Annotated in this window: 45 protein-coding genes and 1 pseudogene; 25 read left to right on the forward strand and 21 right to left on the reverse strand. The window is 47.3% G+C overall.

Annotation, left to right across the window (positions count from 1 at the left end):
• Positions 1-328: 328 nt before the first annotated feature.
• The 3 genes from AB5542_RS13730 to AB5542_RS13740 form a co-directional block, all read right to left on the reverse strand.
• The gene (locus AB5542_RS13730; RefSeq protein WP_004318971.1) at positions 329-2,425 is read right to left on the reverse strand and encodes a type IA DNA topoisomerase; all 2,097 of its coding nucleotides are present in this window, start codon (positions 2,423-2,425) and stop codon (positions 329-331) included.
• Positions 2,426-2,521: 96 nt separating this feature from the next.
• Positions 2,522-2,785 carry a DUF4099 domain-containing protein gene (locus AB5542_RS13735; protein ID WP_004318970.1) on the reverse strand — a complete coding sequence of 88 codons (264 nt, stop codon included), beginning with the start codon at positions 2,783-2,785 and terminating at the stop codon, positions 2,522-2,524.
• A 42-nt stretch (positions 2,786-2,827) separates the two neighbouring features.
• Positions 2,828-4,594, reverse strand: a complete 1,767-nt coding sequence (locus AB5542_RS13740) for a DUF3945 domain-containing protein (RefSeq protein WP_004318969.1) — start codon at positions 4,592-4,594, stop codon at positions 2,828-2,830.
• Positions 4,595-4,745: 151 nt separating this feature from the next.
• Between AB5542_RS13740 and AB5542_RS13745 the strand changes: the two genes are divergently transcribed.
• A complete protein-coding gene (locus tag AB5542_RS13745; RefSeq protein ID WP_034522595.1) occupies positions 4,746-5,087 on the forward strand; it encodes a hypothetical protein in 342 nt (113 codons plus the stop codon).
• 276 nt (positions 5,088-5,363) lie between these two features.
• Positions 5,364-6,620 (forward strand): ATP-binding protein, encoded by a 1,257-nt coding sequence (locus tag AB5542_RS13750; RefSeq protein WP_004318967.1) that lies wholly within the window; start codon positions 5,364-5,366, stop codon positions 6,618-6,620.
• 111 nt (positions 6,621-6,731) lie between these two features.
• Here the strand turns inward: AB5542_RS13750 and AB5542_RS13755 are convergent, their stop codons facing one another.
• The 7 genes from AB5542_RS13755 to mobA form a co-directional block, all read right to left on the reverse strand.
• A complete protein-coding gene (locus tag AB5542_RS13755; RefSeq protein ID WP_005832188.1) occupies positions 6,732-7,022 on the reverse strand; it encodes a DUF4120 family protein in 291 nt (96 codons plus the stop codon).
• A gap of 18 nt (positions 7,023-7,040) precedes the next feature.
• A complete protein-coding gene (locus AB5542_RS13760) occupies positions 7,041-7,529 on the reverse strand; it encodes a hypothetical protein (RefSeq protein ID WP_004318963.1) in 489 nt (162 codons plus the stop codon).
• Between the two features lie 10 nt (positions 7,530-7,539).
• Entirely contained in the window at positions 7,540-7,794 is a 255-nt protein-coding gene (locus AB5542_RS13765) for a DUF6926 domain-containing protein (RefSeq protein ID WP_004318961.1), read from the reverse strand.
• A gap of 11 nt (positions 7,795-7,805) precedes the next feature.
• Positions 7,806-8,069 carry a hypothetical protein gene (locus tag AB5542_RS13770; protein WP_004318959.1) on the reverse strand — a complete coding sequence of 88 codons (264 nt, stop codon included), beginning with the start codon at positions 8,067-8,069 and terminating at the stop codon, positions 7,806-7,808.
• 216 nt (positions 8,070-8,285) lie between these two features.
• On the reverse strand, positions 8,286-10,310 hold the full coding sequence (gene mobC / locus AB5542_RS13775; RefSeq protein WP_004318957.1) for a conjugal transfer protein MobC: 2,025 nt from the start codon (positions 10,308-10,310) through the stop codon (positions 8,286-8,288).
• Between the two features lie 34 nt (positions 10,311-10,344).
• Positions 10,345-11,598, reverse strand: a complete 1,254-nt coding sequence (gene mobB, locus AB5542_RS13780) for a conjugal transfer protein MobB (RefSeq protein ID WP_004318955.1) — start codon at positions 11,596-11,598, stop codon at positions 10,345-10,347.
• 1 nt (position 11,599) lies between these two features.
• Entirely contained in the window at positions 11,600-12,058 is a 459-nt protein-coding gene (gene mobA / locus AB5542_RS13785) for a conjugal transfer protein MobA (protein ID WP_034522587.1), read from the reverse strand.
• A gap of 609 nt (positions 12,059-12,667) precedes the next feature.
• Between mobA and AB5542_RS13790 the strand changes: the two genes are divergently transcribed.
• Genes AB5542_RS13790 through AB5542_RS13805 form a run of 4 tightly spaced genes read left to right on the forward strand, consistent with a single transcriptional unit; the run spans position 12,668 to position 14,907 of the window.
• Complete coding sequence (locus AB5542_RS13790) at positions 12,668-13,420, forward strand: ParA family protein (protein ID WP_005832182.1); 753 nt, start codon at positions 12,668-12,670, stop codon at positions 13,418-13,420.
• A 7-nt stretch (positions 13,421-13,427) separates the two neighbouring features.
• Positions 13,428-13,847 carry a DUF3408 domain-containing protein gene (locus AB5542_RS13795; RefSeq protein ID WP_005832181.1) on the forward strand — a complete coding sequence of 140 codons (420 nt, stop codon included), beginning with the start codon at positions 13,428-13,430 and terminating at the stop codon, positions 13,845-13,847.
• Between the two features lie 2 nt (positions 13,848-13,849).
• Positions 13,850-14,638, forward strand: coding sequence for a DUF4122 family protein (locus AB5542_RS13800; protein WP_005832180.1), 789 nt, complete (start codon positions 13,850-13,852; stop codon positions 14,636-14,638).
• Positions 14,639-14,640: 2 nt separating this feature from the next.
• Positions 14,641-14,907, forward strand: coding sequence for a hypothetical protein (locus tag AB5542_RS13805; protein ID WP_005832178.1), 267 nt, complete (start codon positions 14,641-14,643; stop codon positions 14,905-14,907).
• Positions 14,908-14,979: 72 nt separating this feature from the next.
• Here the strand turns inward: AB5542_RS13805 and AB5542_RS13810 are convergent, their stop codons facing one another.
• From AB5542_RS13810 to AB5542_RS13830, 5 genes are all read right to left on the reverse strand, one after another.
• Positions 14,980-15,774, reverse strand: coding sequence for a TIGR02391 family protein (locus tag AB5542_RS13810; RefSeq protein ID WP_034522585.1), 795 nt, complete (start codon positions 15,772-15,774; stop codon positions 14,980-14,982).
• 24 nt (positions 15,775-15,798) lie between these two features.
• A complete protein-coding gene (locus AB5542_RS13815) occupies positions 15,799-17,322 on the reverse strand; it encodes an RNA-directed DNA polymerase (protein WP_005832174.1) in 1,524 nt (507 codons plus the stop codon).
• 213 nt (positions 17,323-17,535) lie between these two features.
• Positions 17,536-18,822 carry an IS1380-like element IS613 family transposase gene (locus tag AB5542_RS13820; RefSeq protein WP_005805709.1) on the reverse strand — a complete coding sequence of 429 codons (1,287 nt, stop codon included), beginning with the start codon at positions 18,820-18,822 and terminating at the stop codon, positions 17,536-17,538.
• 158 nt (positions 18,823-18,980) lie between these two features.
• Positions 18,981-20,237, reverse strand: coding sequence for an ATP-binding protein (locus AB5542_RS13825; protein WP_005832172.1), 1,257 nt, complete (start codon positions 20,235-20,237; stop codon positions 18,981-18,983).
• A 133-nt stretch (positions 20,238-20,370) separates the two neighbouring features.
• On the reverse strand, positions 20,371-21,351 hold the full coding sequence (locus tag AB5542_RS13830) for an IS982 family transposase (RefSeq protein ID WP_034522583.1): 981 nt from the start codon (positions 21,349-21,351) through the stop codon (positions 20,371-20,373).
• 59 nt (positions 21,352-21,410) lie between these two features.
• Between AB5542_RS13830 and AB5542_RS13835 the strand changes: the two genes are divergently transcribed.
• Genes AB5542_RS13835 through AB5542_RS13845 form a run of 3 tightly spaced genes read left to right on the forward strand, consistent with a single transcriptional unit; the run spans position 21,411 to position 25,090 of the window.
• The gene (locus tag AB5542_RS13835; protein ID WP_005832168.1) at positions 21,411-21,959 is read left to right on the forward strand and encodes a hypothetical protein; all 549 of its coding nucleotides are present in this window, start codon (positions 21,411-21,413) and stop codon (positions 21,957-21,959) included.
• Position 21,960: 1 nt separating this feature from the next.
• Complete coding sequence (locus tag AB5542_RS13840; RefSeq protein ID WP_005832166.1) at positions 21,961-22,980, forward strand: BMP family ABC transporter substrate-binding protein; 1,020 nt, start codon at positions 21,961-21,963, stop codon at positions 22,978-22,980.
• Positions 22,961-25,090 carry a C13 family peptidase gene (locus AB5542_RS13845; protein WP_149920711.1) on the forward strand — a complete coding sequence of 710 codons (2,130 nt, stop codon included), beginning with the start codon at positions 22,961-22,963 and terminating at the stop codon, positions 25,088-25,090. Before AB5542_RS13840 ends, AB5542_RS13845 begins: the two co-directional genes overlap by 20 nt.
• Before the next feature lie 13 nt (positions 25,091-25,103).
• Here AB5542_RS13845 and AB5542_RS13850 read toward each other — a convergent pair.
• Positions 25,104-26,318 (reverse strand): annotated as a pseudogene (locus AB5542_RS13850) (transposase).
• A gap of 251 nt (positions 26,319-26,569) precedes the next feature.
• Here AB5542_RS13850 and AB5542_RS13855 point away from each other — a divergent pair.
• Positions 26,570-26,974 (forward strand): hypothetical protein, encoded by a 405-nt coding sequence (locus tag AB5542_RS13855; RefSeq protein ID WP_005832157.1) that lies wholly within the window; start codon positions 26,570-26,572, stop codon positions 26,972-26,974.
• 27 nt (positions 26,975-27,001) lie between these two features.
• Here the strand turns inward: AB5542_RS13855 and AB5542_RS13860 are convergent, their stop codons facing one another.
• The gene (locus tag AB5542_RS13860; protein WP_005832156.1) at positions 27,002-27,976 is read right to left on the reverse strand and encodes an IS982-like element ISPrsp2 family transposase; all 975 of its coding nucleotides are present in this window, start codon (positions 27,974-27,976) and stop codon (positions 27,002-27,004) included.
• A gap of 59 nt (positions 27,977-28,035) precedes the next feature.
• Complete coding sequence (locus AB5542_RS13865; protein WP_080597339.1) at positions 28,036-28,920, reverse strand: IS1595-like element ISPrsp1 family transposase; 885 nt, start codon at positions 28,918-28,920, stop codon at positions 28,036-28,038.
• Positions 28,921-29,079: 159 nt separating this feature from the next.
• Between AB5542_RS13865 and AB5542_RS13870 the strand changes: the two genes are divergently transcribed.
• On the forward strand, positions 29,080-29,409 hold the full coding sequence (locus AB5542_RS13870; protein ID WP_034522578.1) for a hypothetical protein: 330 nt from the start codon (positions 29,080-29,082) through the stop codon (positions 29,407-29,409).
• An 82-nt stretch (positions 29,410-29,491) separates the two neighbouring features.
• On the opposite strand, the gene AB5542_RS13875 is transcribed toward AB5542_RS13870, so the two are convergent.
• Positions 29,492-30,007 (reverse strand): SLOG family protein, encoded by a 516-nt coding sequence (locus AB5542_RS13875; protein ID WP_005832151.1) that lies wholly within the window; start codon positions 30,005-30,007, stop codon positions 29,492-29,494.
• Between the two features lie 412 nt (positions 30,008-30,419).
• Here AB5542_RS13875 and AB5542_RS13880 point away from each other — a divergent pair, with 412 nt between their 5' ends.
• Genes AB5542_RS13880 through AB5542_RS13945 form a run of 14 tightly spaced genes read left to right on the forward strand, consistent with a single transcriptional unit; the run spans position 30,420 to position 42,073 of the window.
• On the forward strand, positions 30,420-30,716 hold the full coding sequence (locus AB5542_RS13880; RefSeq protein WP_005832149.1) for a DUF4134 domain-containing protein: 297 nt from the start codon (positions 30,420-30,422) through the stop codon (positions 30,714-30,716).
• Position 30,717: 1 nt separating this feature from the next.
• Entirely contained in the window at positions 30,718-31,050 is a 333-nt protein-coding gene (locus tag AB5542_RS13885) for a DUF4133 domain-containing protein (protein WP_005832146.1), read from the forward strand.
• Entirely contained in the window at positions 31,047-33,545 is a 2,499-nt protein-coding gene (locus AB5542_RS13890; protein WP_005832144.1) for a TraG family conjugative transposon ATPase, read from the forward strand. Before AB5542_RS13885 ends, AB5542_RS13890 begins: the two co-directional genes overlap by 4 nt.
• Positions 33,546-33,588: 43 nt before the next feature.
• Positions 33,589-34,614 (forward strand): hypothetical protein, encoded by a 1,026-nt coding sequence (locus AB5542_RS13895; protein ID WP_117589903.1) that lies wholly within the window; start codon positions 33,589-33,591, stop codon positions 34,612-34,614.
• A gap of 39 nt (positions 34,615-34,653) precedes the next feature.
• Entirely contained in the window at positions 34,654-35,283 is a 630-nt protein-coding gene (locus tag AB5542_RS13900; protein ID WP_005832139.1) for a DUF4141 domain-containing protein, read from the forward strand.
• 22 nt (positions 35,284-35,305) lie between these two features.
• Positions 35,306-36,310, forward strand: coding sequence for a conjugative transposon protein TraJ (traJ, locus tag AB5542_RS13905; protein WP_005832138.1), 1,005 nt, complete (start codon positions 35,306-35,308; stop codon positions 36,308-36,310).
• Between the two features lie 23 nt (positions 36,311-36,333).
• The gene (traK, locus tag AB5542_RS13910; protein ID WP_005832135.1) at positions 36,334-36,957 is read left to right on the forward strand and encodes a conjugative transposon protein TraK; all 624 of its coding nucleotides are present in this window, start codon (positions 36,334-36,336) and stop codon (positions 36,955-36,957) included.
• Between the two features lie 12 nt (positions 36,958-36,969).
• Positions 36,970-37,275, forward strand: coding sequence for a TraL conjugative transposon family protein (locus AB5542_RS13915; protein ID WP_005832133.1), 306 nt, complete (start codon positions 36,970-36,972; stop codon positions 37,273-37,275).
• Positions 37,268-38,536 (forward strand): conjugative transposon protein TraM, encoded by a 1,269-nt coding sequence (gene traM / locus AB5542_RS13920; RefSeq protein WP_005832131.1) that lies wholly within the window; start codon positions 37,268-37,270, stop codon positions 38,534-38,536. Before AB5542_RS13915 ends, traM begins: the two co-directional genes overlap by 8 nt.
• A gap of 23 nt (positions 38,537-38,559) precedes the next feature.
• Entirely contained in the window at positions 38,560-39,543 is a 984-nt protein-coding gene (gene traN / locus AB5542_RS13925; RefSeq protein ID WP_005832129.1) for a conjugative transposon protein TraN, read from the forward strand.
• A 2-nt stretch (positions 39,544-39,545) separates the two neighbouring features.
• Entirely contained in the window at positions 39,546-40,118 is a 573-nt protein-coding gene (locus AB5542_RS13930) for a conjugal transfer protein TraO (RefSeq protein ID WP_005832127.1), read from the forward strand.
• A gap of 13 nt (positions 40,119-40,131) precedes the next feature.
• Positions 40,132-40,998 carry a toprim domain-containing protein gene (locus AB5542_RS13935; RefSeq protein ID WP_005832125.1) on the forward strand — a complete coding sequence of 289 codons (867 nt, stop codon included), beginning with the start codon at positions 40,132-40,134 and terminating at the stop codon, positions 40,996-40,998.
• 39 nt (positions 40,999-41,037) lie between these two features.
• Positions 41,038-41,544 (forward strand): DUF3872 domain-containing protein, encoded by a 507-nt coding sequence (locus AB5542_RS13940; protein ID WP_005832123.1) that lies wholly within the window; start codon positions 41,038-41,040, stop codon positions 41,542-41,544.
• A gap of 13 nt (positions 41,545-41,557) precedes the next feature.
• Positions 41,558-42,073, forward strand: coding sequence for a glycoside hydrolase family protein (locus AB5542_RS13945; protein WP_005832121.1), 516 nt, complete (start codon positions 41,558-41,560; stop codon positions 42,071-42,073).
• A 91-nt stretch (positions 42,074-42,164) separates the two neighbouring features.
• Here AB5542_RS13945 and AB5542_RS13950 read toward each other — a convergent pair whose 3' ends face one another.
• Entirely contained in the window at positions 42,165-43,091 is a 927-nt protein-coding gene (locus AB5542_RS13950; protein WP_005832118.1) for a hypothetical protein, read from the reverse strand.
• Positions 43,092-43,133: 42 nt separating this feature from the next.
• Positions 43,134-43,424 carry a DUF4120 family protein gene (locus tag AB5542_RS13955; RefSeq protein WP_005832116.1) on the reverse strand — a complete coding sequence of 97 codons (291 nt, stop codon included), beginning with the start codon at positions 43,422-43,424 and terminating at the stop codon, positions 43,134-43,136.
• Between the last annotated feature and the right edge of the window lie 444 nt (positions 43,425-43,868).

Below are 43,868 nucleotides of genomic sequence, written 5' to 3' on the forward strand. Positions count from 1 at the left end.
GCCGCCCATACGGGCGATATTCCTCTTGAGTGGAGATAGCTGAACACGATGAAGGCGACAATGGCCAATGCCATAATCCTTATCCATTTGGCTGTCCTGAGTTTTTCGATACATTCCCTTGTTTTCATGACCGTATATGGTTAATGGGTGAAACATGTCATTTCCAATTTCAGGGGCCGGAAAGCGGACCGCCTCCACCGGCAAGGTTTTCGGGGAAAATACCGGAACGCGAGTGAGGATGATTTTCCCCGAAACCTGCAAGGCCCGACCTTGCGGGTGGAAACGGGCGGTTCCGCTACCTTTGCCCTTGAATTGGAATGGCAGTGCATTATTTCCCCTTCCCTCCCTTGGGCTTGGGGAACGAGAGTTTCAGGTTGAAGTCCGCGTCAAAGGCTACCGCGGCGTCGAAAGAGGCCCCTTTCTTGCCCTTGACCCCCTTGATCAGCCTGGTGGAGCCGGAAGAGAAAAGCTGTTCCAGATGCTGGTCGGTCAGCTCCTTGTTCAGGAAACGGCGGAACACCAGCAGTCCGCACCCCTCATGGTCGCACTTGGCGACTTTTGCCTTCACTATCACATTGCCGGTCTTGCACTTGGGGCAGGTAAAGGCGCGTGACGACGGTTCGGGGAATTTGAGACGCAGTATCTCACCGGTCACTTTCCCGGTGTATTCCCGGATGGAGAGCATGAAGCTTTCCGGATCGAGGGTGTGCCCCTCTATCTGTGCCAGTGCCTTCTCCCATGTACCGGTCAGTTCGGCATCGGCCACCATCATGCCCTTGACCGACTCGTAGAGGTAAAGCCCCTTTTCCGTCGGGCGGATGCTCTTGCCGGAACGCTCGATATAGTCACGCTTGAAAAGGGTCGTGATGATGGCGGCACGGGTAGCGGGCGTGCCGATGCCCAGCTCCTTCACCGCTTCCCGTGCCTGTCCGTCAGCGATTTCCTTACCGCAGTTCTCCATGGCGGTGAGCAAGGTCGCTTCCGTGTAAAGGGGTCTGGGCAGGGTCTTTTTCTGTGCCAGCCCGTATCCCATGACCGGGATTTCCTCGCCTTCGGCAAACACCGCCGTTCCCCCGTTACCTTCCGGCTCGTCCTTTTCACGGTCTTCCTTCCGGGAGAACACGGCACGCCAGCCGGGATTGACGATGACGGCGGATTGTGAGCGGAAATCCATACCCTCGCACACGCACTCCATCTTCAGTGACTCTTTCTCGCAGCGTGGAGAGAAGGCTTCCAGCATCCTTCCGGCTATCATCTCATAAACAACCGCTTCCGCCTCGGACAGCCCTTCGGGAACGACGCCCGTGACGATCAGTGCATGGTGGTCGGTCACTTTCGTGGCGTCCACGCTCCGGGTGTTCAGGCCGGAAAGGTCGAAAGTCCGTCCGTATTCCCTGAACCAGGGCATGGTGATGACCTTTTCCAGCAAGGCCGGGACATGTGCCATGACATCCTCCGGGATATAACGGCTGCCCGTTCTCGGGTAGGAGACCAGTTTCTTTTCGTACAGGGACTGGGCGATGGAAAGGGTCTTGTCCGCCGAAAGGTCGTGGTGGATGTTGCAGTCCTTCTGTAGTGCGGTAAGGTCATACAGAAGCGGAGCCTGCTGAAATACCGTCTTTCGTTCTACCTTATTTATGGTCACCACAGAGTCGGAAGTAATGCGCCTGTACGCGGCCTCCGCCCCATTCTTGTCCCTGAAGTCCTCCGGGTGGAAGAACTGCCGGTGCACGTCGTCTTTTTTCAGCGCGATATGCAGCTGCCAGTATGGAGTGGAGACGAAGTTCCGGTTTTCCTTGAAGCGTGCGCATATCATGGCGAGCGTGGGAGTCTGCACACGGCCTATGGAGTTGTTCGCCGATCCGGAGGCTGTCGCCAGGGCGCGGCTCGCGTTCATGCCCACCAGCCAGTCGGCCTTCGCACGGCTGTCGGCGGCGGCATAGAGGCTGTCGTATCCGCTTCCCTCCCTGAGGTTCGCCATGCCCTCGCGGATGGCCTCGTCGGTAAGCGAGGAGATCCACAGCCGTCTGAAGGGCTTGGTATAGCCCAGATAAGAATATATCCACCGGAAGATAAGTTCCCCCTCGCGGCCCGCGTCCGTTGCCACGATGATGCTGTCGCATTTGGAGAATACTTCATCAATGATTTTGAGCTGTTTGCCGGCGGCGATGTCCGTCACCATCCCCCTGTCCGTGCGTATCTGCCGTGGCACAAGGCGGAACGGTTCGGGAATCATCGGGAGGTCTTCGGCGGTGGTCCTCGTGTAGCCGTATGTTCCCGGCAATGCCAGCGACACTAAATGTCCCAGCGCCCATGTCACCATGTAGCCGTTTCCTGTTATGTAGCCGTCCATTTTTTCTGTAGCCCCGACTACGCGGGCTATGTCCTGACCGACACTCGGTTTCTCTGCTATGATTGCTATCATGATTCGGATAAAATTTAAGCCGTTTCCCGCTTGCCGGTACGCGAAGACGGGAAACGGCGGTTATACATTCGGTTTACATATTATAAGAAGGCGGGGTTACTGTTCCACGGGCTTGATACCGAGGATTTCGAGCAGCGGGTCGCCGTCCTTGCGTACCAACTGGAGTGTGGCGTCCATCACCACGTCCACGCCGAGCAGCACCAGGCTGAGCGATACCACGTTTGTCTTCTCACCGCTGAGCAGCGTATCGAGTTCCCCGGCCATTTCCAGTTCATCCTTCAGGATGCCGATGGCTGCCAGCTCGTCCCAGTTCACGTCTTCCGCCTTGAAAGGCGTGTTGTTTTCCTTGTTCATTTCCATGTTCTGATTCTTTTGGGTTCAACATTCGTTTTGCTTTGACCGTCAGGCTATGCTCGCCCCCCTGGATTGGCGGTTTTCCTCTCCCTGTCTTTGTGTGGCGGACACCACGTTGCGCTGCGAGGCGTCGCGTCTGCGGTCGGGATTCTCGTTGTAGAAGTCCAGTCTGCCCTGGTTGAAGTTCGCCTTGACGTACTGCGAGATGGTCTTTCCGTCATACCCCTTGATGCCCTCGACCAGCACCGCCTTGCCGCTCTGGAGGTCGGCACGCTGCTTGCGGGTAAGCTCTACGTCCCATACCTTGGCCGGTATCTTGAACTCCTCGCGCTGGTCGAAGCCGTCCCGGGTGCGCGAGTAGCTCAGCCTGCCCGTTTCGAGGTCTGCCTTGATGAACGAGGAGAATTCCTCTCCCTTGCGGTTCACCATGTCGTTGAGGAAGATGGGCTTCCCTTCGCGCAACTCTTTCTGTTCCTCGGGAGTGATTTTCACGCCATTGATTTCATTCGGGATGTAGATTTCCCGTGCGCCTTCCGGGGAGTCGGGATTGTAGCGGGTGTAGGACGGGCGGCCTGTCGCCTCGTCGAGTTTCACGTAGGAGGAGAACAGTTCCCCGTCCTTGCGCTTCATGCCCTCCACGAAGATGGCCTTGCCCTCGTTCAGGTCGTCAATCTGCTTCTTGGTCAGTTCGACGCCTCCCAAAGACTGCCGGTTGAAGAGCTTGTCGTTCTCGAAGATGAATTCCACGCCCCTGCGCTCGGCGTTGACCTGGAGGTGGGCGTCGAACGGGTTGCCCGATCTGGCTGTCATTCCTTCGACGAATATCTTCTTGCCTTCCCGCAGGTCGTTCTGCTCCTGCTCGGTCAGTTCAACTCCGCTGATTTCACGCGGTATGAAGACATTCTCGGCTTTCATCGCCACCACCTCGTTGGTCAGCTTGTCGATGCTGACGAAAGAGGGGACATACTCGCCGTTGCGGTTCTTCAGTTCCACGACACGCCCCATGTTGCCCGTCTCAAGCAAATTTTTCTTGTCCTCGTCCGAGAAGATGTGCCCGAAGTAGGGACGGTCGAGGTCGGGTTTCTGCCGGATACCGTGGATGCCCAGCACGATGTCTCCGGAGCGGGACTGCTGGAACGAGAGCCTCGCGTCGGTGCGTAGCACGGCGGAGCCGAAGTTCATGCTGATGGGCACGACCTGGTTGGTCTTGTAGCCCCTGAGCATCTGGTCGAGCAGCCCCCGTTCCTGGAGTTCTTCACGGGAGAGCCCGAAGTTCTTCAGCTGCTCCCAGTTGATCATGGACTCGTTGTAGCGGTACTGGGGCTGCTGCTGCGTGCCGTCACCTTGGGCGGCCTGCTGCTGTGTTTCGTTTTTCTTTGCCATTTCTTCTTGATTTTGATGGTTGATACTTTGGTTTTCCTTGTCGCGGGGGACAATCTCGTACTGTTTGAGGAATTCCTCCACCGCGTCTGTCTTTTTTCCGGCGGCGAGGTCTTCGACGGCCTGCCGCACTTTCGGGTCGTCCAGCGTGTCTTCCTTGATGGAAAGGATGCCGAAGCGTGTCGGGTCCTTGAGCTGGCTCCAGAAGTTCTTCAGGAAATTCTCGAACATGTTCGCGTAACGGTCGATTTTGAGGAAGGAGTTGCGGTGCTCCTTGTCTGCCGGCACTGTTTCGTACCTGCCGTCCTTGTCGAGCTTGCTGACCGCCTGGAGGAGCAGCTCCATCTTGTCGAGGATAAGGACGATGTCACTCATCTGCTCGTTCTCGGTGACTTGCGGTTTGAGGGGTTCGTCCCTCACGTTTTTCTTTGCCATAACTTTGAGTTTTTAGCGTTGATAATTGTTGTTGTCACCGCAAATATATAGGCATAATTTTGATAAATGACTATGTTTCAATGCGTTAGGCTATCCATTTCATCAAGTGTCATCATGTTTCACCGCGAGAGGAAAGAGTGTGGGCCGGAAAATGGGAAAAACGGAGGGAGAAGCCGGAACAACGCACCAAAGCCCGAAAGCGGAAAAAAGGGGGAAGCGTACGGACAGCCGCAACCAATCGAGGAAAAACGGCAGGGACGACACGGAAAACGGAGGCAAACCGCAAGGACGGCACGCAAACGGCAAAGGAAAAACTGTAATATGCAGAGTTGGGAGCGAGCGCAGCCCTTGTCCCCGTTTGAGGTATCCCCTGATGGGACAGGAAGAAGATTTTGTTTGGAAAACTCCGGGTGGCGTGACCCATTGGGATATCATAACGCGGCAAAATATCCCCCGGCAGATTTTTTCATTGACCTTGTATTATGCGTCGTAGGTCGCTTCGCTTGCCAAGTCCCAAACCTTTCCGCAACTCGGACGGCAATACCGGAGCGTTTTTTCGGGCGGAAAATTACCGCAGGGAATTTTATGTCCCGAAAACCGAAGGCTTGAACGTGCAGGTATTCGCCTTCCGAGTTACCTTCTTGATGGGACTTGGTAAGGGAAGCGACATTAATAAGCCCGGCTATTGCTATTGGAGAAATTTGGTACTTTTCCCATTTTTTTCCAATAGAATAATCGCACTACAGATAATTTTTACTACTTTTGCAACATGAAAATACCAAGAGACAAATACTTACAAGAGCTGCAAAGTGTGATGCACAACGGAATGATTAAGATTATTACCGGTGTACGACGTTGTGGAAAATCTTACCTTCTATTTGAGTTATTCAAACAATCATTACTTGATAATGGCGTGAATGAAGATCATGTTATTCAAGTAGATTTGGAAAACCGACGTAGTAAAGATCTCAGGAATCCGGACACATTATTGGATTATATTGACGGGCATATTGTAGATAACGATATGTACTACATACTATTGGATGAGATTCAACTTGTTCCAGAATTTGAAGATGTACTCAATAGCTATCTGAAAATTAAAAATGCAGATGTATATGTGACCGGTAGTAATAGTCGAATGCTATCCAGTGATGTAAAAACCGAATTTCGTGGTCGAGGATATGAAATCAGAGTACATCCTTTAAGTTTTTCGGAATTTCTCAAGACAGGACAGTACGCAAGCGAACTTAACGCTCTGCAAGACTATATGATTTATGGAGGAATGCCGCAGATTGTGTCTTTTTCTGACAAAAAGAAGAAAGAAAACTATCTTAAATCATTGTTTCAGGGTACTTATATACGCGATATAAAAGAACGGTATAATATTAGGAATGATGATGATTTGAACGAACTTATAGACATTATAGCTTCTAATATCGGTTGCCTGACAAATCCGACAAACCTTGAAAATACATTCAAATCTGTGAAAGGTCATAGTATCTCAGATACAACCATACAGAGTTATCTCGGGATGTTACAAGATGCGTTTATGGTGGAAAAAGCCATTCGGTATGACATTAAAGGTAAGCATTACATCAATACACCTTCAAAATACTATTTTGAAGATGTAGGATTGCGCAATGCCCGTCTGAATTATCGTCAGATTGACGGTGGCCACCTTATGGAAAATATTATATATAATGAACTGCGTATCAGAGGGTATTCTGTTGATGTCGGGCAAGTGGAGGTGAGAACAACAAATGCCGAAGGAAAGAAAATACGAAAACTATTGGAAGTGGATTTTATTTGTAACAGTGGGAACAAACGTATGTATATACAATCAGCACTTGATATGCCTACTCCTGAGAAAATTGATCAGGAAACAAATTCACTTCGTCATATCAATGATGGATTCCCTAAAATAGTCATAGTTGGAGGCTTAACCCCTTCTTATGTGAATACTGATGGCATATCAATCATGAATGTGATTGACTTCCTTAAAGATACAGAAATGGGGCTATTGTAAATAATTACAATATGGGCAAAATGGTGTGCTAAAAATGGTGCGTAGGTCTCTATACAAGATGACCTACGCATCATTTTTATAATCCAGGATTCCTTTTAGAGATATACAAGTTCAAGTATGTATACTCCAGCCGTGTATGGGAGTCAGTGTAACCGCATAAGACTGGTCCGGTTTTCCATGGTAAAGCAATCCTCCGACAATACCGCTGCTTCCGTTAGCGGCCACTTCCGCAAAACCGAATGAATGTGGGGCGAAATCCCGGTAGAGTTCAATTTCATACCTGCCGTTTGAGTTCTTCTCCCATTGTTTGAGGCGTTCAATGCAATTCTGAAATGTTGTGTCGCCGATACTTTTGGCGTACTCCACTACCTTATCGTAGTGTTCCTGACATCTGATTTTCATAACATGATTTAATTGGATTTATAATAGTTCTTCGTATGTTCCGAAACCGATACACTCTGCTATGGTGAAATCTTCCCTGCCTTTGTCCGCCATGGATTTCATATCATTCAGGCTGTCGCAGTAGAAGAATATTTCATCGTCCTTTTCCGTATCGGCATCCATAGCCAAAGCAATTCTTGCCTCTTCCGTTTCCAACGTATCGTTCCACCGTATCACGCAATCCGCGTAATGAGGTTCACATCCTTTTTCTGTATAGAATTTAAGATAATGGCTTCCGATTTCCTTTCTGACCTCATCCGGCTTTTTCCATGAACTGTCATCCACGATTTCAAAACCCAGCCCTTCGACCAGCAGGCAAGTACCATTATCATATACCATCATGGTGCGTTTGCCGATGTGTTTTTTACGCATTTCCGCCCAGTCGGGTATATCCCAACGCTCGGTAGTCCATACCCCGCGATAGGCTTCAGATATGGAATTGTATTCGCTTAATGTTATCTTCTTCATGTCAATGTTTTTATAGGATACAGAAAGTTACCTTATAAGTCTTGCACGCCTTTCCGAATGCCGGATTGGTGTCGAATTCGTTGTATGACTCCCAATCCACCGACATGGTGTAACCGTTCGGAAAGTTTTCAACGATGAACTTGGTTATCATCTCCTTGTCTTCATCGGGCAGGAACAGTTCCTCGTCGATGCCGTACTCCAATGAAAAAATCGCCCATTCGGGAATGTTGTCCCAAACGATCGTCTTGCTGTTATTGTTATTCATAGTCCTGCTGATTATTGGGGTGAAACCATAAGTCTTTTTATAATTTCGTCAAGCTCCGTTTCCCACTTGTCCGCCCCCTCAATGAGTGACGGGTAGGTCAGCTGTTTCCACTGTCGGTAATCGAACAGTTTCATCCGTAGCGGATAGTAGTCGAACAGCTTCCTGTTGTCAGCGAATATTCTCAGGTGGTTGGTTCCCACCTCCATCAGTTTCAGTCCGTATCGGTCGATTATCTCTTTGAACCGTCCCATCGGTGTAAAGTTGCTTCTGCTCATACCTTTTGTTTTTTGAGTTAGACATCCCCGGCTTTGTAGAGCCGAGATTTTATTTCTTGCCTGCCCCGCCGTTCCGTGCCGGATTGCGCAAGGCTTTCGGGAAAAATACCGCAAGCGCAGCGAGGATGATTTTTCCGCGAAACCCGAAGGGCCCGGCCTTGCACAATCCATAAGGCACGGGACGAACTTTGCAGGCTGAAATAAAACAGCGGTGTCCTATTCCTCTTTTTTTCCGTCCTCCTGTGGAATCAGGTGTTTCAAATCCGGGTCATTGGCAATTCTTTCCATCTCATCTTCAATTATTTGCAGTACGTCCGCCTTGATACGGGAGTAGTTGCGGTCTATCTGCTGCTGCATGATGTCGTTACCGTCTGCATCCTTGAACTCGTTGATGACAGGGATTTTTTTGTAGGCTCTGGTCTCCGCCGCCACCTTCTCGTTATCGACGATGATACGGGCATGGAAAATCTTCTGCTCGATTTCCTCACCGAAGTTGTCCGCCACGCTGCCCACGAATGTACCCTGCGAGAGGTTGGCAATCTTGGAAGCGGGTATCAGGGAATCCAATTGCGTGTTGATGGAGGTGGATGTGTCCTGCCGGTTGATGGATATGGACTGCCTTTGCTGAAGGATTTTGCCGAAACGCTCCGAAAGGTTCTTTGCCGTTTCGCCTACCACCTGTCCGGAGAAAATATTGCCGACTGTATTTTGGATCACTTTCGCCTCTTTTTCACCGTAGTCACGGGTCAGCTGCGAGAAGTCCTGGAAGCCGAGACATACCGCCACCTTGTTGCTTCGGGCGGTGGCTATCAGGTTGTCGATGCCGCGGAAATAGATGGTCGGTAGCTCGTCTATAATAATGGAACTCTTCAGCTGTCCCTTCTTGTTCACCAACTTCACGATACGGGAATTGTACAGTCCCAAGGCCGCCGAATAGATGTTCTGCCTGTCAGGATTGTTTCCCACACAGAGGATTTTGGGCTGTTCCGGATTGTTCAGATCAAGTGTAAAATCATCGCCCGTCATCACCCAATACAACTGGGGTGAAATCATCCTCGAAAGCGGAATTTTTGCGGACGCTATCTGGCCCTGGAGCTGATCTTGCGCTCCAGATTGCCAGGCATCCATGAATGGGGAAAGGTAGTTTTCCAGCGAGGGATAAGAGGTAAGAATCGTGAAGATATCGGCATACGGCTTGTTAAGAAATTCTATCGCGTGGGGGAAGGTGCAATACTTGCCGTCTTTGTAAATCCGCAAGTACCAGATAATCGCCGCGAGCAGGATAATCGGTGACTCCACGAAGAAATCACCCTGTTTCTGTATCCAGGTCTTGTTCAAATTGAGCATTATCGTGTAGGCGGATTCGTAGGCATCGGAAATATCCACCATGAATTTGGGATTGATGGGATTGCACCTGTGCGAGCGTCGGGGGTCATCGAAGTTTATGACATAGAACTCCGGTTTAACCTTGTAATGTTCCTTGTGTTTAAGCAGGTGATTATAAGCTATTTCGGATAAATCCGGAAACTTGTAATCATAAATGTACATGGCAAAGGATTTCTCGATTTGCTGTTTGATGTAGTTGTTTACCACCGCGTAGGATTTCCCGCTGCCCGGTGTTCCAAGCACGATGGACGCACGAAAAACGTTTACAACGTTGATCCATCCGTCCCATTCCTTGCCCTGATACACGAACTTGGTCGGCAGGTTGACGGAATACTCGTTTTCCATAAAGCGGGTTTCCTGCATGAAACTCTCGTTGGCGGTGTTGAACACGTCCTCCATAAGGTTGTGTTTCAGCATACGGCTTATCCATACGCCCGACATCAAAAGAAGGATGTACCCGGCGGTCAGCGTTACCGTGTAAATGGCGGCATTGACCGTAGGATTGAACGGCAAATCAAGCATCCACCAGTTCATGAAGAACAATACAAGCCCCGAAAGGAAGGCGGTATATATCTTCCGCCAGGTCATCTTCTGGTTCTTCACGCCCTTCGTGCCCAAACATGACAGGGCAAGGAATATGACGGCGAATACTTTTGTCACCAGCAGGTTGCTGAAAAGCCCCGCCGTCCTCTGGAAATTCAGGAGTATCTTATCGACCACTCCGATGTTGATACCCGCATCCACGAATGCCCGGTAACAGAACCAATAAACGTGGATGACGACAAACACGATGGATATGGCACGCATGAACTCCATGACCTTTGCCAATCCTCTCAAATCATCTTCTTGTTGCATATTGAATAATTTTAATGGTGAATGAATACTGTTTTCAGGAGATACCCCGTGAGCGGCGTTTCTTTTTCTTCTTGCGTTGCAGCCTGCGTGCGAGAGCCTCTTCCTGCGGGTCGGGACCATTGGCTTCAAAATCGAAGATTCCGAAAGCCTGCCCGATGGCGTTTTCCATGTCGGCAGAGAAACTGCTTTGCCTGCTGATTTCCGGTGTGGGAGCATCCAAGTCAGGAATATTGTTCGGCCCATTGAACAATCGTTCAAAGGCATTTGCCGAGAACTCCTTTCCGAGCCGCGAGCCGTTATACACCTCCCTGTTCTTGTGGTCGATGAAAGTAGCACCGTAAATGCGGCCTTCATTATTTTCACGGAATACCACGTCTATTCCCTGCCTGTTGAGCAGGCGGATGAAGTCCTCCCGGTTGCCCCGGCAGCCGTGCATGGCGAGTGCGACACCGTTCCGTATCTTGGGCTGCCATTTCTTGTCCTTGTATTCACGGGCATTGAATCCGATACGCTTTTCCAGTCCTTCATAGCCGAAGCGTTTTCCGATAAGGGAGGACTTGATGGGCGTACATACCGGCTTGCCTGTATCGTCTGTCATGGTATAGACAATGCCGTTGTAAGGCGTCCCTTCAAATTCGCCCCTGACCTGCTTCGCCTCGATGTTGAAGCAGGACAGCAACGCGCTGTACTCCCCGAATGACTGAAAGCGGTAAGTGGAGAACACGCTCTTGAGGATGTTGGAAACTTGTTGCTTTACATCGCCATTCTGATAGTCTGCTTTTTTCAGATATGGTTCCAACATTTCCCTGCGTTTGTCCTCCACCTGCTTCAGTCCGAACTTGCGTTCCAGTTCCCGGCAGGCTTTCATCGAGCGATTCCACTCGTAGGCGTCATCTATCTTTTCCCCTTTCTCGTTCACGCAGGTGGAAACGATATGGATATGCCTGCGGTCTATGTCCTCGTGGATATACACGATGTAAGGCTGGTCGCCGTAGCCCATGCGTTGCATATACTCCCTTGCCAAATCCGCAAACTGGCTATCGGTCAGTTTGTCGTCCACAGAAGGATTAAGGGATATATGCAGTATGGGCTTTTCCGTATTCTTGTTGGCGAGCAGGTAGTTCTCGAATGCCCAAAGCGTGTTCCTCATGACCTGCTCCGGATTACCCGTGACATCGGCAATCATGCGGTTGCCCGAAATGATGCGTGCCGTGGAGTCGTCCACTTTCTGCTGGTTGTAGATGACAGCCCCATAGAGCGAGGCGCCCCTGTTGATTTTCGCCACCATGTCATTCCTCCTCCCTCTGCTTTTTGATAAGGTAGGTTTCCTCAAACTCATGGGTCAGCATGATGATCCGCTTGCTCAGCACCACCAGATCTATGGTCGTCTTTTCCAGATTGCGGAGCAGGGCGTATGCCCGTTTCTCCCCGAAATTGTTCTTGATTGCCTTGACCGTCTGGTTGTAGTTGTTGCCGATGGCCTGGAACTGGTGGTAGAAATTGGTAAGGCGGACATAGTAGTCCATCGTCGCCTTGTCGATTCTGACCACCTTGATTTCCTTTCCGAAAATCATTGCCTTGATGAATTTGGAGCGTTCCCTCAGTCCCGATTTTTGAAACTGGATATCGAACTTTACGTTCTCTTCCGAGTTTAGCCGCACCACATAACGGTACACGGCAGGGTCGGTTTTCGGTTTCCGCCCTACACCTTTTCTTGTTTTTCTGTTCTTGTTTTCTTCCATACGCATTGATGTTTTTTGTTTCTGATCTTCCGTCATGGATTCACGACTTTGGAGTGAATCCCACCCCGAGCCGGCAGGCGAGCGGCAAGTTGTTTTGAGTGCCCGAATTCATTTCGGGTGCCTCAAAACACAACTTGCTATTACCGCTTGGTAATGAATTTTCCTTCGTCAAATTAAATTTTGACCTTCAGCCTCATTCTTCGGCTTCGGGAAACCTCCGCAGCGGTATCCGTTCCGTTGTCGGTGCAAAGTTATGGCGGTTTATCCTGTTGTAAAATAGCGGGTTATATGTAACGTGATGACATATGGTGACACAGGTCGTCACCTCCCTTGAAACATAGTGATGATATGAAAAAATACCTTTTTATTTGCAACATAAACGGTAAAACAAACCAATAGTCAAGTAACTGTCCGTTGTATTGCTGGTTAGCGAAAACACTTGTTGCAACAGGTGGGCAGTGATTGTTTACTTGCTTTGTTAGGGCAGATAACTATCGGTTGGTCGGTTTGCCGATTGGTGAGCACAAAGTAACCATATCACTAACAAACCTTGTCACAAAGTAAACAACAGACAAGTAAAACAATAGTGTAATAAACCATTAAAAAAGTTCAGTTATGAAGAAGAATCCGTTATTCGTTGCGGTCAGCAACCAGAAAGGTGGGGTCGGCAAAAGTACCATGCTGGTAACGCTTGCCAGTCTCCTGAATTATTCGATGGATAAGAGTGTGGCCATCGTTGATTGTGACTCCACCCAGCGCAGCCTGTTCAATCTGAGGGAACGGGACATGGAGATGGTGGAGAAGAACAAGAAGTACATGGTGCTGTTGGAAGAGCAGAGGCTTAGGGGGTGCAGGATTTATCCTATCAGGCAGGCAAAGCCGGAGAATGCACGCCAGGTGGCCGGAGAGTTGGCGGCAAAAGCAGATTTTGATATCGTTTTCATAGATTTGCCAGGGTCTATGGACATATCCGGTGTGTTGCAGACCATTTTCAATGTGGATTATGTATTGACCCCCATTGCCGCTGACAATTTCGTTATGGACAGCAGTTTTGTCTTTGCCAAAAGCGTCATGAAGTTTTTGGAAAACCGGAAGAATATTCCTTTGAAAGACGTGTTCCTGTTCTGGACCAAGGTAAAGAAAAGAAGCAATACTGAAGTGCTTGACAACTATATGGCACTGATGAAGAAACAGGGGCTGAAAATTCTGGATTCAGCCATTCCGGACCTCTGCCGTTATGACAAGGAACTCTCATCCCGGACCCGCACCTATTTCCGCTGTTCACTCCTTCCACCGCCGGCAGGACAACTTAAAGGCAGCGGATTGCAGGAACTGGCAAATGAACTGATTGTAAAATTTAACCTGTAATTGAGGTATGGCAAAGAATATAGTAAAAGTAAATGAAGAGGAAATCAGGGGGTATATGGTCGGTAACATTCCTGATGCCATTGAGAAAGAGGATGTCATCGTGGTAGAAGTTCCAGCAGAGGAAACCGATAAAAGGCCGGATAAGGAAAAGGAAACAGCCTCGGAAAATCCCGAACCTCACCCAAAGCGTAAAAGTGAAAGCGGTTTCCGTCAGAAGTATCTGGTGAATACCCCCATGCCCGGACGTATCCAGGTGTACCTGAACCGCAAGCTGTACGACGAGATAAAGAATTATCTCAATGTGATAGCTCCCGAAGTAAGTATCGCGAGCTATATCAGTAACATCATAGCCGAGCATATAGAACTCAACATCGAGGAAATCACCCGAATGTATAAAGACCGTTTTTCACCCCCTAAAATTCAATAGTCATGGAAACAACATTAATTTATTTTTCAGTAAAAGCCATGTCGGCAACCTATATATTATATAAGGTATGGATGTTTATATTCAGTCCGAAAGTTTATAAATTCTGGGACAATCAGCTTCGTTATATGCGTATGGCACGTATCCGGTTATGGAAATCACGTAAAAAACGAATGGTGGAAAAAGCAAGGAAAGCCCGGTATAGGGCAAGACTGGACAAGGCTGAAGCATGGATCGCACAAGCGGAGAACGATATCCTAAAAGTCGGGCATGAAAAGAAAACCGAAACGCAGCCGAATCCCCTGGACGAGTACAATGAAGTAATCGGCAAGACGAAGATAGTCTATCTTGAAGACCCGGAAGTGGCGAGAAAAACTCCCACACGTTCTGAACCTATGAAAAAGGAACCCATAGAGGAGGATAAGGATATAAATACGGATGACGTGATTGATGACTTTACTCCCAAAAAAGGACTGACTGAATCAGAAAAACGGGAACTCATGTCAAATGACGGGTGCGTTCCTGACCCGGATTTTTCAAGGGCATTGACTTTTGAAGAACTGAACAATGTCGCTGATGTGCTTATTTCGGGAACGGATGACAGAAAGAAAATCCGAAATGCTGCCGAAACCCTGTACCAACTTCAGGATACAGACCTGTTCAGTTTTTTTTCAACCGAACTGAGTACTCAAAGCCAATTGGAAAAACTGCTCAAAGAAAATATGCCAAATGGAAAAGAGACATCAAAACAGTCTTTGGAACAGATTGGAATTGATTGGAATAAATACATGTAAATATGGAATCGAATATGAAGGACAAAAAACAACAAGCAGTACCGCAGTCAGAAGCAGAATCTTTTGGCATAAAAAGAAATCCTGCAGTTCGTGCCCCACGCATCTGTCTATCTGAAGAAGAAGTCATCAGAATTATGCGGAATGAAGACGCTATCAAAAAGAAGATAGGAAATCTTATTGATAGTATGCTTTGTGATGACTCGCAAATTTCAGAAATGGATAATACAAAAAATAAGACAGAGGCATTCGATATAGATGAATTCGTTTAATTGTTTCTTTTTGCTGTCATAGTTTCAGAAGGCATGTCGATGTGATATCGGCCTGCCTTTGATTTTTAAGTATTATTCAACTCTTTTGGCATTATCTAATCTCCTATGACAGTAAGAAATCAAAGACAAAATTTCTAAAGCATCTTGTTCACTCACTGGCCACTCAATTTTTGGTTGATGAGCTTCTGGATTCCTAAACATATTGCACAAACCTTCTAAGATTGCCTCGAAACCTTTCTGTTCATCTTTTTCCTGTTTGGATTTATACGAATTGATTACCAATATAGGATGATTAAACACATATTCCACTAACCGTATTCCATCAGTATTAATTAATGACAGTTGCCGTATTCTTGCAAATAACCCTTTGCAAGCTTCAAATACAGCATGAAAGTAGTTCTTATCAACTAGTTCTGTTGTGCAATATTTGAATATTTCTTGATGTGCATTCCTCATCTGAAGATTTACTAAAAGGTCATTTGCACGTTGTTGGGCTTCACTAATAGTTTTTGCAGTAGTAACGACCCTAAAACGGCCGTTTGATTGTAATTCATAACCTACATAAGATAGGCATTCATTAATCGCCTTTCTTTTTGTCTCAAAAATTTGATTATCTGTAAAACGCGCAGGGTTCAATACAATTTGGATGAATCTCAATATTTTGTTTGAACATTTATCAAAGTTCTGAACGGATGCAAGTGCACTGTAAAGCCTTTTCCATTTCGTTATTTCAGGAGTCACATCTTTAATATTACACTGCTGAAGGAAATAAGATATTTCAGATCCAGTAAGTCCATTCGATGTATCTCCTAGTATTTTTGAAATACGTTCCAATATACCTTGGTTTAAGCAATATCTTAGTTCCATAACTGTCAATATATATAAGTGTTATCAATAAATGTTGAACAAACTAATTTCATCAATGTCTATTACTGGAGTGTAACTATCCCTTACCCATTCAGTGCAAATTTTATATTGAGGAAACGCACCCTTATAGGGTTCATCTACCCAATCATTATTCCATAAATTAACGCCAGTCTCACCATTTACGATTTTACATATATTTTCAGTATATGTAACAGGGTGAGGCAAATTAAATGCTATACGTTGAATCCATATTTGAATTTCGCCAATATTCGGAAACCTCTGAAACTTCGCATAAACATTATTAACAATTCGCTCTCTTTCATCTGTCGAAGGAATTTTACTAAGGAGTTTACTGATGATAGAAAGAATTACCTTGTACGTTTTCGGACTATATAGTGCTATTTCTGTGAAAATTGATATCATCACAAGGTAATCGCCACAAATCGCAATTTTTTTGTTCAATCTTTGGGCAAAAGTTGTTAAAAGTTTTATTAGTGTACCGCTGTTTGGATGTTTTTTGGAAAATTGGTATATAAAAAGAGCCTCCTGCTGAAGATTGGACATTGTAGAGTATATCCTTTTCTGCGTTTTCCTATAAATTGGACCTTCTGAAATATATGCTTTCTTATCAGGTTTTATAGAATCACTGATGACATCTTCTGTCAGATATGTCTTTTTCCCATTCAATTGAAAATTGAGTTCTGCAAGAACTTCTTGAAGAAAGAATGCTATTCGTTCTGTATCCTCTTTTGAATTGCAAAAAATACGATAGTCATCTCGGTATCTTACTATATGATAGTTAGATATTCCATTTGTATTTAGTCTTTCGCTAAGTAGCTTATCTGCATACGCAAGTACTATTTCTGCAATAAAGTCAGATAACGTACTTCCCTGAGGTATACCATTTGTTTGACCATATTGCATACCTTGCATATAGTTGTCAATAATATTTCCCAATAGTCCTGACTTATTGCGTTTTTCTTTAGCTTGTTCTTTTCCCATCAATGCCCACGCAATGGTATGAGTATATATAGCACAGTAACAATTCGTAATATCGGTAACAAACATATATCTATAAGACAAAGCTAACTCAAGGCTTCTTTGTTCAACATTTTCCCACCAAGAACTTACTGATGCTGACATATGTGATTTGTCTGTGTCTCCTTTAACTTTAGGAATACTCGCAACTTCTATGTTTGGTACTTTCAGCTCAGCAAAGCGATCTTTTATCTCCTTCCAACTACTCTTATTTGTCATAGCCTTGACAAGCAGATAATAAAGGTATGGATTAATTAACTGAATAGGCCTATATGAATACTGTGCATCCTTCTTGACTAACATCTTATGATTTACGTTTTCATAATCAGAAGGCATTCTCTTAGGATCTTTTAGAATGTCTCTCAATTCTTTATTTCCGACAGAATTTTGGACATATTCTATCACGGGCTTAAAATCTATGTATTTGGGAAACTGCATATTACAATAGTTTTGCGATTCCAAGAAATACTGTCTTGCTTTTATATGCGAAAGTTCAAGAATGGTCTTCATCGACAATATTTTACTATATTTTTCTGATTGACTTTTATTATTCCTCAAATCCGCAACTAAGCTCTTCAGCGTCCTTCTTGCGTCTAAACGTCCTCTCATCACTGAATTAGCAGATAAATTGAGGCTGAAATACCCACTTCTGCCCACAATATCCCCTTGCCCCACTATGCGACTTGAGGCAATACGCAGTATCATACCCATAAGTTGTAGGCGTTATCCAAAATCAGTCTGAAAAATATCTGCGTAAGCATTATTACAGGTATAGATATTCAGCACATACCGCCTTGATGTTCTGATCCACTTGGCTGGTACAGAGACAAACCTGAAGACAAACGCTTTTATGCGACTTGTTGCATTGAGTCCGAACCTCTTTACGTCAAGTCTGTGGATAATGGCCTTGTAGAAATTACGGATAAGTGCCGTAAGAAGAAGGAACACAGTGTTCTCTGCCATGAAGGATTTGGGCAATCTGTCCCACCCGAAACCATTGTTCATATCATCGAAGATACGTTCCTTTCCTCCACGAAGGTTATAGAACTCGACAATTTCTCTTGTGGAAGATTCATAGTCGTTAGTCAGGATACAACGGTATGTGTATTCTCCTTCCCAAAGATCCAGCACACCGTCCATCCGTTTCTGTCTTTGAATCACAAGTCGGTATGCTTTACCCTTCCACTTCTCAACAAGAATAGAGTTCAATTCGAACTCAATGCCATTGATTTCCTCAGTCTTCCAGCCTCTAAGAGCAAAGATGTCATTGTAGAGCGAACTGCAGCGGTTTGCGCGGATATAGAAGGATTTGCTGTGTTTCTCTATTTCCTCCACGATTTCCTCGGAACATGATCCACAATCAGCTCTGAAACGATTGATTGTAAGTCCGTTCTGCTCAAATCTCTCAAAGAATCTCTTCAGCGTGTCCTTCTGATGAAAACGAACGTTGGTGTTACCATCGCTATTCTCAATGCCAACAATCAAGTCGTCAATAACCGCCACGCCAGGGCGATAACCAAGGAACTTCTTGTATGTAGGCTTTGCATCATACTTCTCAGTCTCTATGAACTGATGGTCGAAATCAACATCATACATCTCGCCCTCTTTCAGTTGGCCGGATGCAAACATACAATTGAGCAGTAAGGTATTGAGTGTGTCAGCCGTGTTGAAATCGTAGTTCTTACCCGTATCTGATGTGTATGAGATGTTTCCTTGCGTCAGTTCCTTTATCGCTCTGAGGATAGTATCAGAACTACAAGTACGAAGTGTCGGATGGAGCGAGAGATGGTTCATCAAATGAGTAGTGACATCCTCAATGCATGAGCCACCACAGAAGTAGATACTCATGAGGGAACGGACGATTTCACTGTACTGATAACCGAACGAGCTACACCTTAGACCGAGTGTCGAGTCGATTACAGATGACAATGTGGAGTCAAATTGCTCCATGATTGAAAATATTCCTCCAAAAGGAGTGAGCTTCTCGGATTTTATTTGTATTTTTGCCATGCCTGATGAGGTTTTGTTTGATTATTTTTTTGCAACACTAAGTTAAGTGAATCCTCTGACATGGCAAAATCCTGAGCAACTTTTTGTTGCTCAGGTACTTAAAAAAAATATTTTATAATAGTGTTGCGGAATTAAGGTTATTGACGACACTTATGTGTTTATATATCTAAACTATCTTCTTTGAGTAAGAAATCAAATAACCCGACTGTGAGAATCCCTTCCTCATTTCGGCGAGGCATAATGTGATCTTTGACAACAATGATTTTCTTGAATGAATCATTGATATTCGTCAACGAACGGGATTCCTGTATTTCTTTCTCTCTATCCGGTATAGACAATGCCGACTGTATATAGTACTTCTTGCTGCCAAGAGTCGCTATAAAATCCACTTCAAGGTGGATGCGAGTCCACTTCCCGTCCTTATCCGGCTTCTTTATCTCCACCATTCCAACATCGACACTATAACCACGGACAATCAATTCATTGTAAATGATGTTTTCCATGATATGCGTTTCCTCTTGTTGGCGCATATCAAGAATGGCATTTCTTAAGCCAATGTCCGTAAAATAATACTTGGAAAGCGTATTGATGTACTTCTTTCCTTTAACGTCGTAACGTACAGCCCTATTCAAGAGGAACGATTCTGACAAGTAGTTCAGATATTTGGAAATAGTTTGACTGCCAATTTTCACATTTTTCAAACTTTTGAAAGTATTCGACAATTTTGTAGGGTTGCATGGAGCACCTATAGATGATGCCATAATGAGAAGTAATTCACGCATTTCATTCTCATTCTTGATTTTGTGCCTCTCGATAATATCTGCCAAATAAACAGTCTCAAATAGATTTTTCAGATAGTTTATCTTCTTTTGTTCGGTTTCAAATGACTGGACAAGAGGTAAACCACCGTAGGTGAAGTATTCGCGCCACGCATCTTGTTTGTCTCCACCTTTAGCCAAATAAAATTCAGAAAAAGACAGAGGATTTACATGAATCGTCTCTCCCCGGCCTCTAAACTCCGTTGGAATATCGGATGACAGGAAATGGGAATTGCTTCCTGTTACATACGTATCGGCATTTTCGATATGGCGGAAACTGTTCAATACATCGACAAATTCATCCATCAGCTGTACCTCATCAATAATGATATAGTAAAGTTCCTTGTCCTTGATTCTGTCGTGAACATAGTGAAGCATCATATCCGGATTCCTTAAATCCTTGTTCATCCGATCTTCAAGGTCAATCCGGATAATGTGATCATCTGCAATTCCATTTTCCAACAAATAGTGGTAGAATAAAACATTCAGCAGGTATGACTTGCCGCATCTGCGGATTCCTGTCACTACCTTGATAAAACCATCTTGACGGCTTTCTATCAGTTGCTGAAGATATCTGTCTCTTTTTATTTCCATCATCACATTAAATTTCTGCCAATATTGGCATTTTTTTACAATACAAAGGTAATGACTATAATCCGTCCATGCAAGGATTATATTATTTTTTTGCCAATATTGGCACTTATATATTATGGACTACCCGTTGGCGGAATTAATTTAGTGCATACTTAATTCTGCCAATGGGCTTGTTGTTGATGAAGTTTACGTATTGCAGAATGGTAAGTGCACTAATTTTGCCGATGATTCTGGCAAACAAACCATTCGTTATTTTCGCATAGTTTCTGATGGCCAAGAACTGGTCTGTAAGTTGTGAGAATATTGTCTCAATCCTCTTTCTTGCCTTTGCAAACGGAATGAATGTCGGCTTCCAGTCCTTCTGGTTGAGCCGATACGGACACTCCAGTCTTATGTGTGCGGTTTCGAACAAGTCAAGCTGTACATCAGCTCCAATATACCCTTTGTCGCCATAGATGCTACAGTCGTGATAAGCATGTTTCACATCCTTCATATAATGGAGATCAGCCGCACTTGCCTTTGAGAGATCATAGGAATGGATAACTCCACATAACCAACAGAGAGCGTGTAACTTATAACCAAAATAATACGTGTTCTGCGAAGCGCAGAAACCGAAGTCTGGAGCTTGCGAGAAATCACCGGTACGTCCCATCTTGCATCGTTTCCCTCTTGCAACCCTACAGACCTCTATTGGCTTGGAGTCAACAAAGAATTGTTCCTCTCCACCATCCATTTCCATGGCAACCCTTTTGCGCAGTTCCTCACACAAGCCTGCAGTTTTCTTCCTGCGGTCATTGAACTGTCTCCTTGATATGAGATTGGGAATGCAGTCCTTGTACTCTTGCAATTTATAGTCGAACAACCACTTCTCACTATCAATGCTCTCTGTCTCTGCTGTCAGGGACAGTGCCACTACTTCCAAGTCAGAAAACTTAGGAACAGGACCACGGCGTGGAACATTACCCGATTCATTGACGAGATTTTCAGAGAATTGCTTGCATATCTCAAGTATTTTGACGAATTTTGTATAAAGGTTGTACATACGATGGTTTGAACTTAATGTTTTGATTGTCGCTAAGTTACTAAAAATCAACGATATGTGCAACTTTTTACTCATCTTTATCAACTTAAATTAATTCCGCCAACGGGTAACAATCAATTAAAAAACAACTTGTTATGGTAAAGAAATTTTTAACAATCATGTTTGCTTCAGTGATGGCAATGCTCGCTTTCACTGCTTACAGCAACGACGATGAGCCACAAGGACCGTCTGGAGAAAAAATGTTGGAGAATATCGACAAGATAATAGTCGACCAAGCTGATGCCGGAAATCTCTATCAGAAAAAGGATGATGCTGCCCGGTTTATATTGGTAGCAGACTCAAAGGAGGCTGCCCATGGAGTGTGTGAGAAGTTCATTCTCGATCAGTGGGACGGAAAGCAACGCACAGTCAAACTCCCTGACAACTGCGGCAGAATCTCACTCACACCCGGTTCGGACGAAAGTATCTTTTACACCGTTTCGTTCAATGCTCTCAAGAATTTCAAAGAACCGGACATGACAGTCGTAATCGTTCCGGAGGAATACATGGACGGGGATAATCTTGCTATAGACCAATACTTCCCGGCAAGATGGACTGAAAAATGTCCCAATTGTGGTCATAAGTGGAAAACATTTGCATCCGGACCATATACATGCTCCGAATGTGGTCATAAGTTTGATTAGTATGCACAATACTTTCCGCGCTATCTTGGCAATGACAACGTTCCTGGTAACAGGAGCGTTGTCATCCTGTAATCATACCGATGAGTTGGAGCCGGAATCTCCGGCACCACAGATTGTTTTTCTCTTCTCTCCGGGGGGATTGGGTGACATGAGCTATAATGACCGTATACTTGAGGGTGTTCAGAGATTCAAGATGGAAAACGGAGATATAGACATCTATATCTACTCCCCGGAATCCCTGCAAGAGGCTGAGAAAATTTTTGCGGACTGGCTTGAACGTCCCCAAAGCAGCATACCCGTGCTTTTTGTATTAGGTAGCAGTGATTATGAGCCAATGGCGGAACTTTATCTGGCAGAACACGACTTGACACCCAACAAAAGTATTCTGCTTTTTGAAAGCCGGAAACAGTATAAGGACGAGAACATCCATACCTTCCAGATTTCGATGTTCGGGGCTTCATACCTTGCAGGAGTATGTGCAAGAAAATGTTCTGAGATGACACCTCTGGTGCTGCTTGCCAATAATACCGACAGCCCCATCAACATAGCCAAGGACGGTTTTATTGCAGGCTATGGCAGTGACTGCGATGTGGAGTATCTGGCGGATGATTGGACGGGATATGTGTCGGCTTCGCTCGCTTACCGGAAAATGAGCGATTGGGCGGTTGATTACGACTTCATCTTTCCGGTGGCAGGTGGCTCCAACGCCGGTATATACCGCTACTCCCGTGAATTTGAGGTCTCACCGTACCTTGCAGGTATGGACATCGATCAGTCAAGCCTCTCCAACCGGATTACGGGTTCGGTCATTAAGCATATTGACCAATTGATTTACAGGTATCTGACGGAATGGGTCGTCACAGGGGATATGCCGGAGAACCAACTTTACGGTCTTGAAAGCGGGTATGCCGACTGGCTGGTCGCACCCCGATACGTGAATGATTTCAGCAGCTTAGTCAATGGAATGCGCCCTCAGGCTATGATTTTTGAGAAAGAGTATTATGAAACAAGTGGTTATTAAACTTATTGCACCGCTCCTCTGCCTGATTGGTCTGTGGAGCTGTTCGGACGATGAGCCTTCCCTGTCTCCTGACAACAAGCAGTGGACAGAGAAGGTTGTTGCCGTGGTGCTTCCCATGGAGAAAGGGCTTGATGTGCATTGGAAAAGGACATTGGGAATGTTTACAACCAACTTTGAGCGTGCATTCAAGAACCACGAAGCGGGTATAAGGTTAAAGTTTGAATACTACGATGAGGCAAAGACCGATGTGCGGGAACTTGCCCGGTCGCTGGCATTCAACGACGAGGTGTATGCCGTAATCGGCGGGCTGTATTCTTCCAATGCGGCAATCCTCGCGGCGGAACTGACTATTGTGGGCAAAACATTCTTCACTCTCGCCACCGCCGAACAACTGGTTCGTGCATACGCATCGACAGGCTATCTTTGGGCGATGACCGAGACCGACATTACGCAATGTGAGGTGCTTCTCTCCAAGGTGATTAACTATGAGGGTAAAAGTGTGGCACTTTTGGTCAAGGAGAACGACGGTTACGGACAAACGTTCATTGACTGGTTCGCATTTCAAGCACGCGAACTGGGCTTGGAAAACATGGGATGCTATGCTTACACCTCTGACAATATAGCTGATGTGTCTCGCCAAGCCATGCAGTCAGGTGCAGAGTATGTGATATGTATCCCCTCTGAAATAGAAGAGATGAAGCCGATGCTTGAAGCGCATAAAGCACAAAGTCTGAACGGGCGCAGTGTACCGCGGATGTTGTTTTCGGATACCGCCTACGGTGCGGATGTACTCAAGATTCACGGTGATGCCGCCGAAGGCATAGAGGGAGTCGCATTTGGTGCCGACCCTGAGTCGGGGTTTGACGTAAGTTACAGGACCTTTTTCAATGCTACGCCTACTCTTGGAGAATCTCAGCTCTACGATGCCGCTATGCTCATCGGCTATGCCGCATGGTACCAGCAGTTCAGACCGGAGTTGTCGTTACAGAAATCATTAAGGGCCGTTGTTTCGGGTGAAGGCTTGAACATGGGCAGCTGGACAGGTGAGGATATGGGGCTTGTGGTGGATGCGCTCGCTGCCGGAAAGTCGCCCTATGTCCGTGGAGCGTCAGGACATTTAAGGTTCGATGCCAAGGTGTTTACCAATGTACTTGCCACCACTTACTATAATTTCAAGGTTTACAACGGACAGTACATCATCCTTGACTATAACACCAGCGACGGGGGGAACCGCACGGATGCGACACTTGCCGGTTGGAACTGGAAAGCCTCCCGGATGCAGGATTTCGACAATTCAGGAGAATTCAATTACCCTGCACATACCGGCAACTGGGCACTCCTTGTCGCTTCCTCCAAGGAATGGACCAATTACCGCCATCAGGCAGATGTGCTCGCTATCTATCAGCAGCTCAGACAAGCCGGATATACCGACGACCGTATCATTCTCATTGTCGAGGATGACATAGCCGATAATATATCAAATCCCAACAAGGGAGTCATACAGGTGACTATCGGGGGAAACAATGTATACGAAAATGTAGAGATTGATTATCGTATGTCATCGTTGAATACAAAAGATATACTTGCCATTCTCAGTGGCGAAAAAAGCGAAAAACTGCCCACGGTAATCGAATCTACTGAGAACGACAACCTGTTCGTTTTCTGGAGCGGACACGGTGTGCCGGGGGCCATGTGTTGGGATGAGGAAGCTTACGCCATGACAGGCGATAAACTGTCTTCTGTTTTTGAGGATATGAACCGCAAAAGGCGTTACCGTAAACTTCTCATGATGGTGGAGGCTTGTTTTTCGGGCGGTGTGATGAAGCAGTGCGAGGGCATCCCCGGGATGCTGTTCGTCACTGCGGCCAACGGCGACGAAACATCCAAGGCTGATGTCTTCAATTCAGAGATGAAAGTGTGGATGAGCAACCGTTTCACCTCCACCTTTATCGAACAAATAACCGATAACAAGGAGGTGGCTATGCGCGACCTCTATTACCGGCTGTTCATCAATACTGTCGGAAGCCATGTTATGGTGTATAATGCTGAAAACTATGGCAATCTTTATTCAGCCAATATGTCAGAATTTATAAATTCAATAGTTCGTTAAAAAATAGCCACGCCTAAGCGGCTCTGGCAGTAAATAAAATGAGTTCTTTGAAAAGTTTGTCAATAACTTGCATGTCTGGGTTAATCCCGAACACGCAAATAAATCGTTCAAGCATATAAGCATTGTGTATAAAAGACTTGCAGGAGGATATGGAATAGGTTATTCCGAGCCTCTTACATGCCGCTTTGGCCAAGTTGACAGCAGCAAGCGATGCATTGAAGTGAAAATCCAACTTTCTGAAGTCGGTTGACTGACAGTTGGTGATTCCTGCATGTTGCTTACCATCTCTCAAAATTCCAATTGGAACCTGGTTCTGTAATAATCCAGAACCTCCCGTCCATCCATCGAATCGTCTGTAGAGAAGTAAAGCTGCCACTTGTCTGTCCTCCCGTCCATCGGATACCAGATGGCTAAGGAAACATACCTTTTGAGAGCTTTTGCATATACCCTCAATCCGTATAGCTTTCCTTTGTTCACCTCGTATTCCTTGCACCGGGTCAGATCCAGATTGGCAAAGTCGATTCTTCCGTCAAACCACTTTGGATGGCCACGTTTTCCTGTTTTCTTTTCCAATGTCGGATAGTATAGGACTACGTCATTCCTAAAGCGGCTGATGACATGGAAATCACTCTCACACATAGGCGTTATGAAAGTTTCCTTGGAAAAGAATGCGTCTGCAACCAGCGTTTTGGATATGCTCTGTAGGCTTGTCTTTTCTACTGATGAGATAGCTACTATACCAGTCAACCAGGTTCTTGTCCATATTATCCAAGGTTTTACAATCCGGTGTCTGAATGGAACCTAAAGTCATGCATTCATGGTTGTCGATGTCTATGACACCGATGCCCATGATTTCCAATCCACGCTTGTACTCTCCTGCACAACCAGACCAGAAGTAACCTATCCAAGGTGTCTTCTTGCCTGATTTGGGGATATAGGAAGGATCGATGGCGATGGCTTTTCTTTTACCTGTGAGATGCTTGCTGATGATAGAGCCGTTGAACGCAAACCAGTCGAAAGTTTCATGCTCAAAAAGGTTACGGTAGGTCTGTTCCGAAAAACGTCCATACCTACCCAATTGGAGGAAGTTTATACGATCAGGGATGGCCATGAATAATTTCATTGCATCCATGAACGTTTTTTCAAAAGGTTTGTGTATATTCACGACTGATTTGAGAGCCGATAGGCACTCGGATTGGTATTGCATAAGGAGTGTTTCTTTAGTCATAATCAGAAGAGTTGGGAGACTTCTAATTTACTAAAAATCAACGAATTATGCAATACTTTCCACCTTTATTACCAGCAGGTTAGCACTCTTTTTTCAGTACATTTCTTCATGCTTAACCATTCGTTTTTGACAACATTTCAATGACCTCTTTAGTGTTTTCGAACCAGCTTTTGCCGGTTCTATTGTTTAACTTTTAATTTTTCGGTAAAAATTTACCGAAGTATTGTAAATTTCAAAAACAATAAATCAAAATGAAAAGTTCAATCAAAAAAATGTCAGCACTGCTGACGATGATGGCTGTCGCCATCCTTACTTTCACCTTCACCGCTTGCAGCGATGATGACGATCCTGTGACGGAAGTGACTTACACCTACGGCTTCTCCAGCATGTCGGCCTCACACCCCGACTTTCTCGAAGAGATGGGGAAAATAGAGAACGCCTTCCAGTCAGCCCTCGGTATCACCGGCAAGCTCTTCACCAAGAAAGGTACGATAGAAGAATGTGACAAACAGGTTTATGAGGCTTGCCGGAAAGCATTCGATTCGCTCAAAAGCGAGGCCTGGCAAGGGGATTACACCTTCCAGGTTACGAACGTAGGAACAGGCAAGGTGGTATGCACGGCTACATTCTGTGCCGACAACGAAAACTTTATATAGTTTTATTAGCATGACCTGTTGGCGGAATTAAAATAGCGCATATTTAACTCTGCCAATAGGCTTTTCATTTTTGTAGTTAATATATTGAAGGATTGTAAGTGCGCTAATCTTCCCAATAATCCGGGCAAACAATCCATCTGTATCTTTCGCATAATTCCTTATAATCATAAACTGGTCACACAATTGCGAGAATAGGGTTTCAATTCTTTTTCTCGCTTTGGCAAAAGCTGGGAATGTTGGCTTCCATTCTTTTTGATTACATCTGTATGGTACCTCCAATCTGATATTGGCAGTTTCAAACAAATCCAATTGCACTTGGGCACTTATATATCCTCTGTCCCCTATGACTGTACAATTACTATAATCCACTTTCACATCCTTCAGGTAATGAATGTCATGCACACTTGCCTTAGTGAGGTCAAAGGAATGGATGATACCACTTAACCAGCAGACTGCATGGAGTTTATACCCATAATAATACATGCTTTGTGATGCGCAGTATCCTACCCCAGGTGCTTTTCTAAAATCCTTCTTTCCCATACTGCAACGTTTGGAACGGGCAATACGACATACTTCTATCGGTTTCGAATCAATACAGAAATAGTCTTCACCACCATCCATTTTAGAAACCATTCTTTCTCGGATTGCATTACATAGGGAGGAAGTTATTTTACGCCTGTCATTGTATTGTCGGCGGGAAATAAGGTTGGGTATTTCAACCCTATATTCCTGTAGCTTTGCAAACAACAGCGACTCACTGTCAATACCAACAGCCTCTGATGCCATGTTCAAAGCCACTACTTCAAGGTCTGAGAATTTAGGGACGACTCCTCGTCTTGGTACATTCCCGGATTCATTGACTAAATTGCCGGCAATTTGCTTGCATATGTTCAGTAATTTTGCGAATATTGCATATAAGTTGTGCATACGATATTTGTCTATTAAAAGTTTAGTCACCTTTAATTTACTAAATATCAACAATATGCACAACTTTTTAAACATAAATCTTTTATAATTTATAGGTATAGGCGTTTAGAGCGCACTACATTCACAGCTGATTATCAGTCAGTTTTCTTTTGACAAATCATTCGACGAAGTAGCATATCGAAGATTGTGTCCATATTATTACGGCGGTTGAACCTGAAATGATACTCGTCAAGGTATCCTTGAAGATGCTCTTTGGAGCAATGGTGGTGTATTCCACGCAACCATCCCTTTATGTTCATGATGTGAATATGAATCTGTGGATGCCCTTTGCCCTTATCCGAAGGGCGTTGCTCCAATTTTGGATAATCTTTCTTTAACGGCAGGTAGCCTGACCATTCATCGGTTATGACTTTTGCGTCCTTTGATATGTATCTGTCGAAGAACGGACGAAAAGAACTTGCCGAAGCATCATCTATCACTTGGGCATACGCACGTCCCACGCCGTCTCGGACAATCTCCAACGCGACTATCACAAGCTTCTTTTTGCCTTCCGTGCTTCGTCCAATGATTCCTTCCTCTTCTCCTCCGATATAAAACTCATCGACATGTACCTCTCCTTTAAGAGGATAATTACCGCTGCTCCGCATGGCTTTCTGTATCTTACGCTTGAATTCCCATACGGTTTTCTGACGCATACAATATTCTTCCGCCAGTTCCAAAGAGGACATCCATTTCTTCTTTGTCGATATTTTGAAGGCTATGTGGAAAGCGTAGACAAGCGGGAATTTTATCTTGTCGAACATGCTTCCGCTGGTAACGCTCTCGTCATACTTACAGCGTGTACAACGGCGAGAATAGGGATATCTGTCATTGCAATAATTGGTATGACCGCATTTCTTGCATTTGAAGCCGTCTGCCCACTTTATCGAGGACAAGTACTCAAGGCATGAGGCATCATCGGTAAAACGACTATAAAATTTGATTGATTCCACTCCTTTGAATTTATCGCGTTGTTCCATGCCTGCAAAAGTAGGCAAAATCCATAAAGTTAGTGCGCACTAAACGCCTATACCTATAATTTAATTCCGCCAACAGGTATGGACTATAAGATAATGCTGACAAACAAGTATTTAAGAGAAATCAATGCAAAAATTCTATCTTTGCAAAAAAAATGAACGATGGCAATGACAAAAGCGATATTGGAAAAATGGATGGTGGCGCAGAAGCGTCACCGCCTTTCGGACAAGCAGGTACAGATGGCCCGTGAACTGGGTCTGAACCCCGACAAGCTCGGCAAGATAGACAACCACAAGCAGGAGGCATGGAAAGCCCCGCTTCCGCAGTTCATTGAAAGTATCTATTTCAAACGATTCAAGCGTGAAAACCCGGAAACGGTCAAGCCCTTAAAGCAGATTATGGCTGAAATGGAGGTCAAGAAGAAGCAACAGAAAGCGAAGAAGGAGGAACGGAGGAAACAGCGTGCCCTCTCTTCCGGTTCTGAGGAATAGGTAATGTATATATGAAAAGAAGCGAAGTGTGAAGGCCGACCGGCTTTCACACTTCGCTTTTCCATTCCAATACAGACAGCCGCTATTTCATCCTTTCATAAAGATTGATGACCGACTTTCCGCTTTCCAACGCCTTGTTCACCGTGTAGAATGTTCCCCCTTTCGGTACAAGATCCCAATAGGCTATGACTGTATCCGCTTTACGCACCATGTATTCATCCCTGCGAAGGTAGCAGCCCTTGTGGTAATTCTCGGAAACCATGACCACCCGGTCCATCCTTTCCAACAGACGGGCATACAACAGCTGGTCTTCCGCTTCAAACCACAAGGGCTGTTTCCGAAAAGGTACTGCCGCTATGAGCTTGATATCTTCGTATCTCTCCCTGACCTGCAAGACCGCCTCCGCAGCAGTCATATCAAATCCGCTGGCCATCCCGGTGTAGTATTCCTTGTATCCCTGCCCGTACAGTTCTGTTACCACTCCGGTCACAGCTTCCCTGATTTGTGCAAGTATCCGGGAATCGTTTCCGGACCCTTGCAGAATACGTTCCTTACGGTGTCCCGTGAAAGCCACTGTCTGATTGTTTCTTGTTTCCATGTTATCTTCTGTTTTTTGTTTTTACATATATCCATTCAAACCGAACGGTATTTTATTTCCTGAAGGCTTTTCCGCCCCGGTCCGGAATCCCGCAAGGCTTGCCGTGAAAAAATACCGCAAGCGCAGCGAGGATGATTATTTCACGGCAACCAGCCCGCAGGGCCGCCTTGCCGGGTTTCCCGGGACACGGGGCTACCTTTGCCGGAAGAAATGAAATGCCGCTTTCTCCTTATCCCTGTTTTTACTGTTTCATATTGCCGGGAAAACCCTTTTTGAATGCTTGAAAACCCCTTGCCGATGTAACGTGACGTCATAAGGTGTCACAAGTCGTACAGTTTGTAAATCAATGGATTAAGCACTATATATTCGCAGTCGAAATCATTTTTGTCTCACCAATTAAAAGTTTCGACACATGAAAAAAAGATTCTTTTTGGCAGCCATGACGCTGCTGGTTTCAATGGGGGCTTTCGCCCAAGGCAACGGTATCGCCGGTATCTCGGAAGCGACCAACATGGTCACTTCGTATTTCGATCCCGGAACCAAGTTGATTTACGCCATCGGCGCCGTTATCGGCCTTATCGGGGGCGTGAAGGTATATTCCAAGTTCTCGTCGGGTGACCCGGACACTTCAAAGACCGCCGCCAGCTGGTTCGGTGCGTGTATCTTCCTGATTGTGGCTGCCACCATCTTACGTTCATTCTTCCTGTAATATGGCGAAGTATCCTGTCAACAAGGGAATCGGTCGCAGCCCGGAGTTCAAGGGACTCAAGAGCCAGTACCTGTTCATCTTTGCCGGAGGGTTGCTCGCCCTGTTCGTGGTGTTCGTCATCATGTACATGGCAGGCATAGGCCAGTGGGTCTGCATCGGTTTCGGGGTCATCTCCGCATTGGTGCTGGTCTGGGCGACCTTCAGCATGAACACGAAATACGGCGAATGGGGGCTTATGAAACTCCATGCGCTGCGCAGCCATCCCCGCTACATCATCAGCCGGAGAAAGTTCCTCCGGTTGTTTTCTTCAACTATTAAAAACAGAAAGGCATGAAAAACGTAATGAAAACAGCCACGCTGGAAAGCAAGTTTCCGTTATTGGCCGTGGAGAACGGCTGCATCATCAGCAAGGATGCGGACATCACCGTGGCATACCGGGTGGAACTGCCGGAACTCTTCACGCTGACACGGGCCGAGTACGAGTCCATGCACTCCACCTGGGCGAAGGCGGTCAAGGTATTGCCGAACTACAGCATCGTGCATAAGCAGGACTTCTTCATCGAAGAGGGTTACAGGCCGGACATCTGCAAGGAAGACCTGAGTTTTCTGAGCCGCAGTTTCGAGCGGCATTTCAACGAACGGCCGTACTTGCAGCACACCTGTTACCTTTTCCTGACGAAGACCACGAAAGAGCACAGCCGGACAACCAGCAGTTTCAACGCGCTTACACGGGGATTCATCATTCCCAAAGAGATGCAGGACAAGGAAACCGTTACCCGTTTTATGGAAAGTTGCGGGCAGTTCGAGCGCATCGTGAACGACAGCGGTCTGATCCGTATCATCCGCCTGACGGATGAGGAAATTATCGGAACCAAGAATTCAGCCGGCATCATAGAGAAATATTTTTCCATGTCCCAGGAAGACACCACCTGCTTGCAGGATCTGTCTCTCGGTGCAGGGGAAATGAAGGTCGGGGACAATTACCTTTGCCTTCATACGCTTTCCGATCCGGAAGACCTGCCGTCAAACGTATCCACCGACTGCCGGTATGAACGGCTTTCGACAGACCGGAGCGACTGCCGCCTGTCCTTTGCCGCACCGATAGGCATCCTGCTCACGTGCAACCATATCGTGAACCAGTACCTCTTCATCGACGATTCGGCGGAGATTCTCAGGAAGTTCGAGCAGACCGCCCGGAACATGCACTCGCTTTCCCGTTACAGCCGTTCCAACCAGATCAACCGCGAATGGATTGAGGAGTATCTGAACGAGGCGCACAGCAAGGGGCTGGTTTCCATCCGTGCGCACTGCAATGTCATGGCATGGAGCGATGACCGGGAAAAGCTCAAGCGCATCAAGAACGATGTGGGCAGCCAACTGGCGTTGATGGAAGCCAAACCGCGCCACAACACGGTGGATGTGCCGACCCTGTTCTGGGCGGCGATACCCGGCAATGCCGGAGATTTCCCGTCCGAGGAGAGTTTCCACACCTTTATCGAGCAGGCCCTGTGCCTGTTCATCGGGGAAACCTCCTACAAGGACTCGCTCTCTCCGTTTGGCATCCGCATGGTGGACCGCCTGACCGGAAAACCCGTCCATCTGGATATTTCCGACCTGCCGATGAAGAACGGCACAATCACCAACCGGAACAAATTCATCCTCGGCCCTTCGGGCAGCGGGAAATCTTTTTTCACCAACCACATGGTACGCCAGTATTACGAGCAGGGTGCGCATGTGCTGTTAGTGGATACCGGAAACTCCTATCAGGGACTGTGCAGCCTTATCCATGCGCGTACACACGGCGAGGACGGGATTTATTTCACTTATGAAGAAAAAGACCCGATAGCTTTCAATCCTTTTTACGTGGAAGACGGGATTTTCGATATCGAGAAGAAAGAATCCGTCAAGACGCTTATCCTTACCCTGTGGAAGCGTGACGACGAGCCGCCGACACGTGCCGAGGAAGTGGCGCTATCCAATGCGGTCAATCTCTTTCTGGAGAAAATCCGCAGGGACAGCAGCATAAAACCCTCCTTCAATACCTTCTATGAATTTATCCGTGACGAGTATCAGGATATCCTGAAAGAGAAGCGAACCCGTGAGAAGGATTTTGATGTATGGGGATTCCTGAATGTGCTGGAACCCTATTACCGTGGCGGTGAATATGACTTCCTGCTCAACTCCGACAAGCAGTTGGACTTGCTGAACAGACGCTTCATCGTTTTTGAGCTGGACAACATTCGCGATAACAAAGTGCTGCTTCCGATTGTCACCATCATCATCATGGAGACTTTTATCACCAAGATGCGCAAGTTGAAAGGTATCCGGAAAATAATCCTTATCGAAGAGTGCTGGAAGGCATTGGCATCCGCCAATATGAGCAATTACATCCGCTATCTTTTCAAGACCGTCAGAAAATTTTTCGGCGAGGCCGTGGTCGTGACCCAGGAAGTGGAGGACATCATTTCTTCTCCGATTGTCAAGGGTACCATCATTAATAATAGTGACTGTAAGATTCTGCTTGACCAGCGCAAGTATATGAACAAGTTCGATGAGATCCAAGCGTTGCTCGGTCTGACCGACAAGGAGCGGGCACAGATACTTTCCATCAATATGGCGAACAATCCGTCCAGAAAGTACAAGGAAGTCTGGATTGGTCTGGGCGGTACGCAGTCGGCGGTCTATGCCACGGAAGTCTCACTTGAGGAGTACATATGCTACACTACTGAAGAAACCGAGAAACTTGAACTTATGCGGCTTACGGAAAGAATCGGTGGCAACATCGAACTTGCCATCAAGCAGTTGGCAGAAAGCAAGCGAAACAAGTGATAGGGATTGAAATCATATGGAAACCGAAAAACAATCATGAATCATGGGAATGGAAGAATGGATAAAAGAACAGCAACGCCGCTATCTGGACGAGCCACGCCTCAAGGAGTTGACGGAAGTGATGAAACAGATAAGAAAGTTCGTCCGGGAAAAGGAGTACCGGAAGCTGACGGAACTGGTCAGGCGGTACAGGAAGTCCGAGGATGTGATTACCCAAGTTGCCTGCCTGTTGTCAAACTCGCACCTGTTCCCGACACCGGAAAAAACGGTGGAAACGGACAGGTCAGAATTGATGACGGCATTGAAAAACACGTATTTCATGGAGAAGAACGGTTGCTGGCTTGCGGATGTCAATCCCGAAAAAGCCGATTCCGTCCACGGAATGCTCGCCATGCACACGTTCATGCGGGATGCTTACTTGAAGGTATATCCTGAAAGCAAGCAGGAACGGCCGTCACCGGAAGAAGTACGGTCATCTGTACGGATTCTGGATTTCCATCGGAAAGAGAGTGACGTGTGGGAACTCTGCAACCTGGCTGTGTATCTTATGCCGCCCTCACGGTATGTGGCACTCAGGTACGGGCTTGCGGATGATTATGACAGGCTTGACAGACTGCACCGTTCCGGACCGGAACCGGCATATGACGAGGGGGTGGCATTGGAAAGCCGCCTGTGCAGGAATGCGGAAAAGGCAGCGGAAAGCATCGGGGATGTCCGTCTGCCGGATTTCTACCTGGAAAAGCTGAATGGGGAACTGGAGAATTTGGGACGGATTGCGGCCTCGCCGGATGCCGTCCACGACATACTGCATATCAGTCCTGACTTTCTCACCAAGTACGGCATAGACAAGAACGCTTCCGCGACGGAACGCTCGTGCCAGGCGGAGAAAGCCTACCGGGAGCTGGACGCCCGTTTCGTCAGAATGACCGGACGCAGGCCGTATGCAGACGAATTCTTCGCATTCCTCAGACACGGGAAAGAAAAAGTGGCAGAGGTAGACCGTCCGAGACCGGTACACAAGCCTATCCTCCGGAACCCGCCGTCCAAAGGACGGAAAATGGGAATCTGACTTTTAACAGAATTATTCACAATTAAAAACAGGAACATCATGAAAAAGAAAATTCTTATGCTGTGCATGGGCTGTTTCCTTGTCAGCCTCACAGCGAAAGCCCAATGGGTAGTGAGCGACCCGGGCAATCTGGCGCAGGGAATCATCAATGCCGCCAAGAACATCGTTCACACGTCCTCCACTGCCACCAATATGGCGAATAGTTTTCAGGAAACCGTGAAAATCTACCGGCAGGGCAAGGAGTATTACGACGGGCTTCGCAAGGTCAAGAACCTTGTCCGGGATGCCCGCAAGGTTCAGCAGACCATCCTGATGGTGGGCGATATCACGGACATCTATGTCACCAGCTTCGAGCGTATGCTCAGCGACCCGTATTTTACGCCGGAAGAACTGAGCGCGATTGCTTTGGGGTACACCAAACTGCTGGAAGAAAGTGCCCATCTGCTGAACGATTTGAAGACGGTGGTCAACGAGAACGGGCTTTCCATGAACGACAAGGAAAGGATGGATATCATCGACCGCTGCTACAACGACATGTTGCAAAACCGCAGTCTGGTACAGTATTACACCAACAAGAACATCGGGGTGTCCTACCTGCGCGCCAAGAAACGGAACGACCTGGACCGCGTGATGGCACTCTACGGCTCACCGAACGAACGTTATTGGTAATTATTCCTAATCCGCTTTCATTATGTTATTGTTGGCTATAGATTTTGACAACCTGCATCAGATTTTACAGAATCTGTATGTGGAAATGATGCCGCTCTGCTCAAAGATGACCGGTGTGGCAAGAGGCCTTGCCGGTTTGGGAGCGCTTTTCTATGTGGCGTATCGTGTATGGCAGGCTCTGGCCCGTGCCGAGCCTGTGGATGTCTTTCCGCTTTTGCGTCCGTTCGCCTTGGGGCTTTGTATCATGTTCTTTCCGACACTCGTTCTGGGTACGCTGAACAGCATCCTCTCGCCCGTCGTGAAAGGGACCCATACCATATTGGAGTCGCAGACCTTTGACATGAACGAGTACAGGGCGCAGAAGGACAAGCTGGAGACTGAGGCGATGAAACGGAATCCCGAGACAGCCTATCTGGTCGACAAGGAGACTTTTGACAACAGGCTGGACGAGCTGGGCGCGTTTGACGCTATAGAAGCCTGCGGAATGTATGTGGACCGTGCCATGTACAACATGAAAAGGGCCGTGCAGAATTTCTTCCGCGAACTGCTGGAACTCCTGTTCAATGCGGCGGCGCTGGTCATCGACACGCTGAGGACATTCTTCCTGATCGTGCTTTCGATACTCGGTCCCGTTTCCTTTGCCATCTCCTGCTGGGACGGTTTCCAGGCTTCTCTCAGCCAGTGGTTCGTCCGCTACATCAGTATCTACCTGTGGCTTCCCGTAAGCGACCTGTTCAGCAGCGTGCTGGCGAGAATCCAGATATTGATGCTGCAGAGGGACATCGAACAGCTTTCCGACCCGGATTTCATCCCCGACAGCTCAAACGGGGTTTACATCACTTTCCTCATTATCGGCATCATCGGGTATTTCACCATCCCGACCGTATCGAACTGGATTGTGCAGGCCGGAGGCGGTGCGGGCAATTATGGAAAGAACGTGAACCAGGCGGCATCCAAGACAGGCTCCGTGGTGGCCGGGACTGCCGGAGCGGCGGTGGGAAACATTGCCGGCAGGCTTATCAAGTAATAACAGTATAAAACATTTACAGAATGGAATTCAAATCATTGAAAAATATCGAGAGCAGCTTCCGACACCTGCGTCTGTTCGGAATCGTCTATCTGTGTGTATGCACCCTGCTTGTGGGATTTTCCGTATGGAAGGCTTACAGTTTCGCGGAAGCGCAACGGGAGAAGATCTATGTGCTGGATGAAGGCAAGTCACTGATGCTGGCCCTTTCACAAGACCTGGAGCAGAACCGCCCGGTGGAAGCAAGGGAGCATGTCAGACGGTTCCACGAACTGTTCTTTACGCTCTCGCCCGACAAGAATGCGATTGAAGGCAATATCCGGAGGGCCATGTTCCTCAGTGACCGTTCCGCCTATGCCCATTATGTGGATCTGGCAGAGCAGGGATATTACAACCGGATAATTTCGGGTAACGTGAACCAGCGTGTAGGGATTGACAGCGTCAAGTGCGATTTCCATACCTATCCGTATGAGGTCGTGACCTACGCGAAACTCTCCATTATCAGGGAGAAGAGCGTGACCGAGCGCAGCCTCGTCACGCGTGGCAGGCTGCTGAACTCCACCCGCAGCGACAATAATCCGCACGGCTTCATCCTCGAAGCCTTCCGTGTGGTGGAGAACAGGGATATAAGAGTGTATGACCGTTAAAATTCAGAATGTATGAAAAAGATGTTTGTAAAAATCAAGGAATCCGCGGAAGAAAAGCTGCGGAAGCTGTGTGCCGGGCTTAGCCCGGAAAAGAGAGTGCCGGCAATTGTCATGCTGGCTGCCCTGTTTGCCATCGGAAATTTCTATATGATTTTCCGTGCCATCCATGACATCGGACGGGAGGATGTACGGCCGGAAATCATAGAGATACCCCCGATAGAAATTCCGGATGTCGTTCCTGCCGATACACTCCCGGATAAAAGGGTGCAGGAAATGGAAGAGTTTTTTAACCGATTCAATCAGAAAGAAAATGAGTAATGACGTCAATAAATTGAAACAGAGGCTGGAAATCAGGAAATACCTGGTTTTTGCCGGGATGTTCCTCCTGTTCCTCGGAGCGATGTGGCTCATTTTCGCACCGTCCGAAGAGGAAAAAAAGAAAGAGGAAAAAAATGCGGGATTCAACACCGAGCTTCCCGATCCGAGGGAAGCGGGCATAGAAGGGGACAAGATTGCCGCCTATGAGCAGGCTGACATGAAACGCAAACAGACGGAAAAACTGCGTACGCTGGAGGATTTCTCCGGGATGGCAGACGGGAACTCCGGGACTGTCGTGGAATTGTCACCGGATGCGGATGCCAAGGATGGCAGTTCTCGTGAAGGTGACAGAAGGAATGAAGCCTGTTCTTCATCCGTCTCCGCCTACAATGACATCAACAGGACGCTCGGCAACTTTTACGAGTCACCGCAGGAAGATCCGGAGAAGGAGGCGTTGAAAGCCGAGGTGGAACAACTCAAGCAGGCGGTCGCCGCACAGAACGCGCAGCCGGGTTACGAGGAGCAGGTAGCTCTCCTGGAAAAATCCTATGAGCTTGCGGCCAGGTATATGCCGGGCAATGGCAGTGTGAATACGGACAGCCGTTCCGATAATGAAAGTCCCGGGCGGAACGGAAAGGCGAAAGCCGTTCCCGTGGGGCTGGTTTCCACACCGGTGGTATCATCGTTGCCGCAGCCTGTCAGTGATTCTATACAGCTTACAGGAATGGCACAACCGGAAAGATTCCACACGCCAATCGGTCATAAAGAAGAGAGAAATGTGAGGAATACCATCCGGGCCTGCATCCACGGGGACCAGACCGTCATCAGCGGTCAGGGAGTGAGGATGAGACTGCTGGAGCCAATGCGTGTAGGGAAGCATATCCTGCCCAAAAACTCCCTGCTTACCGGAGAAGGGCGCATACAGGGTGAAAGGCTTCACGTCAATATCCTTCAGGTGGAATATGGCGGTACCATCATCCCCGTGGAACTTGCCGTGTATGACAATGACGGACAGGGCGGCATCTTCATTCCGGGGTCAATGGAGGCTAACGCCGTCAGGGAGGTTGCCGCCAATCTGGGGCAGAATCTCGGCACGAGCATCTCCATCACCAACCAGTCGGCAGGTGACCAGCTGCTTTCCGAACTCGGAAAGGGTGCCATACAAGGTGTCTCGCAGTACATATCCCGGAAGATGCGTGAAGAGAAGGCGCATCTCAAGTCAGGCTATACCCTGATGCTTTATCAAGACAACGATCAATAACAATCCATTAAAATTCAATCGACATGAAAAAGTTTTTTGTAATGCTTGCCCTTGCATGGGGCACTGTGGGCGCTTTCGCCCAAAATGAAGCCGACAGCGTAGCGGCGGTAAACAATGCCGTCACACTGGCCAAGGAAGTGTATCCTCAAAAAGAGGAGGACGGAGACCTCTATCACGGTCTGACCCGTAAACTCACCTTTGACAGGATGATACCTCCATACGGGCTGGAAGTGACCTATGGAAAGACCACGCACATCATTTTCCCGTCATCGGTGCGTTATGTGGATCTCGGTTCTCCGAACCTCATTGCAGGCAAGGCGGACGGTGCGGAGAATGTCATCCGTGTAAAGACCACCGTGAAGGACTTCCGTGAGGAGACCAACATGTCCGTGATTACCGAAAGCGGAAGTTTTTACACCTTCAATGTGAAGTATGCGGAAGAGCCGCTGCTGCTGAATATCGAGATGAAGGATTTCATTCATGACGGAAGTGAGGTGAACCGCCCCAACAACGCCCTTGACATCTACCTGAAGGAATTGGGCTGTGAATCGCCTAAATTGGTACACCTTATCTCGAAGTCCATCCACAAGGACAACAGACGGCACATCAAGCATATCGGAAGCAAGGCGTTCGGCATCCAGTACCTGCTCCGCGGACTCTATACGCACAACGGCTTGCTTTATTTTCATACACAGATAAAAAACCGGTCCAACGTGCCTTATGAGGTGGATTTCGTGACTTTTAAAATTGTGGACAAGAAGCTGATGAAACGTACCGCCATTCAGGAACAGGTGATATTCCCACTGCGTGCTTACGACTATGTAACGTCCGTCGCGGGGAAAAAGGACGGGCGCACCGTTTTCGTCTTCGACAAATTCACCATCCCCTCGGACAAGGTGCTGATGGTGGAGATGCACGAGAAAGGCGGTGGCAGACACCAGACCTTCACCGTGGAAAGTGAGGACATCGTGAGAGCCGGGGTTATCAACGAACTTAAAGTGAAGTAGCCATGAAGAAGTATCTGTTCCTTTTTGTTACAGCCGTGTCGCTTGCCCTGTTTTCAGGGCGGGCGCACGCCCAGCGGTACCTGCCCGGGATGAAGGGCGTGGAACTGCGCGGAGGATTTGCGAACGGCTCAAAGTCCCCCTTGAATTATTATACCGGATTTGCCGTTTCCGGATACACCCCAAAAGCCAACCGCTGGGTCATAGGCGCCGAGTATCTGATGAAGAATTATGGGTATCGGGATGCGAGCGTACCCCGTGCGCAGTTCACGGCAGAAGGCGGCTATTATCTGAAATTCCTGTCTGATCCGACAAAGACGGTCTTCCTCTCGGTCGGCGGTTCCGCACTGGCCGGCTATGAGACCGTGAACTGGGGCGAGAGGATACTGTATGACGGTTCGAGGCTGCTCGCCAAGGATGCGTTTGTCTATGGCGGCGCGATAACCCTGGAACTTGAGGCATACGTGACAGACCGCATCGTCCTTCTTGCCGCTATCCGGGAACGTGTATTGTGGGGAAGCTCGCTGGACCTGTTCACGACACAATTCGGTCTGGGTGTCAAATTCATAATCCATTAGAACCGTATCGCTTATGACTATAGAAGAGATAAGAGACATTCCAATCGCCGTTTTTCTGGCACGGATGGGATATGAACCGGCAAGAAGACGGGGGGATGAATATTGGTATCTGGCCCCGTACCGGGAGGAGCGCACCGCCTCGTTCCAGTTGAATGTCCGTAAGGATATATGGCATGACTTCGGTACCGGACAGGGAGGCGACATATTCACCCTTGCGGGGGAGTTTATCGGCAGCGGGGATTTCAAGGCGCAGGCCAGGTTCATCACAGGGATATGGGGCGGTCTTGCTCCCGAACACAAGACCGTTTCCCGTTCCGGGGAAAATGACAGGGAAGATTCCCATAGGCAGGAAAGTTTCACGAAGGTACAGTCCGGACCGCTGCACAACAGCGTCCTGCTCCGTTATCTGGCGGAACGTGGCATTAGCGGTGATGTGGCTATGCCGAACTGCAAGGAGATCAGGTACACCTTGCACGGGAAGCGGTATTTCGCCATCGGTTTCAGGAATGTCAGCGGTGGGTACGAGGTGCGCAACCGCTTTTTTAAGGCCAGTCTCTCTCCGAAAGACATTTCGCTGATGGACAACGGTTCGGATACTTGCAATCTCTTCGAGGGGTTTATCGACTGCCTCTCGTGGATGCAACTCGAATTGGGATGTGGCGACGACTATCTCGTACTGAACTCGGTGGCATTGCTGGAACGCTCGTTCCCCGTTCTTGACAGATATGAGAGAGTCAACTGTTACCTGGACCGGGACGAAGCCGGACGGCGCACGCTGGAGGCGCTCCGCAAACGCTATGCGGATAAAATAGTGGACTGTTCCTCTTTGTACAAAGGATACAAGGATCTGAACGAATACCTGCAGAACAAGTTTCTGTAAAAATAGAATTAAGTATAACGTATTAAAATCTGATTGAATATGAATGCATTGAATAAAAAAAGAGAATTGGCCGGAATGATGGCAATCCTGTTCCTGGGTCTGGCGGCTTGTCTGTTGTCCGCCTGCAATGATGAAATGGATGTACAGCAGTCCTATCCGTTCAAGGTGGAGACCCTGCCTGTCCCCACACGTATTGTGAAAGGTGAGACGGTGGAAATACGGTGTGAACTCAAACGTGAAGGACGGTTTTCCGATGCCCGCTACACCATCCGATATTTCCAGCCGGACGGCAAGGGTACACTCCGTATGGATGACGGGATGGTGTTGCTGCCCAATGACCGCTATCCCCTTGACAGGGAGGTGTTCAGGCTATACTACACTTCTGAAAGCGAGAACCAGCAGACGATAGACATCTATTTCGAGGACAACAGCGAACCGGCACAGATTTGCCAATTGACTTTTGATTTCAACAACGAGGCGGAGGACGAGGATTCCGTCGTGACTGCGGATAGCAAGGAATTGCCGGTCACAATTGTCGGACACTAAGCCGGTCCTGCCTATGATGAAGTTAAAAGCAATATGGTTTGCGGTGCTTTCCATCACGGTCTTTTTTCCGGGTATGCCGTCGAGGGCGGAGAATCCGATAAAGGCAAGTCCGGACAGGTTCAGTATTGCGGTCGAGTGTGTCAAGCGATTCGAGGGTTGGCATGGAGAGAAAAAGCATTGGCCTTATGTCGGGTGGGGGCACAAAGTTCTTCCCGGGGAGAGGTTTACCAACAGTATTACAAAAGCACAAGGTGATTCCATTCTGAGAGCAGACCTCCGTAAGTTGTGCCGTATGTTCAGTTATCTGGGACGTGATTCTTTGATCGTTAGTGTTCTTGCGTATAATGTGGGCTGTTCCCGTATCAAAGGGTATGGAAAAATACCCAAGAGCCGGCTGTTGAAAAAACTGGAGTCGGGTGACCGCGATATCTATAAGGAATATGTCTCCTTCAGATGCTACAAGGGGAAAGTGGTTCCGAGCATCGAACGGAGAAGGAAAGTGGAATATATGCTGCTTTTTGAGAAGTAAATGAAAAAGGGAGAATCTTTCAGTTGTTTTCGACTGTCAGGTTCTCCCTTATGCGTATTGTCGGAATCAGGCCATTTGTGCGGCTTGTATGTCAGCTTACCGGAACGGCATCCTGTACTTCAGCTGCTTCCGGCAGATGGGAAAGCAGTAGTTCCGCCATTGCTCCGTTTTGTGGAATCAGTGCCGGGAAGTCCGTTTTTCCGGGCTTGTATATCTCTGTGGCTATATTGTATAGCTCCCAAGCGGTAATCTGCCCTTTGGTCATAGCCAGTTTAAGCACCTCTTCCGTGAATATAGAAATTTGCCCTTGGTTCAGAGGATAGGTTTCCACGGAGGATGACAGATTCCTGTCCGAACTGTCGTGGGAGACGCGCAACGCGGTCAACAGACCTATATACATATAGATTTCCTCCATAGATATAACCCGGCGTTTCAGCCGTTGTATGCGTTCGATGTCCTCGTTCATGTTCACCTCGAAATTGGCAAGCCAGCCGTCCACGGTTTCGAACACCTCTTCCGTCGAGACTTTCTTCTTGCCGTAATTGCAGACACTTCGCTCGGGTGAAAGGATACACTGGTTATGACAGATTAGCACGCAGGGACCTATGGCTGCCTGTATGCCGTCCTGGTGGTAGGCGACGACCAATGTTGTGGTCAGTTCGTCCGTCTCCCAGTCCTTGATCCGGATGGTGGCGAAGATACGGCGCAGGATGTGCGCTTCCACGGCTTTTTCGCCATGTGTCTGTTCCACCTGCGGAAGGATGCTTACTCCCGGCTGCGTCTTGTTCCTGTTCTGGGCCGCGAAGATTTCCTCCACCTCATAGTCGAGATTGTATTTCTCGCAGATGTCCATCATGCGCCGGATGACCTGGTAATGGTAGATACCTTGCACCGGGTTGTTGTAGATGTCGTTTTCCTTGTAGGTACGCTGAAGCGTCTCGAAGTTCATCACTTCAATTCCGTTTTTCTGGAAGTCAAACTGCTGTTGTCTTTCCATTACTGCCAATGTCGTTTCCATAATCTTGAATTTTATGAAGTTAATACTGTCGTTTGTCTTTTATCAGGTGTGTATCTGCCATCCGTGGAACGGTTGTAGTGTTACGGCAAAAGAGCGGTCCGGTATTCCGTGATAGAGCAGACCGCCCACGATGCCTGTCCTTCCGTCGGGATAACATTGTGTAAAGCCGAACGAGTACGGGGCATGGTCATAGTAGAGTGAGATTTCGCAGGGATGGTCGGGATTTTCTTCCCAGCTCTTCAACCGCTCCAGGCATTTTTGGAGCGAGGTGTCACCGATGGATTCGGCATAACGCTTTACATTCTCGAAATGTTCTTCATTCAGGATTTTCATGACTTTTGAATTTTATCTGTTAAACACGTCCGGCTCCGGGAGCCGGTATTTTTATTTCTCGCCTGCCAGACTGTCCCGTGATCGTACCCGCAAGGTTTGGCGAAAGAAAATACCGCAGCCGTCAGGCGAGGATGATTTTCTTTCAGCCAACCCCGCAAGGGGCCTGACCTTGACAGGGTACACCGGACACGGGACTACCTTTGCAGGGTGGGAAATAAAATACACGGTAGTGTGCTTTGCATGGTCTGTGGCGATTCTCTTCCTGATTTGTTCGCCATTGCCGGACAAAAGATGTATTTTTGCAATTCTAATTTCAGTTTTATGGAAAACTATATAAAGAAAGCGGCGGATGCTTTCCTTGTGGAGCGTCCGTACGGTATGCGTGTGGATTACAGGAAGAAAGGATTCGTGCTGTTTAACCGTAACCTCAATGTGTTGGGAAAT

Origin of the sequence: Butyricimonas sp. RTP31003st1_G1_RTP31003_210430 (genome assembly GCF_040920905.1) — a bacterium.
In the GTDB taxonomy this organism is placed as follows: Bacteria; Bacteroidota; Bacteroidia; order Bacteroidales; family Marinifilaceae; genus Butyricimonas; species Butyricimonas paravirosa.

What these genes read in the sequence shown, in the direction of transcription:
- AB5542_RS13730 (WP_004318971.1), bottom strand. Translation starts at nt 2,425, where the DNA reads ATGATAGCAATCATAGCAGAGAAACCGAGTGTCGGTCAGGACATAGCC.
- AB5542_RS13735 (WP_004318970.1), bottom strand. Translation starts at nt 2,785, where the DNA reads ATGGAAATGAACAAGGAAAACAACACGCCTTTCAAGGCGGAAGACGTG.
- AB5542_RS13740 (WP_004318969.1), bottom strand. Translation starts at nt 4,594, where the DNA reads ATGGCAAAGAAAAACGTGAGGGACGAACCCCTCAAACCGCAAGTCACC.
- AB5542_RS13745 (WP_034522595.1), top strand. Translation starts at nt 4,746, where the DNA reads ATGGGAAAAACGGAGGGAGAAGCCGGAACAACGCACCAAAGCCCGAAA.
- AB5542_RS13750 (WP_004318967.1), top strand. Translation starts at nt 5,364, where the DNA reads ATGAAAATACCAAGAGACAAATACTTACAAGAGCTGCAAAGTGTGATG.
- AB5542_RS13755 (WP_005832188.1), bottom strand. Translation starts at nt 7,022, where the DNA reads ATGAAAATCAGATGTCAGGAACACTACGATAAGGTAGTGGAGTACGCC.
- AB5542_RS13760 (WP_004318963.1), bottom strand. Translation starts at nt 7,529, where the DNA reads ATGAAGAAGATAACATTAAGCGAATACAATTCCATATCTGAAGCCTAT.
- AB5542_RS13765 (WP_004318961.1), bottom strand. Translation starts at nt 7,794, where the DNA reads ATGAATAACAATAACAGCAAGACGATCGTTTGGGACAACATTCCCGAA.
- AB5542_RS13770 (WP_004318959.1), bottom strand. Translation starts at nt 8,069, where the DNA reads ATGAGCAGAAGCAACTTTACACCGATGGGACGGTTCAAAGAGATAATC.
- mobC (WP_004318957.1), bottom strand. Translation starts at nt 10,310, where the DNA reads ATGCAACAAGAAGATGATTTGAGAGGATTGGCAAAGGTCATGGAGTTC.
- mobB (WP_004318955.1), bottom strand. Translation starts at nt 11,598, where the DNA reads ATGGTGGCGAAAATCAACAGGGGCGCCTCGCTCTATGGGGCTGTCATC.
- mobA (WP_034522587.1), bottom strand. Translation starts at nt 12,058, where the DNA reads ATGCGTATGGAAGAAAACAAGAACAGAAAAACAAGAAAAGGTGTAGGG.
- AB5542_RS13790 (WP_005832182.1), top strand. Translation starts at nt 12,668, where the DNA reads ATGAAGAAGAATCCGTTATTCGTTGCGGTCAGCAACCAGAAAGGTGGG.
- AB5542_RS13795 (WP_005832181.1), top strand. Translation starts at nt 13,428, where the DNA reads ATGGCAAAGAATATAGTAAAAGTAAATGAAGAGGAAATCAGGGGGTAT.
- AB5542_RS13800 (WP_005832180.1), top strand. Translation starts at nt 13,850, where the DNA reads ATGGAAACAACATTAATTTATTTTTCAGTAAAAGCCATGTCGGCAACC.
- AB5542_RS13805 (WP_005832178.1), top strand. Translation starts at nt 14,641, where the DNA reads ATGGAATCGAATATGAAGGACAAAAAACAACAAGCAGTACCGCAGTCA.
- AB5542_RS13810 (WP_034522585.1), bottom strand. Translation starts at nt 15,774, where the DNA reads ATGGAACTAAGATATTGCTTAAACCAAGGTATATTGGAACGTATTTCA.
- AB5542_RS13815 (WP_005832174.1), bottom strand. Translation starts at nt 17,322, where the DNA reads ATGAAGACCATTCTTGAACTTTCGCATATAAAAGCAAGACAGTATTTC.
- AB5542_RS13820 (WP_005805709.1), bottom strand. Translation starts at nt 18,822, where the DNA reads ATGGCAAAAATACAAATAAAATCCGAGAAGCTCACTCCTTTTGGAGGA.
- AB5542_RS13825 (WP_005832172.1), bottom strand. Translation starts at nt 20,237, where the DNA reads ATGATGGAAATAAAAAGAGACAGATATCTTCAGCAACTGATAGAAAGC.
- AB5542_RS13830 (WP_034522583.1), bottom strand. Translation starts at nt 21,351, where the DNA reads ATGAGTAAAAAGTTGCACATATCGTTGATTTTTAGTAACTTAGCGACA.
- AB5542_RS13835 (WP_005832168.1), top strand. Translation starts at nt 21,411, where the DNA reads ATGGTAAAGAAATTTTTAACAATCATGTTTGCTTCAGTGATGGCAATG.
- AB5542_RS13840 (WP_005832166.1), top strand. Translation starts at nt 21,961, where the DNA reads ATGCACAATACTTTCCGCGCTATCTTGGCAATGACAACGTTCCTGGTA.
- AB5542_RS13845 (WP_149920711.1), top strand. Translation starts at nt 22,961, where the DNA reads ATGAAACAAGTGGTTATTAAACTTATTGCACCGCTCCTCTGCCTGATT.
- AB5542_RS13855 (WP_005832157.1), top strand. Translation starts at nt 26,570, where the DNA reads ATGAAAAGTTCAATCAAAAAAATGTCAGCACTGCTGACGATGATGGCT.
- AB5542_RS13860 (WP_005832156.1), bottom strand. Translation starts at nt 27,976, where the DNA reads ATGTTTAAAAAGTTGTGCATATTGTTGATATTTAGTAAATTAAAGGTG.
- AB5542_RS13865 (WP_080597339.1), bottom strand. Translation starts at nt 28,920, where the DNA reads ATGGAACAACGCGATAAATTCAAAGGAGTGGAATCAATCAAATTTTAT.
- AB5542_RS13870 (WP_034522578.1), top strand. Translation starts at nt 29,080, where the DNA reads ATGGCAATGACAAAAGCGATATTGGAAAAATGGATGGTGGCGCAGAAG.
- AB5542_RS13875 (WP_005832151.1), bottom strand. Translation starts at nt 30,007, where the DNA reads ATGGAAACAAGAAACAATCAGACAGTGGCTTTCACGGGACACCGTAAG.
- AB5542_RS13880 (WP_005832149.1), top strand. Translation starts at nt 30,420, where the DNA reads ATGAAAAAAAGATTCTTTTTGGCAGCCATGACGCTGCTGGTTTCAATG.
- AB5542_RS13885 (WP_005832146.1), top strand. Translation starts at nt 30,718, where the DNA reads ATGGCGAAGTATCCTGTCAACAAGGGAATCGGTCGCAGCCCGGAGTTC.
- AB5542_RS13890 (WP_005832144.1), top strand. Translation starts at nt 31,047, where the DNA reads ATGAAAAACGTAATGAAAACAGCCACGCTGGAAAGCAAGTTTCCGTTA.
- AB5542_RS13895 (WP_117589903.1), top strand. Translation starts at nt 33,589, where the DNA reads ATGGGAATGGAAGAATGGATAAAAGAACAGCAACGCCGCTATCTGGAC.
- AB5542_RS13900 (WP_005832139.1), top strand. Translation starts at nt 34,654, where the DNA reads ATGAAAAAGAAAATTCTTATGCTGTGCATGGGCTGTTTCCTTGTCAGC.
- traJ (WP_005832138.1), top strand. Translation starts at nt 35,306, where the DNA reads ATGTTATTGTTGGCTATAGATTTTGACAACCTGCATCAGATTTTACAG.
- traK (WP_005832135.1), top strand. Translation starts at nt 36,334, where the DNA reads ATGGAATTCAAATCATTGAAAAATATCGAGAGCAGCTTCCGACACCTG.
- AB5542_RS13915 (WP_005832133.1), top strand. Translation starts at nt 36,970, where the DNA reads ATGAAAAAGATGTTTGTAAAAATCAAGGAATCCGCGGAAGAAAAGCTG.
- traM (WP_005832131.1), top strand. Translation starts at nt 37,268, where the DNA reads ATGAGTAATGACGTCAATAAATTGAAACAGAGGCTGGAAATCAGGAAA.
- traN (WP_005832129.1), top strand. Translation starts at nt 38,560, where the DNA reads ATGAAAAAGTTTTTTGTAATGCTTGCCCTTGCATGGGGCACTGTGGGC.
- AB5542_RS13930 (WP_005832127.1), top strand. Translation starts at nt 39,546, where the DNA reads ATGAAGAAGTATCTGTTCCTTTTTGTTACAGCCGTGTCGCTTGCCCTG.
- AB5542_RS13935 (WP_005832125.1), top strand. Translation starts at nt 40,132, where the DNA reads ATGACTATAGAAGAGATAAGAGACATTCCAATCGCCGTTTTTCTGGCA.
- AB5542_RS13940 (WP_005832123.1), top strand. Translation starts at nt 41,038, where the DNA reads ATGAATGCATTGAATAAAAAAAGAGAATTGGCCGGAATGATGGCAATC.
- AB5542_RS13945 (WP_005832121.1), top strand. Translation starts at nt 41,558, where the DNA reads ATGATGAAGTTAAAAGCAATATGGTTTGCGGTGCTTTCCATCACGGTC.
- AB5542_RS13950 (WP_005832118.1), bottom strand. Translation starts at nt 43,091, where the DNA reads ATGGAAACGACATTGGCAGTAATGGAAAGACAACAGCAGTTTGACTTC.
- AB5542_RS13955 (WP_005832116.1), bottom strand. Translation starts at nt 43,424, where the DNA reads ATGAAAATCCTGAATGAAGAACATTTCGAGAATGTAAAGCGTTATGCC.